Annotated in this window: 55 protein-coding genes (1 of these 55 only partly in view); 29 read left to right on the forward strand and 26 right to left on the reverse strand. The window is 65.2% G+C overall.

Going from position 1 to position 56,372, the window contains the following annotated elements:
* Positions 1-41 precede the first annotated feature (41 nt).
* Positions 42-2,366, reverse strand: coding sequence for a hypothetical protein (locus M9921_00520; GenBank protein ID MCO5295317.1), 2,325 nt, complete (start codon positions 2,364-2,366; stop codon positions 42-44).
* 10 nt (positions 2,367-2,376) lie between these two features.
* Positions 2,377-3,750 (reverse strand): glycosyltransferase family 39 protein, encoded by a 1,374-nt coding sequence (locus M9921_00525; GenBank protein ID MCO5295318.1) that lies wholly within the window; start codon positions 3,748-3,750, stop codon positions 2,377-2,379.
* Positions 3,751-3,836: 86 nt separating this feature from the next.
* Between M9921_00525 and M9921_00530 the strand changes: the two genes are divergently transcribed.
* The 4 genes from M9921_00530 to M9921_00545 all read left to right on the forward strand — a co-directional run bounded on the left by M9921_00530 (position 3,837) and on the right by M9921_00545 (position 7,123).
* Positions 3,837-4,571: a hypothetical protein gene (locus M9921_00530; GenBank protein MCO5295319.1), complete on the forward strand. Its 735-nt coding sequence runs from the start codon at positions 3,837-3,839 to the stop codon at positions 4,569-4,571.
* 15 nt (positions 4,572-4,586) lie between these two features.
* On the forward strand, positions 4,587-4,817 hold the full coding sequence (locus tag M9921_00535) for a thioredoxin family protein (protein ID MCO5295320.1): 231 nt from the start codon (positions 4,587-4,589) through the stop codon (positions 4,815-4,817).
* A gap of 195 nt (positions 4,818-5,012) precedes the next feature.
* Positions 5,013-6,116 (forward strand): thiamine pyrophosphate-dependent enzyme, encoded by a 1,104-nt coding sequence (locus M9921_00540; protein MCO5295321.1) that lies wholly within the window; start codon positions 5,013-5,015, stop codon positions 6,114-6,116.
* A complete protein-coding gene (locus M9921_00545; protein MCO5295322.1) occupies positions 6,113-7,123 on the forward strand; it encodes an alpha-ketoacid dehydrogenase subunit beta in 1,011 nt (336 codons plus the stop codon). The genes M9921_00540 and M9921_00545 overlap by 4 nt, the downstream gene beginning before the upstream one ends.
* A gap of 64 nt (positions 7,124-7,187) precedes the next feature.
* Here the strand turns inward: M9921_00545 and M9921_00550 are convergent, their stop codons facing one another.
* Genes M9921_00550 through M9921_00565 form a run of 4 tightly spaced genes read right to left on the reverse strand, consistent with a single transcriptional unit; the run spans position 7,188 to position 11,556 of the window.
* On the reverse strand, positions 7,188-7,952 hold the full coding sequence (locus M9921_00550; protein MCO5295323.1) for an ABC transporter ATP-binding protein: 765 nt from the start codon (positions 7,950-7,952) through the stop codon (positions 7,188-7,190).
* Complete coding sequence (locus M9921_00555) at positions 7,949-9,133, reverse strand: branched-chain amino acid ABC transporter permease (protein ID MCO5295324.1); 1,185 nt, start codon at positions 9,131-9,133, stop codon at positions 7,949-7,951. The genes M9921_00550 and M9921_00555 overlap by 4 nt, the downstream gene beginning before the upstream one ends.
* On the reverse strand, positions 9,130-10,302 hold the full coding sequence (locus M9921_00560) for a branched-chain amino acid ABC transporter permease (GenBank protein ID MCO5295325.1): 1,173 nt from the start codon (positions 10,300-10,302) through the stop codon (positions 9,130-9,132). Before M9921_00560 ends, M9921_00555 begins: the two co-directional genes overlap by 4 nt.
* A 3-nt stretch (positions 10,303-10,305) precedes the next feature.
* Positions 10,306-11,556 carry an ABC transporter substrate-binding protein gene (locus tag M9921_00565; GenBank protein MCO5295326.1) on the reverse strand — a complete coding sequence of 417 codons (1,251 nt, stop codon included), beginning with the start codon at positions 11,554-11,556 and terminating at the stop codon, positions 10,306-10,308.
* 158 nt (positions 11,557-11,714) lie between these two features.
* Here M9921_00565 and M9921_00570 point away from each other — a divergent pair, with 158 nt between their 5' ends.
* Both M9921_00570 and M9921_00575 read left to right on the forward strand, forming a co-directional pair.
* A complete protein-coding gene (locus M9921_00570) occupies positions 11,715-12,566 on the forward strand; it encodes a tetratricopeptide repeat protein (GenBank protein MCO5295327.1) in 852 nt (283 codons plus the stop codon).
* 40 nt (positions 12,567-12,606) lie between these two features.
* Positions 12,607-13,767, forward strand: a complete 1,161-nt coding sequence (locus tag M9921_00575; GenBank protein ID MCO5295328.1) for a PDZ domain-containing protein — start codon at positions 12,607-12,609, stop codon at positions 13,765-13,767.
* On the opposite strand, the gene M9921_00580 is transcribed toward M9921_00575, so the two are convergent.
* Genes M9921_00580 through M9921_00605 form a run of 6 tightly spaced genes read right to left on the reverse strand, consistent with a single transcriptional unit; the run spans position 13,764 to position 19,016 of the window.
* Positions 13,764-14,456 (reverse strand): uracil-DNA glycosylase, encoded by a 693-nt coding sequence (locus M9921_00580; GenBank protein MCO5295329.1) that lies wholly within the window; start codon positions 14,454-14,456, stop codon positions 13,764-13,766. The two genes, M9921_00575 and M9921_00580, sit on opposite strands and share 4 nt — an antisense overlap.
* Positions 14,396-15,136 carry a hypothetical protein gene (locus tag M9921_00585; GenBank protein ID MCO5295330.1) on the reverse strand — a complete coding sequence of 247 codons (741 nt, stop codon included), beginning with the start codon at positions 15,134-15,136 and terminating at the stop codon, positions 14,396-14,398. The genes M9921_00580 and M9921_00585 overlap by 61 nt, the downstream gene beginning before the upstream one ends.
* 8 nt (positions 15,137-15,144) lie before the next feature.
* Complete coding sequence (locus tag M9921_00590; protein MCO5295331.1) at positions 15,145-15,846, reverse strand: hypothetical protein; 702 nt, start codon at positions 15,844-15,846, stop codon at positions 15,145-15,147.
* Positions 15,847-15,855: 9 nt separating this feature from the next.
* Complete coding sequence (gene ald, locus M9921_00595; GenBank protein ID MCO5295332.1) at positions 15,856-16,986, reverse strand: alanine dehydrogenase; 1,131 nt, start codon at positions 16,984-16,986, stop codon at positions 15,856-15,858.
* 47 nt (positions 16,987-17,033) lie between these two features.
* The gene (locus M9921_00600; protein ID MCO5295333.1) at positions 17,034-17,858 is read right to left on the reverse strand and encodes an FKBP-type peptidyl-prolyl cis-trans isomerase; all 825 of its coding nucleotides are present in this window, start codon (positions 17,856-17,858) and stop codon (positions 17,034-17,036) included.
* A gap of 30 nt (positions 17,859-17,888) precedes the next feature.
* Positions 17,889-19,016, reverse strand: a complete 1,128-nt coding sequence (locus M9921_00605; protein ID MCO5295334.1) for a hypothetical protein — start codon at positions 19,014-19,016, stop codon at positions 17,889-17,891.
* 170 nt (positions 19,017-19,186) lie between these two features.
* On the opposite strand from M9921_00605, the gene M9921_00610 reads away from it, so the two are divergent.
* Complete coding sequence (locus M9921_00610) at positions 19,187-21,340, forward strand: CHASE domain-containing protein (GenBank protein MCO5295335.1); 2,154 nt, start codon at positions 19,187-19,189, stop codon at positions 21,338-21,340.
* 54 nt (positions 21,341-21,394) lie between these two features.
* On the opposite strand, the gene M9921_00615 is transcribed toward M9921_00610, so the two are convergent.
* Complete coding sequence (locus M9921_00615) at positions 21,395-22,699, reverse strand: hypothetical protein (protein MCO5295336.1); 1,305 nt, start codon at positions 22,697-22,699, stop codon at positions 21,395-21,397.
* Between the two features lie 358 nt (positions 22,700-23,057).
* Here M9921_00615 and M9921_00620 point away from each other — a divergent pair, with 358 nt between their 5' ends.
* The 5 genes from M9921_00620 to M9921_00640 are packed head-to-tail and all read left to right on the forward strand — an operon-like array spanning position 23,058 to position 28,068.
* A complete protein-coding gene (locus M9921_00620; protein MCO5295337.1) occupies positions 23,058-24,236 on the forward strand; it encodes a hypothetical protein in 1,179 nt (392 codons plus the stop codon).
* A 57-nt stretch (positions 24,237-24,293) separates the two neighbouring features.
* Positions 24,294-26,006, forward strand: a complete 1,713-nt coding sequence (locus tag M9921_00625; GenBank protein MCO5295338.1) for an amidase — start codon at positions 24,294-24,296, stop codon at positions 26,004-26,006.
* Between the two features lie 11 nt (positions 26,007-26,017).
* On the forward strand, positions 26,018-26,893 hold the full coding sequence (locus tag M9921_00630; protein MCO5295339.1) for a hypothetical protein: 876 nt from the start codon (positions 26,018-26,020) through the stop codon (positions 26,891-26,893).
* A gap of 41 nt (positions 26,894-26,934) precedes the next feature.
* Complete coding sequence (locus tag M9921_00635) at positions 26,935-27,153, forward strand: hypothetical protein (GenBank protein MCO5295340.1); 219 nt, start codon at positions 26,935-26,937, stop codon at positions 27,151-27,153.
* Between the two features lie 45 nt (positions 27,154-27,198).
* On the forward strand, positions 27,199-28,068 hold the full coding sequence (locus M9921_00640; GenBank protein MCO5295341.1) for a hypothetical protein: 870 nt from the start codon (positions 27,199-27,201) through the stop codon (positions 28,066-28,068).
* Here the strand turns inward: M9921_00640 and M9921_00645 are convergent.
* Positions 28,065-29,849 (reverse strand): hypothetical protein, encoded by a 1,785-nt coding sequence (locus tag M9921_00645; protein MCO5295342.1) that lies wholly within the window; start codon positions 29,847-29,849, stop codon positions 28,065-28,067. The two genes, M9921_00640 and M9921_00645, sit on opposite strands and share 4 nt — an antisense overlap.
* Before the next feature lie 219 nt (positions 29,850-30,068).
* Between M9921_00645 and M9921_00650 the strand changes: the two genes are divergently transcribed.
* Entirely contained in the window at positions 30,069-30,482 is a 414-nt protein-coding gene (locus M9921_00650; protein MCO5295343.1) for a hypothetical protein, read from the forward strand.
* Here the strand turns inward: M9921_00650 and M9921_00655 are convergent.
* Together M9921_00655 and M9921_00660 are read right to left on the reverse strand one after the other, a co-directional pair.
* Complete coding sequence (locus M9921_00655; protein ID MCO5295344.1) at positions 30,479-30,859, reverse strand: DUF423 domain-containing protein; 381 nt, start codon at positions 30,857-30,859, stop codon at positions 30,479-30,481. The genes M9921_00650 and M9921_00655 overlap by 4 nt on opposite strands.
* Before the next feature lie 29 nt (positions 30,860-30,888).
* Complete coding sequence (locus M9921_00660) at positions 30,889-31,467, reverse strand: DUF1287 domain-containing protein (GenBank protein ID MCO5295345.1); 579 nt, start codon at positions 31,465-31,467, stop codon at positions 30,889-30,891.
* Positions 31,468-31,536: 69 nt separating this feature from the next.
* On the opposite strand from M9921_00660, the gene M9921_00665 reads away from it, so the two are divergent.
* Positions 31,537-32,589, forward strand: coding sequence for a M42 family metallopeptidase (locus tag M9921_00665; GenBank protein MCO5295346.1), 1,053 nt, complete (start codon positions 31,537-31,539; stop codon positions 32,587-32,589).
* Positions 32,590-32,632: 43 nt separating this feature from the next.
* Here M9921_00665 and M9921_00670 read toward each other — a convergent pair whose 3' ends face one another.
* The gene (locus M9921_00670; protein ID MCO5295347.1) at positions 32,633-33,391 is read right to left on the reverse strand and encodes a PD-(D/E)XK nuclease family protein; all 759 of its coding nucleotides are present in this window, start codon (positions 33,389-33,391) and stop codon (positions 32,633-32,635) included.
* Positions 33,392-33,449: 58 nt separating this feature from the next.
* Here M9921_00670 and M9921_00675 point away from each other — a divergent pair, with 58 nt between their 5' ends.
* Positions 33,450-34,286, forward strand: a complete 837-nt coding sequence (locus M9921_00675; protein MCO5295348.1) for a hypothetical protein — start codon at positions 33,450-33,452, stop codon at positions 34,284-34,286.
* Positions 34,287-34,289: 3 nt separating this feature from the next.
* Here the strand turns inward: M9921_00675 and M9921_00680 are convergent, their stop codons facing one another.
* From M9921_00680 to M9921_00690, 3 genes are all read right to left on the reverse strand, one after another.
* On the reverse strand, positions 34,290-35,885 hold the full coding sequence (locus M9921_00680) for a GAF domain-containing protein (protein MCO5295349.1): 1,596 nt from the start codon (positions 35,883-35,885) through the stop codon (positions 34,290-34,292).
* Between the two features lie 76 nt (positions 35,886-35,961).
* Complete coding sequence (locus tag M9921_00685; protein MCO5295350.1) at positions 35,962-37,191, reverse strand: insulinase family protein; 1,230 nt, start codon at positions 37,189-37,191, stop codon at positions 35,962-35,964.
* A gap of 11 nt (positions 37,192-37,202) precedes the next feature.
* Positions 37,203-37,970, reverse strand: coding sequence for a fumarylacetoacetate hydrolase family protein (locus M9921_00690; protein ID MCO5295351.1), 768 nt, complete (start codon positions 37,968-37,970; stop codon positions 37,203-37,205).
* A 130-nt stretch (positions 37,971-38,100) separates the two neighbouring features.
* Between M9921_00690 and M9921_00695 the strand changes: the two genes are divergently transcribed.
* From M9921_00695 to M9921_00730, 8 genes are all read left to right on the forward strand, one after another.
* Positions 38,101-38,508 (forward strand): response regulator, encoded by a 408-nt coding sequence (locus tag M9921_00695; GenBank protein ID MCO5295352.1) that lies wholly within the window; start codon positions 38,101-38,103, stop codon positions 38,506-38,508.
* A 136-nt stretch (positions 38,509-38,644) separates the two neighbouring features.
* Positions 38,645-39,664, forward strand: coding sequence for a LacI family transcriptional regulator (locus tag M9921_00700; GenBank protein MCO5295353.1), 1,020 nt, complete (start codon positions 38,645-38,647; stop codon positions 39,662-39,664).
* The gene (locus M9921_00705; GenBank protein MCO5295354.1) at positions 39,610-41,763 is read left to right on the forward strand and encodes an alpha amylase N-terminal ig-like domain-containing protein; all 2,154 of its coding nucleotides are present in this window, start codon (positions 39,610-39,612) and stop codon (positions 41,761-41,763) included. The genes M9921_00700 and M9921_00705 overlap by 55 nt, the downstream gene beginning before the upstream one ends.
* Positions 41,760-42,605, forward strand: coding sequence for a prepilin-type N-terminal cleavage/methylation domain-containing protein (locus tag M9921_00710; GenBank protein MCO5295355.1), 846 nt, complete (start codon positions 41,760-41,762; stop codon positions 42,603-42,605). The genes M9921_00705 and M9921_00710 overlap by 4 nt, the downstream gene beginning before the upstream one ends.
* A 5-nt stretch (positions 42,606-42,610) precedes the next feature.
* Positions 42,611-42,862, forward strand: coding sequence for a hypothetical protein (locus M9921_00715; GenBank protein ID MCO5295356.1), 252 nt, complete (start codon positions 42,611-42,613; stop codon positions 42,860-42,862).
* Between the two features lie 92 nt (positions 42,863-42,954).
* Positions 42,955-43,308, forward strand: a complete 354-nt coding sequence (locus M9921_00720) for a hypothetical protein (protein ID MCO5295357.1) — start codon at positions 42,955-42,957, stop codon at positions 43,306-43,308.
* Positions 43,309-43,346: 38 nt separating this feature from the next.
* Entirely contained in the window at positions 43,347-44,273 is a 927-nt protein-coding gene (locus M9921_00725; protein MCO5295358.1) for a phenylalanine 4-monooxygenase, read from the forward strand.
* Between the two features lie 5 nt (positions 44,274-44,278).
* The gene (locus M9921_00730; GenBank protein MCO5295359.1) at positions 44,279-45,280 is read left to right on the forward strand and encodes a hypothetical protein; all 1,002 of its coding nucleotides are present in this window, start codon (positions 44,279-44,281) and stop codon (positions 45,278-45,280) included.
* On the opposite strand, the gene M9921_00735 is transcribed toward M9921_00730, so the two are convergent.
* Positions 45,277-46,200 (reverse strand): hypothetical protein, encoded by a 924-nt coding sequence (locus tag M9921_00735; GenBank protein MCO5295360.1) that lies wholly within the window; start codon positions 46,198-46,200, stop codon positions 45,277-45,279. The genes M9921_00730 and M9921_00735 overlap by 4 nt on opposite strands.
* 41 nt (positions 46,201-46,241) lie before the next feature.
* On the opposite strand from M9921_00735, the gene M9921_00740 reads away from it, so the two are divergent.
* A complete protein-coding gene (locus M9921_00740; protein ID MCO5295361.1) occupies positions 46,242-48,350 on the forward strand; it encodes a DUF255 domain-containing protein in 2,109 nt (702 codons plus the stop codon).
* Here M9921_00740 and M9921_00745 read toward each other — a convergent pair.
* Both M9921_00745 and M9921_00750 read right to left on the reverse strand, forming a co-directional pair.
* Positions 48,347-50,566, reverse strand: coding sequence for a penicillin acylase family protein (locus M9921_00745; protein ID MCO5295362.1), 2,220 nt, complete (start codon positions 50,564-50,566; stop codon positions 48,347-48,349). The two genes, M9921_00740 and M9921_00745, sit on opposite strands and share 4 nt — an antisense overlap.
* A 38-nt stretch (positions 50,567-50,604) precedes the next feature.
* Positions 50,605-50,808, reverse strand: a complete 204-nt coding sequence (locus M9921_00750) for a hypothetical protein (GenBank protein ID MCO5295363.1) — start codon at positions 50,806-50,808, stop codon at positions 50,605-50,607.
* A gap of 144 nt (positions 50,809-50,952) precedes the next feature.
* Here M9921_00750 and M9921_00755 point away from each other — a divergent pair, with 144 nt between their 5' ends.
* On the forward strand, positions 50,953-51,813 hold the full coding sequence (locus M9921_00755) for an NAD+ synthase (protein ID MCO5295364.1): 861 nt from the start codon (positions 50,953-50,955) through the stop codon (positions 51,811-51,813).
* Here M9921_00755 and M9921_00760 read toward each other — a convergent pair.
* Positions 51,807-53,060 carry an NAD(P)/FAD-dependent oxidoreductase gene (locus tag M9921_00760; GenBank protein MCO5295365.1) on the reverse strand — a complete coding sequence of 418 codons (1,254 nt, stop codon included), beginning with the start codon at positions 53,058-53,060 and terminating at the stop codon, positions 51,807-51,809. The genes M9921_00755 and M9921_00760 overlap by 7 nt on opposite strands.
* Positions 53,061-53,122: 62 nt before the next feature.
* Between M9921_00760 and M9921_00765 the strand changes: the two genes are divergently transcribed.
* On the forward strand, positions 53,123-53,455 hold the full coding sequence (locus M9921_00765) for a hypothetical protein (protein ID MCO5295366.1): 333 nt from the start codon (positions 53,123-53,125) through the stop codon (positions 53,453-53,455).
* A gap of 29 nt (positions 53,456-53,484) precedes the next feature.
* Entirely contained in the window at positions 53,485-54,720 is a 1,236-nt protein-coding gene (locus M9921_00770; protein ID MCO5295367.1) for a 2-oxo acid dehydrogenase subunit E2, read from the forward strand.
* 13 nt (positions 54,721-54,733) lie between these two features.
* Here M9921_00770 and M9921_00775 read toward each other — a convergent pair whose 3' ends face one another.
* Together M9921_00775 and M9921_00780 are read right to left on the reverse strand one after the other, a co-directional pair.
* Positions 54,734-55,204, reverse strand: coding sequence for a GNAT family N-acetyltransferase (locus tag M9921_00775; GenBank protein MCO5295368.1), 471 nt, complete (start codon positions 55,202-55,204; stop codon positions 54,734-54,736).
* The gene (locus M9921_00780; GenBank protein ID MCO5295369.1) at positions 55,201-55,989 is read right to left on the reverse strand and encodes a PhzF family phenazine biosynthesis protein; all 789 of its coding nucleotides are present in this window, start codon (positions 55,987-55,989) and stop codon (positions 55,201-55,203) included. The genes M9921_00775 and M9921_00780 overlap by 4 nt, the downstream gene beginning before the upstream one ends.
* Before the next feature lie 108 nt (positions 55,990-56,097).
* Here M9921_00780 and M9921_00785 point away from each other — a divergent pair, with 108 nt between their 5' ends.
* Both M9921_00785 and M9921_00790 read left to right on the forward strand, forming a co-directional pair.
* On the forward strand, positions 56,098-56,337 hold the full coding sequence (locus tag M9921_00785; GenBank protein ID MCO5295370.1) for an NIL domain-containing protein: 240 nt from the start codon (positions 56,098-56,100) through the stop codon (positions 56,335-56,337).
* Positions 56,334-56,372 carry the 5' portion of an acetylxylan esterase gene (locus tag M9921_00790; protein MCO5295371.1) on the forward strand. It continues 864 nt past the right edge of the window, so 39 of the gene's 903 nt are visible here — the first part of the coding sequence; it begins with the start codon at positions 56,334-56,336; the stop codon falls past the right edge of the window. The genes M9921_00785 and M9921_00790 overlap by 4 nt, the downstream gene beginning before the upstream one ends.

Raw genomic sequence — 56,372 nt, forward strand, 5'->3', positions numbered from 1 at the left:
TCACGATCGTATCCGCCTTCGGTCTTTCCGGGACCATCGGCCTACCTCGGTGGAGGCGGCCCCCCGCGTCGTCGCCCAGGCCCAGGGCCGCTCTGCATCCTCTGCATGGCTCGTTCCAACTGGGCTCGAGCCCGCTGTACCTCCGCGCGGAACGCTGGGGGCAAGCCGTCGAGGCCCGTTGCGCCTCCTGGCATCAGCATCGCGTCGCGAAGTTCCCGGGCCAGGCGCGCGTTGGGACTGAGCGCGAACTGGAACCCGTACTGGGAGAGGGTGGCGGGACGGAAGAGCGTGTAAGGTCCTGCCTCGCCCGCCGACGGGGAGGCGCCTCCGGGCATCGAGTCTCCGGCAAGCTCTCCAGCCAGCTCGTCGGCGGACATGAAGCGCGCGTCCGTGCCGTCCGCCCGGGTTCCACGGACCCCGGAGTTGCTGCGGATGGTGACCGCGAGTTGCCCGGAGGTGGGGACGCCGAGGGGCAGGGCCTCGGTCCGCTCTTCCAGGAGCGTGGTCTCGGGCCGCAATCCCCCGAGGAAGGGTCGTCCGCCACGCTGCCCGCCGGCCACCGCGGCGACCATGACGATCGACTGTTCCTCTTGCGCGGGGGGCGCCGGCTGCGGTTCGGATGGCGGCAGTTGGATGTCCGGACCTGAAAGCGAGTCGTACACCATGCTTCGGACCCATTCGGCTTGGGCCGCACTCAGGCTCCCCAGCGGAAGGGTCCCGCCTCGGGCGAGGGCGGCGCGCTGGGTGGGAGAGAGCGTTCCGAAGAGTTTGAGCATCAGCCGCCGATCGGCGGCGTTCGCCTGAAAATCACGGCCGGTCTCGGGGCTGAGCAGAAGGAGCGTGCGCTCGTCGAAACTCGAGCCGGGGAGGTCGTCGGACTGTTTGAGGGCGTAGGCCGCCATGTCGTCGAGGCGGGCGTACCCGTTCTTGAGCGTCAGTCGGAGAAGGGCGCCGAGCGCGCCGCGATCGATGTGGGAGGCACGCGCCTCGGTCGCGTAACGCGGCGAAACCAGCAGCCACTCGTCGGGGCGGTCGACCTTCAGATCCAACCTGCTCTGGGCAAACCCCAGGAACTGAGCGGGGGTGAGCTTGGCGTTTCCCAACCGACTGCAAGTGGGGATCAATCCGCTGTCCGGAAGGCAGGCCACGAGGTTGCGCGACTCGGCGGCCGCGGCGGCGCGGAAGGCCTCGCCGGAAACGAATTCGAGCGGCTCGTACCGGTCAGGGTTGGCGAGGCGCTCCTTCCAGCTCTCGGGCACCGGCGGCACGGACTCGGGATTGCCCGACCAGGAGAGCGCGGAGCCGCCGACGGCCAGGCGGATCGTGACGGTTTGGAGCATGCCGCTCTGGGCGGCCTTTCCGCCCATCAGCTCCGCATACTCCTGGGCGGTCTGGCTCAGCTCGATCGGCTTGCCGGCCGCGACCGGGCCCTGAACCGCGGATTCCTGGGGCACGAGGACGACGTTGGCGCGCGACACGATCTGCCCCTTGGAGTCAGCGGCCTTGAATTCGACGGTGAGCTCGGGACCGTCCCCCGTTCGGTGCACCACGAGGAGTGCCTTGCCGAGCCGGTCGATCGTCTTCGACGACAAATCGGGCCCACCGAGGAAGATCATCCGCGTGTTGTCCGGAGGCACCTCGCGGGGCGTGTCCGCCAGCGCGCGAGCCCACGTGTTCTGCTCTTGGACGAACAGGTTGAGGATGCCCCCCGATTTCGGTCCCATTGCACGCTGCATCCGGTTCGCGGAAGACGCGAAGACGATGCGCGAACCCGGTTGGATGGCAGCCAATGTCGACGCGGGGATGTCGTCCATCAGGCGGAGAAGGGCGCGTTGCGCCGGGCTCTGAGAGGCCGAGGCGCCCTGGATCCGGAAGCCGTTGGACCCGAAATTGCCGTTGCCGAAGTCCAGGACGGCTCCGTTCTGGTTCTTGCGCGCCTCCTCGGCGAGCGTCCTCGCGCTCGCCTCGTCGAATGTGGGTGCCTTTTCGAGCGGGGCCACCATGCGGCGCACCGCAGCCTCCACTCCCTTGGCCCGTTCGGCGATCTCCGCCCGAAGCTGGTCCCTCGCTACGATCTCCGGCCGGACAAGCCGGTAGCCCCCAGTCTCCTCCTTCCATTCGGCGCCCGTCGCTTCGGCGATTCGCTTCAACAAGTCGGCGAGAGGGACGTCGGTCGCGTGGACGACGAGGACCTCGCCCGCCGTTTGCGGGCTTGTTCCCAGCAACAAGCCGGTCTGCTTCCCGAGCTGTTCAAGCAGCACCTTCGTGGGGGCAGCGGGCCCCGTGTAGGTGACCTTCTGGTTCAAGTCCTGCGCCTGAGCGAAGACACAGGCCGCAAACAGAGCGATGCCAAGACCGGTTTTCATACACATTCCCTCATGGTGGAGACGGTTCAACCCGCCGTACTGCTACGATTCTTTCGTGCGAAACGCTCCCGCGCCGCGCCAAGGCGTGGTCGACTCGCCGCTCGAACTCGGACGGCAGCACTGACAAGGAGTAGATCGACGTGGCCAGCAGCCCGAACGCCAACAGGCCCGGGAGAAGGGCGCGGCCGCGACCAAGGAACCCGAGGCCCGAAGCCATCGCCGTGGCAAAAGCGGCCACCGCGGGCATCAGGTAGCGGCCTTGGCCTTGGAAATACTGCGCGTTGAACCTCAGGAAGAACGCGAGAACGAACAGCGAAAACACGAGGTTGACCACGCGCACGGTCTTGGCGGCCGGGTCCTCCGTCTCCCGAAAGAACCGTGCAAACCACCCCGCCAGCCCGATCGCGAACACGGCCAGGATGACGGAGTAGAGGGCCGCGGGCAGAAAGATGTCCATGTAGCCGAAGGCGCCGACAAAGCTCCTTGCGGTCCACCAACCGACCCAATCGATCCAGTATCCGGCGACCCCGAACGCTTCGATGAACGTCTTCGCCTGCGCCGTGCCGGCAAAAGCGTCTCCGAACGCCTGGATCGCCAACGGGTCTCCGTAGAGGTTCGTGTTGCGCACCCACCAGCCGAGCGGAACCAACAGACTGGCCAGAGCCCCCGCCGCCACGACGCCCCACGAGGGGCGCGGCCTCGCGGCCAACACCGCCACGGCGAAGGGAACGAGCAGCGCGACGGCGGTCGTTTTGGTCAGGAGGGCGATTCCGACGAGGATCCCCGCTCCCAGCGCCCGCCGGAGATCCCACCCCCGCTTCACCCCTTGCGCGAAGAGGGCCAGCGACCACGTGCAGAGCGCGATGAGGAGCGAGTCGTTCGTTACCGAACCGTCCAGAGCGGCGAGCATCGGCAGCCACGCCGCGATCGCCGTTGCGCCCAGCGCCAGGGCGTCGCTGTCCGTGGCCGTCCTCGCGAGCACGAAAACACCGAAGACTCCCACCGCTCCGATCAGGCAGGAGAGCAGGCGCAGGCGCATTCCCGCGGCCGGCTCCGAAACGTCCGTGACTCCGACGAGCCGGGCCCAGCCGCTGGCGAGGAGATAGTACGCCGGCGGCTGGTGGCTCTGGTACGTCTCGTACAGGTCCGGCGCGTGGGGGTCGAAGACGGGGAAGCCCCGCCCGTCCAAAAGGCGCTGGACGTAGTTGGCGTGCTGCCGCTCGTCGGGCGCGCCGATGTCTTGCGCGGGCGCCCGGCCCTGGTTCAGCAGGCGCCCGGCTTCTCGGTAGGGCGTCTCGGACGCGAACAGCGCGCTGAGAACCAGGTGGCTCAGGGCGAGGGCGATGGCTCCGAGAAGGGCGGACTGCTTGAGACTCACACGCACACGATCTCCGGGGTGGCACGGAGCGCGGCCGGTCCGTGTATGATAAAGGTAAGGATAGCCTCGTTCATCTTTACAGGAGTAGCCAAATGCGCAGAATACTAGCAGTCTCCCTGATCGGAGCGGCGGTTGTGGCGTTAGCCCAACGCGGAGCCGGTCTGATCACCCAGTATGTCCAAGCGCTTCAGGGCGGACAGACCCTGAGCGCGACCTACACCCTGCAGCGCGTCGGCGGCGCGGCCCGGACGTTCACCATCGATTTCGCAAAGCCCAACAAGCTTCGAATCGAGACTCCGAGCGAACTGACCATCGCCGACGGGAAGCAGGTCACCACTTACGACAAGGCCAACAAGACGTACCTCGTCCAGCCGCAGACGACCGAGCAGTTCGCGGGTCTGATCGGCGGCGACGAGCTGCGCGTCTGGGCGCCGTTCTTCGATGGCAAGGCGTTCACGAACGCCGCGGCGTCGAAGGACTTGGGCACCAAGAACCGGGGCGGCACGACCCTCAAGGTCGCCGAGGCCACCCTCGACGCCCAAGGGCGGCAGGTCGTCACGCTCTATCTGGGAAGCGACAACATCGCCCGCCAGGCCGAGCTGATCACCAACAACCCCGATGGAAAGGACGTCGTGATTCTCAACACGAAGAGCGTCGCCTTGGGCGGCCCGGCGGGTGACTTCACGTTCACGCCTCCGGCGGGCGCCCGCCAGCTCACGATCGAAGAGCTGAACGCGGACAAGTGGTACGAGAACCTCGACGAGGCCCTCGTCGTGGCGAAGAACACCAAGCGGTTGGTGTTGATCGACTTCTATGCCGATTGGTGAACCTACTGCAAGAAGCTGGACCAGGAGGTCTTCAGCACAGAAGAGTTCAAGAAGCAGAGCAAGTATTTCGTCTTCGTCAAGATCAATGCGGAAAAGCAGACCGCGGTCGCCAAGCGGTACGGCGTGTCCGGCTACCCGACCACCGAGTTCACCGATGCCGAAGGCAACGAGATCCACAAGGCGGTCGGCTACATGCCGGTGGGCGCGTATGTGGGCGAGATGAACAAGGCACGAGGCGCCGGGTAGGTCGAAGAGAACGAGGGATCCAGGAGCGGCGGAGCGCGTGGCGCCCCGCCGCTCTCTTTTTGCGCCCGCGCCCACTCCGGCGTCCCAGGCGTCTGACCGGGAGGTGCCTTTCCTAAGGTAGAATAGCCCTTCGCCCGATTCTTGTTTTGAAGCTTGGAGATTAAAAGTTTGACCCCCGAAGGACCGGCCTCCGCCGTGAAGGCGAAGAGCGCAAAGGACGCGCATCACGGATTGCCCAGCGGCAAATTGACCCCTGAAGAAAGGCTTGAGGCCCTTCGTCAACTGTATCTCGCCCGCTATTTCGACGTGCGCCTGATCAAGGAGAAGAAGCGCGGGCGCCTCCGCGGGACCCTCTACTCCTCCCACAACCAGGAAGCGGTGCTCGTGGGCTCGCTCTTCGGGCTTCGGCCCTACGACTGGATCAGCCCCATCCACCGCGACATGCCGGCGTTCTTTCTCAAGGACTTGCGGTCGGGGTGGACCGATCCCAACCGCATGGGCATGTCGATCGAAGAGGTTTGCGCCCAGGTGTGGGGCAAGGTGGGCTCTCCGGGTCGCGCGCGCGATAACTGGTCGCACATCGGCAGCAAGCGCGCCCACATCATCCACTCCACGTCCATGCTCGCAGGCACGATCCCGGTCGCCGCGGGCGCGGTGCTGGCGGACCGGTTGAACGGCGGCGACGCGGTCGTGCTCACCTACAACGGAGAGGGTTCGACCGCCCAGGGCATCTTCCACGAGGCCATCAACTTCGCCGCCATCCACAAGCTCCCGGTGATCACGCTGGTGGAGAACAACCAGTGGGCCTACGGCACGCCCTACGAACTCGGGTGTCCCACCAAAGACGTCGCCGATCGCGCCAAGGGGTACGGCATTCCTGGCGTTGTCGCGGACGGGCAAGACGTCTTCGACGTGTATGACAAGGTGATGGTCGCCGTCGATTACGCGCGGGCTGGGAAGGGTCCAAGCATCGTCGAGTGCAAGACGTATCGGGCATACGGCCACGGCGATCACGACGACGACCGCGCAGCGAAGTATCGAGACCCCAAAGAGGTGGCCAGAGGGAGGAAACGGGACCCGATCGCCGTTGCCAAGGCCCGCCTCATCTCCCTGGGCGACCTCACCAAGGACGAAGCCGACAAGTACCGACCGGAAGGGAAGAACGCGTCCGAAGTGACCGACGAGGACTTCCCGCCGGAGGTGGTCGACTACATGAAGAAGGGCATCGAATTCGCCCTCGAATCGCCTTTGCCGGACCCTGTGGAGGGCGGCATGTGGGTCTTCCGGGAGGACGTATGAGCGCCATTCCCGAGCAGATCGAGCTCCCGAAGAACTACCTGTCGGCCATCAAGGAGGCCCTCGACGAGGAGATGGCCCGCAACGAGGACATGATCTGCCTCGGAGAGGACATCGGCATCTTGGGAGGCGCCTTCGGCGTCACCGAGGGCTTGCTCGCCAAGTACGGCAAGCACCGCGTGTACGACATGCCGATCGCCGAGGCGGCCATCGTCGGGGTGGCGACGGGAGCGGCCCTGAACGGCAAGACCGTCATGGCGGAGATGCAGTTCATCGACTTCATCTCATGCGGTTTCGACCAGATCGTAAACATGCTGGCCACGTACCACTACCGCACGGCCGGAGACGTCGCGCCTGGCGTCGTGATTCGCGGGCCCGCGGGCGCCTATGGCGGGGGAGCGCTCTACCACAGCCAGATGAACGAGGCGTGGTTCTGCAACTCGCCCGGCTTGAAGGTCGTGTGCCCGTCGACGCCGTACGATGCAAAGGGCCTGATGAAAGCGTGCCTGCGCGATCAGAACCCGGTGGTGTTCTTCGAAATCAAGGAGCTGTATCGCAAGCGCGAAATCGAACAGTTCTTGCCCGAGGAGGATTACATCGTGCCGCTCGGGAAGGCGGCGGTTCGACGGGAAGGGACGGACTTGACCCTGGTCAGCTACGGGCAGAACGTCTGGCACTGTCTGACGGTCGCCGAGACGCTCGCGGAAGAGGGCGTCAGCGCCGAGGTGATCGATCTGAGAACGCTCGTCCCGCTGGACGAGGACGCCGTTTTCGCTTCGCTTGAGAAGACGAACCGCGTGGTCGTGGTCAACGAGGCGCCGATGACGTGCGGTTTCGCCGGCGAGGTCGTCGCCCGCATCTGCGACAAGGCGTTCCCCTTTCTGGACGCCCCTCCCGTGCGGGTCACGCGGATGGACACGCCCGTCCCCTGGGTCAAGCCGCTCGAAACGTACGTCTTGCCCTCGGTGGAGAAGATCTTGGACGCGTCGCGTCGCGTGCTTCGCTACTGACGACGACGGCGCGCCTTCACGGGCTCGGGCGCGGCCTAGGGAAACAAGCTCCGGCGAGGTGCGCCTAGACCGCTTCGCCCAGATAGGCCTCGATGACTTTGGGGTTGTTGCGCACCTCGGCAGGCCCGCCCTGGGCGATCTCCTCGCCGTGATCGAGCACCACGATCTTTTCGCACAGGTTCATGACGAACCGCATGTCGTGTTCGATCAGCAGCACGGTCTTTCCGTGCTCGTCGCGCAGCTTGCGCACCGTCTGCAGCAGGTCTTCGGACTCTTGCGGGTTCATGCCGGCCGCGGGCTCGTCCAGCAGCAGCAGATCGGGCTGGGTGGCCATGGCCCGCGCGATCTCAAGACGCCGCTGCTTGCCGTAGGGCAGGTCCTTGCTCCTGGCCTCGGCGACGTCCTCGAGGTTCATCACCTTGAGGAGTTCCAACGCCTGCTCTCGCAGTTCGGCGGTCTCTTTGATCGCGTTGGGCAGGAGCGCCAAGGCGGAAGCCAGTCCCGTTCGGTGTCGGAGAAAGGCGCCCACCATCACGTTCTCGATGACCGACAGGGTCGGGAACAGACGGATGTTCTGGAACGTTCGGGCGATTCCCATCGCGCATACCTTGTTCGAAGGCACGCCGTTGATCCTCGTTCCCTTGAAGTAGATGTCGCCGCTCGTGGGCGTGTAGACGCCCGTGATGAGATTGAAGCACGTCGTCTTGCCGGCGCCGTTGGGGCCGATCAAACCGAAGAGATCCCCGGGTTCGATCGCGAACGACACGTTGTTCACGGCGATGAGCCCGCCGAACTGGATCGTCGCCTGCTTGAGTTCGAGAGTCTTCATGCCGTGGCCACCTTCCGCTTCATGCCCAGCATCCGTTTGACGCCGTCCCAACTGAACTCGTAGTGGGCCAACACTCCCTGGGGCCGAAGCAGCATGAGGATGATCAAGGTGCCCGCGAAGATCACCATCCGCAGCTTGGACGCCTCGTAGCTCTGGTCGGCAAGTGCTGAAACGTTGCCCAACATGCGCGCAAGAACGCCTTGAACGACGATCGCGCCGATGATTCCCCCCACCATGATCGCCGCGCGCTTCACCTTCGGGCCGTGGTAGCGCATCTCCACGTTCTTCAGGAACGCCACGCACAGGCCCACGGCCAGGACCCCCGCGATCAACGACGCCGCGGAGACCGGCGGAAGGTCTCTGAGCTTCTCAGGCAGGTAGTAGAGGCTGATCGCGGCGAGGACCGAACCGGTGATCGAACCGGTGCCGCCCAGGACGACCATCGTGAGGATGATGAAGGAGACGTTCATGTCGAACATCTGCGGCGAGATGAAACCTTCGAAATGCGCCAGCAGAGCCCCGGCCGCGCCTGCGAAGGCCGAGCCCAGCAGGAATGCGACCAGCTTGGTCTTGGTGACGTTGACTCCCATCGCGGAGCTTGCGACCTCGTCTTCGCGCACCGCGAGGAAGGGAAGGCCGTGCGCGGCTTGCAGCAGGTTTCTCGAGACGGCGATGGTGACGAAGGCGAGCAGCCACACGAGCCAGATGTACTGGAATTTCGGAGTGACGTTCATCCCGTACGCCCCGCCCAGCGTCTCGATGTTCTGCACGACGATCCGCAGGATCTCGCCAAAGCCGAGGGTGACGATCGCGAGGTAATCGCCTCGCAGGCGCAGGGAGGGGAGCCCGACCACGAAGCCCGCCACACTCGCAAAGAGAGCCCCGACGAACATCATGCAGATCAGCCACGCCTCGCCTTTGATCGGCGAAGCGTCGTAGAACCGCATCGCCATGTAGCCGGTCGTATACGCCCCGACCTGGTAGAAGGCCGCGTGCCCGATGGAGAACTGGCCCGTGATCCCGTTGATGAGGTTGAGGCTCACCGCAAGCGTGACGTAAAGCCCGGCCAGCACGACCAGCCGCTGGCCGAACGCGTCGAAGCCGCCAGCCAGCCGCTCGATGATGAAGGCGAAGAGGACGGCCGCTGCAATCGAGCCCAATCGGACGATCCAGTACCTCAAACCTTTTCCACCTTCGATGATCCCAACAAGCCCCCCGGTCGGAAGAGCAGAACGACGATGAGGATGACGAAGGCGACCGCGTCGCGATGCGAGCTGTATCCCATCCAGACCACCGTGGTTTCGGCGATCCCCATCAGCAACCCGCCCAGCACCGCGCCCGGGATGTTGCCGATGCCGCCAAGCACCGCGGCGACGAACGCCTTCACGCCGGGCTGGAAGCCGTAAAAAGTGGTCAGCGGGGTCCCGATGAAGGTTGCGTTCATCATCGCGCCCGCGCCCGCCAGCATCGAGCCGATCAGGAACGTGAAGGTGATCGTCTGGCCCACGTTGATGCCCATCAGCGAGGCGGAGTCGAAATCGTGCGCGACCGCACGCATAGCGCGGCCCGCAGGGGTGCCCATGACCAGGAGCGTCAGCAGGACCATGAGGGCGACCGTCGTTCCCAGCATGAGGAACTGCCCCTTCGGTATCCGGATGCGCACGCCGCTGTTGTCGAGCAGGCGCTGAGCGTTTTGGGCTTCGCGGTCGGTCGTGTTGCGCTGGTCGCGAAGCGGCTTGAGCTCGGGGGGTTCGGGATCGCCGGGCTTGAGGGTCTGATGCACCGCCTCGTACGCGTCGTTCGCGACCTTGGCCGCCGCCGTCTTCTGCTCCCAGTCGGCCTTGAGCTTGGCGTCGGGAGGCGTGAGGTTGATCTCGGCAGCGCCCCGCAGCGACTCGGGCATCACCTTCTCGTTGATGCTCGGAGGAGGGCTGTTGGGAAGGAAGAGCGCCCCGCCGTACTGGAGAAAGAGCGACACGCCGATCGCGGTGATGAGGACCGAGATGCGTGGCTGGTTGCGCATCGGCCGATACGCCAGACGCTCGATGATTACGCCGATGGTGCCGCAGACGAACATCGAGATCAGCAGCATCGCGCCGAGTTTGAGAAGGCTGGCCTCCGGCATCTCCGCCCCGCCCTTGAATCCGAAGATCCAGGACGTGAAGAGGGCCGTGTAGGCGCCGAGCATGAACACTTCGCCGTGGGCGAAGTTGATCAGGCGCAGCACGCCGTACACCATGGTGTAGCCCAGCGCGATCAGCGCGTAAATGGCGCCCAAAAGGACGCCATTCACAAGTTGCTGCGGCAGGGTTGAGAAATCCAACCCTGCCATGAGGTGGCCGAAGTCCATACGCTACTTCAGCTCGTCGGGCTCGTACGCCTTCTCGAAGACTTGGCCCTCTTTCGTGAGCTTGACGACGAGCGCGCGCTTGGGCGGGTCACCGTGGTTCCCCTTGAGCGTGATCTTGCCGGACACACCGGCGAAGTCCACCGTGTTGTCCAGGGCTTCGGCCAATCCAGCGGACGTCGCTTCGGGGGCCCGCTTCAGGGCGTCGCACACGAGCTTGGCCGCGTCGTAGGCCAGTGCGCCCATGGTCGTGCCGGGAACGCCTCCGAACGCCGCCTTCCACTTGGCGAGGAAGTCCTTGACTTCCGGCCGATCTTCCTGGCTGTTGTAGTGGTTGCAGAAGTAGCCGCCGAGGATGGCGTCGCCGCCCGAGGTCAGGATCTCGCTGCTGTCCCATCCGTCTCCGCCGAGGAACTTCACGTTGAGACCCGCGTCGGCCGCCTGCCGAACGATCGGTCCCACCTCGTTGAAGTAGCCGCTGAGGAAGAGGCCGTCGGGATTTTGGGACTTGACCTGCGTGAGCTGGCCGCCGAACTGCGTTTGGCCGGTTTCGTAGAACTGCTCCGTGACGATCTCGCCTCCCAACTTCTCGTAGTAGGCGCGGAAACTGTCCGAAAGACCCGTGGAGTAGGGTTGCTTCTTGTCCGTCATCAAGGCGACACGGCGCAGACCGAGATCGTCGTAGGCGAACTTGGCCATCACGGGGCCTTGCAGCGCGTCCGTGTAGCACACGCGGTAAACGTGGGCGGCCAGGGAGGTGATGTCGTTGCGGGTGGCCCCCACGGCGACGACGGGAATGTCCTTATCCTTCGCAGCGAGGGCGATTTGGGCGGTGATGCCGCTTGCGACCTCGCCGACGAGGCCGATCACGCCGTCCGACATCAGCTTCTCAGCGGCCGTCTTGCCTTGCTCGGGCTTGGACGCGCTGTCGCCGATGAGCAACTGGACCTTCTTGCCGTTTAGGCCGCCGGCGTCGTTGAACTCCTTCACCGCAAGGAGGGCGCCGTTGACGCTGTCCACGCCCCACGGGCGCAGCTCACCGTTCTGGCTCGCGACCAGCCCGATTTGGATCATCTCGGAGTTGGGCGAAGTCGTGCTGAAGCCGGGGTCGAAGTTCGTGTTGCTGGCGGTGCCGCCGGGCTCATTGCCGCCGGAGTCGCTCTTGCCACAACCGGCCAGGCCGATCGCGACGCCACTCACCACGGCGAGGGCCAAATAGGGGACTGCGGAGATTCTTGAGAGTTTCACTGTTTTCACCTGCCAAAGACAAGACATCACGCACCGGATGCGTCGTTCGGGACGAGTATACAGAACGCGTTGGGCGAATGCTACCTGCGGAAACGACGCACAAGGGGATCGCACTCCATCTGGCACGGGTATATTTCGGCCCCGGGGAGGGAGGAGGGACTCAGTCGATGTCTCAAGAGCAAGCCAAGGCTTTCATCGAGCAAGCCACACAATCGATTCAGAGCGGTCAGTTCGCCCAGGCGCTGGAGTTGGCGGATCAGGCGATCGCGTTGACGCCGGACGACAGCGAGGCGCAGATTCTGAGAGGGATCGCTCTCTCGCAAACGCAGCGGCCCGACGAAGCGACCGAGGCGTTTCGGAAAGCGATCTCGCTGTCGCCTTACAACGCCAAAGCCTATTTCAACCTCGCGGTGCACCTGTACGGCACCGGTCAAAAGGTCGAGGCGCTCGAAATGGCCCGTGAAGCCGCGAGCATCGACGTGAAGCACGCCGGAGCCCGTGAACTCGCCGCTCGGATCGAGGCCGAGACGATGGCACCGTCCACCGAGCAGACGATGGCGCACTCCGACCCGCCTCCGGGGTCGATCGGTGCGGCCGGACCGGGGCCCGAAGCCCCTCGGCCCGCAGCCTATCCCCGGCCCGAGTACCAACCCGTGCACAGCGTGGCGCTGGTTGAGAAGATGGGTTCGAATTGGGGCACCGTCGGGTGGATCCTGATCTTGATCTCTCTGGTGATCTTCGTGGGACTGACCGCCTACATGGTGCCGCTGTTCATGCAGGCTGGGAATCCGCAGAATTTCCAAGAGGCGATGAAACAGGCTCAAGCGAACCAGCCTGCCTGGGTGCAGCTTGTGGGGCTTTTCGGATGGCTCAACCGGGCACTCCTTTTGGGCTGGATGATCATGGACATCATGGATCGCAGGGCCAACTGGCTCTGGCTGGTGCCCATGGTCCCTTGCTGCTGCTGCGGACTCGAGTGGCTGGCGCCGACGATCTATCGACTGGCGGGCCGCAAGTAATGACGCAACCGATGGGCGCGGGTCGATCGTCAAGAAAGGGATGATCCTCCCCGCGCTCGTCGCCCTCGCTCTGTCGCCCCAGGCCCCCGTCGAAGTCCCCTTCCGGATCGGGGACAACGCGATCATCGTGGACGCCCTTGTCAACGGGCGCACCGTGGCTCTGATGTTCGACACCGGATTCTCCGGCGACGTCGTGGTCAACGACGCGCTGAACATCGGACCGCCGTCCGGCGAGCTGGAGCTGCGGGACTTCGTCGGAACGTTCACCGCGCGGACGGTGGCGATCCGCTCCCTGCGGCTCGGCCCCATGAACCTCGACGCTCCCGATCTCGAAGCCGTTCAGCAGCCGATGATGCACATGTCCCTCGCCTACGGCACGCATACGGACGGCATCCTGGGCTACGGCCCGGTTGCGCACCAGGTGTTCGAGATCAACTTCCAAACGAACAAGTTCATCTTCCACCCGCAGAGCTACGACATCACCAAGAAGGTGCCCGACGGCAAGCGCACGTTCCTTGCGCGCATGCTGCCGATCGGGCGCAACTCCATCGAGCTGGAAGTGAAGACCGCCGAAGGGAGGCGCATGGTGCTCGCCCTGGATACCGGCAACGGGTTCTACGCGACGACCCACCGCGACGTGCTCGAGCGCGTCGGGCTCTGGGACAAGTCGAGAACGCCCGCTTTCGTCAAAGCGTCGATGGTCGCCTCGGGTCCCGTCGACAGTTGGTACAAGCGCGTGCAGGACGTCACGATCTACGGCGTGCCGGTGAAAGAGAGCTACTGGGACATCATCGACATGCCGTCCAGCTCCGCCGAGGGCGACGGCACGGTGGGATTCGGCTTCCTGAAGAACTTCAACATCGTGATCGACTACGAGCGGCGCCGGGTCTGGCTCGACAACTTCACAGGGGTTGTGGCCAATGAACCAGCCGGCGGAGTCGGCATGTCCATCGCGATGGACGAGGCGGGCAAGCGCGCCCGCGTGATGCGCATCGCTCCGGGAGGTCCCGCCGAGAAAGCCGGGATCCAGCGCGGCGATGCGATCCTCTCGATCAACGGAACGGACCTCACGGGCTTCAGCCACGACCAGTTGGATGCGCTGATGGAGGGGAAGGTCGGCTCCACGATCGAGCTTGCGGTCTCCTCCTCCGGCATCGTGACCCGCCACACGCTGACGCGCGTTGCCTTGGTGAACGACTAGGCGGAGAGGAACGCCAAAACCGCCTCGTCCAGCATCGCCTCGGTCAACCGGCCGGTGAAGGTGTTCTGCTGGCTGGGATGGTAGCTCGCCACGAGGACCAGGCCGTCCCGCGCGGTTGCGGTGGCCAGGTGGGCGAAGGGCGTCTTCACGGGGATGCCGAGGGCCCGGTGCGTCTCCTTCCACGCGATGCCTCCCAGGCAGAGCAGCGCGCGCCACGGCCGATCGTCGAGGAGCCTTGCAAGATAGGGTCGGCATGCGTCGAACTCGCCGGGCAGGGGCTTGTTCGCAGGGGGAGCGCAGTGCACGGCGGCGGTGATGAGCACGCCCTCGAGGCGGAGCCCGTCGTCGGACGCGCAAGACTCGGCCTGGTTCGCGACGCCCGCTCGGTGGAGGGCCCGATAGAGCCAATCCCCGCTCCGATCTCCGGTGAACATGCGTCCCGTTCGGTTGGCCCCGTGGGCGGCGGGGGCCAAGCCGACGATCAGGCGGTCGGCGCTGGGGTCGCCGAAGTGGGGAACGGGTCGGCCCCAGTAGTCCCAGTCGGCAAAGGCCTTCTTGCGGGCCCGGGCGACGCTCTCCCTCCACTCGACCAGGCGTGGGCAGCGCCGACACGCGACGATCGGAGCGTTCAGCGCGTCGAGGGAGTCGACGACGGCACCTCCGTGCCGAGCGACTCTTCGAAGCCGCACATCACGTTCATCGCATGCACCAACTGTGAGGCCCCGCACTTGCCCTCGAGCGAGGCCATCACGAGGATCGTAAGGAGCGAACGAGGCTCGTCCGGCGTCAAGCGCAGCCGAAAGAGGGCGTTTGGGGATCCGGCGGCCAGTTTCACATCCCAGGGAGCGTCTTCGTCCCGCCGCACGAACAGGGATCGGCCGTAGGCCTCGTCGTAGAGCTCGTCGATCTGCTCCGAGGACGCCCCCTCCACCACCGCAAGCCCTGTGGCGGCCACGACGCCCTCGACGGGGGGCTGGTCCGCGAAGTCGACGGTGGCACCCAGGGTCCAGTGCTCGGACGCCAGAGCTTCGACCACGGACTCCTGGGTGCCGGGCGCGTTGGTCAGCATCGTGGGGGCCTCCGCGAGGATTCCCGCCCGGATCAACGGTCCGAAGGCGATCAGCGCAAGCGTTCCCGCGGGATCGGGAACCCCGACGGAGTCTGCGCAGACCCACGGGTTGTTGTCGGCGAGTTCGACCAAACCGAAGGGTTTGCGGCCGTCGGCTCCCACCGTGACGGAACGCTTCCAACCCTCTGCCTCGAAGCAGAGAGGTGCGCCATCGGCCCCTTCCAAATGCAACCGCACCTCGGGATGGCCTTCCAGTCGGGCGAGCAGGGAAGGATCCGAGGCGCGGGTGACGGTGATCATCGTCCGGCTCAGGCGCGCTTCATCGAGATCTTCATGTCGATCGTCATCGGCTTCTGGTTGCCCTGTGCCCCGCTGATCGTGAGCTTCTGACCGAGATTGGTGCTCTGCAGGGATCCATCCGCGGTGCGAAGGAAGACCGATCCGGAACCCGTGATCTGCATCTGACCACCCCCTCCCGACATGGAAACATCAATCTGCGCGACGGATTGCCCGCCCACCGACTTGATGCCGACGAACTTGTACTTCGCGTTGATGGTCATGCTGCCGCCGGGCCCGGGCACAGTCTGCGAACCTGTCCAGGTGCCCCCGGGCTTCACGGGCCCCTCGGGGAAGGTGATGTTGCCGCCCATCTGCTGGGCCTGCGTCGCGCCGCTGACGATCTTGCCGCGAGGGTCGACCTTGGCGACCACCTTCTGGGCGGCGCCCATGGGCTTTCCGTTCGCGCTGGCCGGACCGACGTTGTACTCCACTTCGCCGACGCCTCCGGCCACCGAAAGAACCTTGAGGCTCATCGGCATGTTGACGGCCATGGCGCTCGGTCCGCCGCTCGTCGTGGTGGTCATCGTGTATTTCGCGGTTTGACCTTTCGTCCACTTGATGCGGAACAGGTAGCCGGCCCCTTTCTTCGATATCTGGGCGGGTGCGACGGTCCAGAGCGCCGCAAAGACAAGGGCAACGGTGATTTTGGTGAGCGAGGCGATTCGAGTCATGTTCTTCTCCTACGCCAGTCCGACCTGTTCCCGTGCCAGGTAGCTTTCCGGCGAAACAAACGCGTACCCAAACTGTTCGGCGATCGCCTGCAACGTGACCTCTCCCGTCGCGACGTTCAATCCCTTGCGCAGCGCGGCATCGACCCGCAGCGCGTCGAGGCCGTGGTTGGCCAGCTTCACCACATATGGCAATGTGGCGTTCGTCAGCGCGTAGGTGCTCGTGTGGGCGACCGCGCCGGGCATGTTCGCCACCGCGTAGTGCACCACGCCGTCCACCTCGTAGATCGGGTTGCGGTGGGTCGTCGGACGGGTGGTCTCGAAGCATCCGCCTTGGTCCACACACACGTCGACGGCGACCGAACCGGGCTTCATGAGCCCCAACATCTCGCGCGTGACCAGAACCGGGGTGCGGGCACCGGTGACGTAGACGGCGCCGACCAGGAGATCGCACTCGCGCAGCACGTCGGCGAGGGTTCCGGGATTGCTGTGGAGGGTGATCACGTTCTTCGGGAAGATGTCGTCGAGGTACCGGAGTCGGTCGAGGTTGATGTCCAGGACGTAGACCGTCGCGCCGAACCCTGCGGCCACCTTGACCGCGTTGATGCCCACGACCCCGGCGCCGATCACGGCAACCGTGGCGGGCCGGACGCCCGGAACGCCGCAGAGCAACACACCCCTGCCTCCCATCGGGCGCTCGAGGTACTTTGCGCCCTCCTGGATGCTCAGCCGGCCCGCAACCTCGCTCATCGGGGTGAGCAGGGGCAGGGAACCGTTCGGCATCTCGACGGTCTCGTAGGCGATGCAGACGCCCTTGCTCTCGACCATCGCGCTCATGAGCTTGGCGTCGGCGGCGAAGTGGAAATAGGTGAACACCAGTTGCCCCGGCTTGATGCGGGGATACTCGTCGGGCTGGGGCTCCTTGACCTTCACGATGAGGTCCGCGCGCGACCAGACCTCGTCGACCGGAGCGAGTTCCGCGCCGGCGGCCAGGTACTCCGAGTCGGGAATGTGCGTGCCAGCCCCCGCGCTCTCTTCGACGACCACCTGGTGCCCGATGCTGGTCAAGCTCATCACGCCGGCGGGAGTCATCGCGACGCGGTACTCGTCCTGCTTCACCTCTTTGGGAACGCCTACAACCATGGGATCACCCTCCTCAAACCGCCCCGATTTTACCGTGAGGAAGGGACTTAGCCGCCGGGCTGGATCTTCAGCATTTCGATGGTGAAGAGCAACGTGGCGTCCGGAGGGATCGAAGGGGGGTTGCCGCGTCCCCCGTAGGCGACCTCGGGAGGCAGCCGCAGTTTGCGAACCCCGCCGACCCGCATGCCCGTGATTCCCGCGTCAAAGCCGGGAACAACGTCGTTGGCCCCGAGGGTGAACGTGAACGGCGTGCCTCGTCCTCGGCTCGAGTCGAAGACGTCGCCATTGGCGAGTGTGCCCTCGTACTCCACCGTGACCTTGTCGCCAGCCTTGGCCTGCGGGCCCGTGCCGAGCTTCACGTCCGTCTTGTCGTAGATCTGCTCTTCGCCCTTCTTCACCACGTCGAGCAGCTTGACATCGAAGTAGAGGTCGGCTTTCGGCGGAACCTTGGGGGGCGAGCCTTGGTCTCCGTACGCCAGGGAAGCCGGGATCGAAATCTTGCGCGTTCCGCCGACCTTCATGCCGACGACCCCCTCATCCCATCCCTTGATCACGAAGCCCGTACCGAGCCTGAAGGCGAGAGGGGCCCCGCCCTCCATGTTGCTGTCGAACAGCGCTCCATCCGCCAGCGTTCCCTTGTACAGGACTGCGACGAGGTCGCCGGTCTCCGCGGTGGGGCCCTTTCCCACCTCCTGATCCTCGATCTTCAGCTCCTTGAGGGTGCCGAGCGGAACGGCCGGCTTCTTCGTGGTCTGTTCCGAGCCCGTTCCCCCCGTGGTGTTCGTCGAGGCATCGGTCGATTGGGCTTTGTCGCCACACCCCGCCGCCAAGAGGCCGAGGCAGACGATGGGCACGAGGAAACGGGCTTTCATGGACGGGAATGTACCCCTTCGGGGGCGGCCCTAGCCGCCCCGAAGTTGAAGTCGCTTGTCGCCGAACACGAAGGTGAGGTTCCACTCGCCGTCGGGGACGGCGGAGCCAAGCAGCGCGCGCTGTTTCGCATCGAGGTCCGAGAGTCGCAAATAGCCTCGTTGCGCGTGGAGGGCCCGCTGCTGGGGCGTCAGGCTCGCTTGGAGTTCCTTGAGGGCTCCAATTGAGATCGAAGCCTGGCCGACTTTCATTGGGGCGAGCTTCGACAACTCGTCCAAATGGAGCTTGAGTTGCGGGAGCCCCTGCATCCCCTCGAGTTCTCGGAGTTTTGACAACTCGCCCAGGTGGAGCTTGAGTTGCGAAAGCTCCTGCAGGTCCTTGCCTTGGAGAACGCCGGCTTCCGCTAGCGCGCGTTCGATCTGTCCCTTCAGTTCTGCCTGGTTCGGCATGGCTGCGCGCGCTCGATCCATCGCTTTGCGCTCGGCTTCCATGGCCTTGCGAAGGTCGGCGATCTGCGGGGGGGAGAGCTCGTGGAGGCCCTTGCCTTGGAGCACTCCCGCCTTCTCCATCTCCTTTTGGGCTTCCGCAAGCGCGCGTTCGATCTGTTCCTTCAGTTCCGCTTGGTTCGGCATGACCACGCGCGCTCGTTCCATCGCCATGCGCTCGCCTTCCAGGGCCTTGCGAAGGTCGAGGGCCTGCGGCGTTCCCAGTTCGCGAATCCGCAACGGGGCGATCGCCGCCGGGGTTCCGGCGTGCTCGCGGTTGGACAACACGTGGACTTGGCCAACTTGGACCCACACGCCGCCGTAAGCCCGCGCGATCGCATCCAACACCTCGGACAGCGCCACATCGTGCACCGAAAGGCTGAGCTGGCGATCCGCAAACTCGGCGTCCGGCGCCGCCGCGAAGTTGAGGCCTTGGGAAGCAAGCCACTGGAACACCTTGTTCATTGGCGCATTGTCGAAGGTGATCGACACCTTCTTTTGCAGGGCGGGCGATTTCTCCTGGGCGATGACCCACAGCTGCGTCTCGGCCGGGGGCGCCGGGGCGACGTGTTCGGGCGGCTTGGGAGGTTCCGGCGGGTCCGACTTCTGGGCCAGGGGTGGTCCGCCGACGCCAAGCGCAAGGCTTGCGAGAAGGGTCTTCAGAAACATGCTCATCGTTATCAACTCCTCATGCGGTGCTTTCATGGCATCTACGAGATGGACCGAATTCTGCGTTCCAGGGTCCTAGGACTCGAGTTGCGGCGAAAGACCACCGACTCAATGAGTGTCCTTGGATCGCACACGACCAACGTCCTCGGCTCGGAGTGGGTAAACAGGGAAAACCAATGGCGAAGCAACAAGTGGGGGCGGACGTCGAACTGCAGAAGAGCCTGGCGGCTGTTCGTGCTCGACTGCCAATCCTCGTCTTTGCTGGGTGCATGCTCCTCGCCGCGGTCGTCTCGCGCCAGCTCACCATCGCGCGCGAGTCCGCCGAGACCGCTCAGGTGGAATCCGCTTCGCACGCGATGCTCGAGGAGATGCAGCTCCGACTCAACGCCTACGAAGTCATGCTGCGGAGCACTGCCTCGTTCATCTCGAACCGACCGGAGTTCGATCGGGACGCCTTCGAGGGCTTCATCACCTCGCAGAGCATTCGCGACTCGTTCCCAGGCGTGCTGGCGATCGGGTATGCGGTGTGGGGTGGTCCGGCCACAACACCCACGGCGAAGATCCGGTACGTCGAACCTGCCCAACCCGAGAATGCGCGGGTCATGGGCTTCGATCTCATGAGCGAGCCAGCGCGGCGCGAAGCGATCGAAGCGTGCATCCGGACCGGGGATCCCGTCGCGACGTCCCCCGTCACTCTCTCGCAGGACCAAGGCTCTCCGAGAACCGGCCCCGGCGTCGTGTTGTTGGCCCCTGTTCGTTCCGAGCCCCTCGACCACAACTCTCCGGTCCGCGGGATCGCCTTTCTCTCGTTCCGGACGAGGGACTTCTTTCAGGCCATTCTCGCCACCACGCCTCCTATCACCTTTTCGGTCACGGACGGTGCGACCTTGCTCGGGGGCGCGGCACCTCGTTCCGACAAGTCGGAGAACGTTCGGACCACCGAGCGGCCGGTGCTTTGTGCTGGAAGAACTTGGACCTTTCGCGGTTGGAGCAACGTGGGGTCGTGGCCGGGATTCCCCACGGGGTATGCCATTTATGGGATCGGGTTGCTCGTGGCCACTTTCCTCTCGGTGACGGTCAGCCGCGAGATTCGAGGCAGAGAGGCAGCCGAGCGGATGGCGGAGCGGGTGAGGGAGTCCGAACGTGCGGCCGCCGGCGCGGAGGAGCGCTATCGCCTGTTCGTCGCACAAAGCTCCGAGGCCATTTGGCGCTTCGAGTGCTCCAAACCTCTCGACGTCAAGATGCCGCCGTCCGAACAGGCGGCAGCGCTGCTTTCCGACGCGAAGATCGAGGAGTGCAACTCGGCATTCGCTCTCATGTGCGGGGCCGAGTTGCCGGACGAATTGGTGGGCCGATCCATCGCCGAGGTGTTCGGAGACGGATCTTGGCTCCCTAAGTTCCTCGCAGGGTTCGTCGAAAGGGGATATCGCGTCGTGGGCTTCGAATCCGAGGACCACGTGGACGGTGCTCCGCGCTTCCATCTTCACAGCCTGGTGGGAGTCCTCGAGAACGGCTTCCTGAGACGGGGGTGGGGTGTTGTCCGCTCGGTGACCACCGAACGCCTCGCCCAGCGCGAGATTCTCCAACTCAACCTCGAACTGGAAGATCGTGTGAACGCCCGGACCTCGGAACTTCACGAGGCTAACCAGGAGATGGAGGCGTTCACCTACACCGTGTCGCACGACCTGCGCTCGCCGCTGCGAACCATGGCCGGATTCGGGAGGATCCTGCGCGAGGATTACGGCGATCGCTTGGACGAGGAAGGGCGGACCCTTCTTGGACGCATCGAATCCGCCGCTGTACGCTTGTCCCAATTGATCGATGCGCTGTTGGGTTACTCCCGACTTTCCCGGGTCGCCATGGAGGTGCGCGAACTTGATTTCTCGGAAACTGCGAGTCGAATCGCAGAAGAGATACGGGAGGCGAAGGCCGAGTCCGTCGACGTCTGGGTCGAACCGGGTCTATCGATCCGTGCCGACCCCGAGCTCCTCGAGATTCTCCTCGCGAATCTTCTGTCCAACGCGTTCAAATTCACCTCCCGCACGGCCAACCCAAGGATAGAAGTGGGCAAGGTCGGGGACGAGTTCTTCGTTCGCGACAACGGCGCCGGCTTCGATCCGGCCTTCTCCCAGCGCCTGTTTCGCGCGTTCGAGCGCCTTCACAATGAACGGGAGTTCCCAGGCACCGGGATCGGGCTGGCGAGCGTCGAGAGGATCGTTGCGAGGCACCGGGGTTCGGTACGCGCCGAATCGGCGCCCGGCGAGGGAGCGACGTTCTACTTCCGTCTCGAAGGCGGCACGCAGGGAGAGGGCTCGGGCGCCGTGGCATAGGGAAGGCCCGAGACCTCTATCGAGGTTCGGGCCTTCGGATTGGCGGGCTCTGGGTTAGGGTCGACCCACGTGCCAGGTCGCACGGTCGATCGTGGCGAAGAGCGGCACCGTGGTCTCTGCGGCAACGGGCCTCCACTCGAACCTCGCGCGCATCCGACGTGTCGACGCGTTCACGAATCGAGCCGGGTTCGAGCCGATGGTCCACGAAAGCGGCACCAACGTCGTCGGCGCGGCGCGGCGAGCGATCTCCACCCAGTGGTTCGTCGAGTAGTCGAACAGACTCACCTTCAACTCGTTGCCCTGTTGGTTGACGAAGGCGTCGAGATTGAATTTGAGGCTTGTGATGTTCGCCACCGGCGAGAGCCCTTCGATGATCACCGAAATCGGATAGATCGTCTCGGAGGCGTTGCTTTGGCGAACCTTGAGAGAACTGCCGTCCACGATCCACAGGTCGATGAAGTCCCCATCCACGTACTGTCCAGCCAAGATCGTGTAGTTGAAGGGGAAGGCCTCGCTGATCGTGCCTCCCGTCTCGACCACGAGGAGGAGGTTCGCAAGTCCGGGGGGTCCGCCGAAATTCTCTGCCTCGGTCTCGTCGTAGATGCCATCGGGTTGAGGATCGTTGTCGTAGTAGAACAGGTCCTCGCTCGAACCAGACGTGACCCCACCGCCGCTGAACATGGTCCAGAACTGGGGCATGAACGCGCCTTCACCAGAGGCTACTGGCGCGCGAATCTGCGAGGCAAAGTAGAAGCTGCCGTCGGGGACGATCACTCCAGCGATGGAGATGTCGAACGTGATCTTCCAGTCTCCCGTGCTGGGGAAGGCGTAGAAGCCCCCGAAGTCGGCGAGGACGCCCGAAAACGCGGAAACGCCTGCTCCGCGTCCGGACACGAAACTGTCGTGGACGATCCAGCGCAAAATGACCTGCTGGGTCGACTCCACGTGGTAGCCCACCGTCATGTTGGTCCAGGGCTGGCCGTTGCTTGAGGAGACCATCACGGCGTCGTCCAAGGCGCTTGGCATCGGGAACTCGGGTCCGGTGTAGAAGTAGGTCCCGTCGATGTCGTTCTTGTAGCCGATCGCCGAAGCATAGGGGCCACCATGGGGGTTGACTTGGCCCGGCTTGGTGGAAGCCTTGACCCGCACCGCATGGAAGGGCACCTTCATGCCCTGCGCCGACTGGTACGTGCCATCGGCCCGGCGCACCATGCCGAAGGTCAGCTCCATGACGCCCGAAAACGACTGGATCTCTCCTTTGGTGCCGGATCTCGATCCCAGTCCGACGCTCTGTGCAGATGCCGTGCCGACCAAAGTGGCCGCCACCAGGCCCGCAACGAACAAATTGCCAAGTTTCACTCGATCCTCCTCGGATTCAACGATTATTATAAGAGAGGAGTTGCCGACCACCAAATGGGGCGGGCGAGACTCAACCGTCTCTTGGATGGAGGTTGCCCCGGAATTGTTCCGGGGCGACGGCGCGACTCCAGGGAGTTTGCGAGTGAACACGGTGATTCGTCTGTTCTTGGGGGCTTTGGCCGTGGCCGCCCTGACCTCGATGCCACAGGCCCAACAATTCCGGTCGGGGCCGCCGCTTTTCAGTCCCGAAAAGCGATCGCGACCGTACCCTGGGTCTCTGCGCAGCGTCCAGCCACTTCGCGTCGCGCGGGTGGATCGCCTGGGACGGATCGTTGGAAGGTGGAAACCGGTTGTCTCGGTGGACTGGCCGGAAGATCCCTGGTTCGTCGCGTTTGACTGCTTCGAGGCGGATCCGGACAGCGCCGACGGCACGCCGTACGACGGCGGCTACGGAGTCAACTACAACTCCCCCGGGAATGGATCCGACCGCTGGTTCTTCGGTCCGACGTACGCGAACATGTTCGCCGTGAACGACATGGTGGTCGCTCCGGCATTCGCCTTGGGAAGCGCCTCGCGCACGTCGTTCTCCTGGTATTGGGGAGGCGCCGCCAACGAGCGATGCATCATCGTCATCGCCACTTGGGAGCGTTTTGGCGACACGGAGGCCGGGGTCGCCCCGAACGAGGCGGCCGAGACCCTACTAGACGCGTGGGCCTTCGACTTCGGCACCACGCTCACCGAAGGGGGCTACTTCGCGGGGATCAACCTTGCGAGCCCGGATGTGTTCCGACTTCCGGCAGACGGCAGGGGCGCGTACTCGATGACGATTGCACGCGACGTGGGCGCCGGCGGGATCACGCTGGCATCGCTGGCGCAGCCCTTTCTCTGGTTCACCAAGCCGGAGAACCCGAGCTTCCAGGGTCCGCTGCAGTGGGACGACGACAATCCCGCAGATGGTGTTCACCGAACGAATCCGCCGGGCCCCGCCGAGGATGTAGAGTTGTACGACTACACCGGCGCGGTCAGCGCCCCCGTGCCCGCCGGGGTGATGACGGCCTTCTACTCGAAGGCGCAGGCGGTGCCTCCAACATCCCTCTTGGTCGTCAACGGGGTGAACTTGGGCGGCGGCATTCCCGCGATCGTCAAGAGCGACGACGTGAGGCAGGGGGTTCGCCTCAATCCTGCAGCGGAGCAAGTGGGCCATCAACTGCAGCTCGTGCTGACCGCGACGAGCCCTCTCGCGTCCCCGACGAGTTTGGAGCTCGTGATCGAGGACAACTCGAGCGTCACCGGGGTGAGGCGCACGGTCGATCTCTTCGATTTCGTTGCCAACCGCTGGGAGGCCGTGGACGCCCGCTTTGAAAGCCTCGCCGACCGGACGAGCGTCGCAGTGGCATCGGGCGACCTCTCGAGGTTCGTCAGAGCCGGAACGGGAGAGATGCGGGCGAAGGTGGGTTACGATCTCGTGGCCGCCGATCTCTTCTTCGTCTGGCAGGCCCAGATCGATCTGGCCATGTTTCGCGTCGGCCACCCGTAGCGGGATTAGCCCCGTTTTCGGAAGGAGACGGGGCCTTCGCCGTGGAAGGAACTCCCGATGCAGTTCGACACCGCTCTGTCAAGAAAGGAGTTCCTGCGCGGGCTCATGGCTGCGACCGCGGCCGGCGCGATGGCCCCGCGGGGAGCTGCGCAGGGTCAAAGTCCGCCCTCCGACCCCGCCGCGGTGACTGCAGACGACCTCAAGGTCCTGGAAAAGGTCTTCGCCATCGAGTTCACGGACGAGGAGCGGGCGGCTTTGGTCAACTCGGTGCGTGGCGCGCGTAGGGGCTTTGAGAACATCCGAACGCTTCCCATCGACTACACGGTCGAACCCCCGACGCCCTTTTCTCCCCTTCCAGGGCGCAGCCGGGTCGCCAGTGCGCCGCGAGGGGTCAGTGTGCGCCCATCGCCCCCGACGGTGAAGGAGGTCCCGAAAGGCGAGGAGCTCGCCTTCCAGTCGGTCCGCAACCTGGGCGAGCTCCTTCGCACGCGGAAGGTCACGTCGGTTCAACTCACCCAGCTCTATCTGGAGCGGCTGCGGCGATACGGCGACGCGTTGCTGTGCGTCGTCACCCTCACCCCGGATCTTGCGCTGAAGCAGGCCGAGCAAGCCGACGCGGAGATTCGAGCGGGGAAGTCCCGGGGGCCTCTGCACGGGATTCCCTGCGGCGTCAAAGACCTGCTCGCAACCAAGGGCATTCCAACCACCTGGGGCGCGGACCCCTACAAGGATCAGGTTTTCGACTACGATGCCGCAGTCGTCGAGCGCCTGCGCGATGCCGGAGCGGTCTTGGTCGCGAAGCTCAGCATGGGAGCCCTGGCGCAGGGCGACGTCTGGTTCAAGGGCAGGACCCGAAACCCGTGGAATCCCGCTACGGGGTCCTCCGGCTCGAGCGCGGGCTCGGCCGCCGCGACCGCGGCGGGACTCGTGGGCTTTGCGATTGGGACCGAGACGCTGGGTTCCATCGTTTCCCCGAGCCACGTGTGCCGGGTCACCGGCCTCCGTCCCACCTACGGCCGGGTCAGCCGCCGCGGTGCGATGGCCGTGAGTTGGACGATGGACAAGATTGGAATCCTTTGCCGCGAGGTGGAGGACTGCGCTCTGGTCTTCGCCGCGATTTGCGGCGCGGACCCCGGCGACCCGAGCAGCGTGGAGCGGCCGTTTCACTACGATCCGCGCGTGGACCTTTCGCGTCTGCGCATCGGGTATCTCTCCAGCGCGGGAACCGAAGGGGAGGCGGCGGCTCCCCAATCCGTGGGCTATCTCAAGCGGCTGCTCGATCTCGGGGCCAAGCTTGAGCCCGTGGTGGTCGATCCGATTCCAAGCGGGGCGAACCTGGTGCTCGGCGTCGAGGCGTCGGCGGCCTTCGACGCGTTCACGCGGGGAGACGCGATCGACGAGCTGAAGAACAGCGCGTGGCCGAGCACCTATCGTTCCAACCGCTACGTGCCCGCGGTCGAGTATCTGCAGGCCCAGCGTGCGCGGACCTTGCTCCAGAAACGTTTCGAAGAGCAGCTCGGCGACGTGGACGTGCTTGTGGCCGACGAGCGCGGCGGGCATACTTTGTTTGTCACGAACCTGACCGGCCACCCCCAGGTGCTGGTGCCGAACGGGACCGACGACCGGGGTGCGGCGAGGAGCGTGTCGTTCATCGGCCGGCTGTACGAGGACGATCTCCTCCTGGCGGTGGCCAGGCGGTTTCAGGAGACGGGCGATGCCCACCACCTGAGACCGGATTTGTCCAAGATCGGCACAGACCTGAACCGATAGGGACGGATTCGATGGAGCGAGCAGTGTTCACCGTGGCGCTCGGGCGCCCGCCCTTCGCGGAAATGGCGATGGGGCTTGGTCGGTCCTTGAGCCTGGCCGGCGACACCACACCCCGCATCGTGATGACGGACATCGAGGGATACGACTGGGGACGCTACTTCGACAGGGTCGTGCCGCCGCCGCACGAGCGGGACGGACTGGAAAAACTGGCCGCGCTCGAATACACGGAGGCGCGTCACGTCCTCGCCCTCGACTGCGACATGCTTGCCTTCAAGAGACTCGACCCCATCTTCGAGTTCTGCCGCGGTTCGGCGCTCGCGGTGCAGGGGTGGATGATCTCGAGCGGAACTTGGCATGGGATCGACATTGGACCGACCCTCAAGGATCATGGGAGGGATGCCCTGCCAAAGTTCAACGGGGGGATGATCTACATGGAGCGTGGCCCCGAATGCGAGGCGATCGTGGCGCGGTCCCGCGAGATTGCCAACGGCTACGACGCCACCGGTTTCGCGCGGTACCGAAAGGGGCTGGCTTCGGAGGAGATCTGTCTGATGCTCGCGATGCTGGATCGACCGGGATGGACGCTCGTTCCCGAAGACAGGGACTTCCAAAACACGGCTTCAGGCCTGATCGGATTCCCCTCGATCGATATCCGAAAGGGTCGGTGCCGGTACCTCGTGCGCAGCAACCGGGTGCGGCGGGTCGAACCCATCCTGTTCCACGCCCTCTCGCTGAGGCACTTTCCCGTCTACTGGCACCAGTTGGACGCCCTCAAACGGCTGGAGCGGTACGAGGATCGACACCCCCAAGGCTACACCCCACCCTGGCGCACGTGGGCGCGGACCGTTTACCGCTTCATCTACCGTCACATCAGCCATCGACTGTAGAAAGCGCGTGCGTATGGCCCGCAACCGGCATAGAATGAGCCATGAGTCTGTGGATCGCACTGATGGCCGCGACGGTTCTTGGACAGGGGCCCGGAGACCTTGAGGACCGAGTGGCGGAGGTCCTTCCCGCGGCTTCCGAGGAGCGGTGGCTCGCGATCCCGTGGCGGCTCGATCTGGACGAGGCCCGACGCGACGCGCAGACGACGGGCAAGCCGCTCTTCCTGTGGATCATGAACGGCCACCCGTTCGGCTGCACGTGAAACAACGGCCTGTGGGACCGGTCGGTCACCTTCAGCGATGCGCGCGTGATCCAGAAGCTCACGACGGAGTTCATCCCGTTTGCCGGAGACACGCACGAGTTGCAGAACGGGAGATCCGCGGCACGCAACTGGTTCGTCGCCATGGCGCGGACGGTCAACCCCCGGATTTCCGACGGGCAGACCGCGCAGGGCTTCTACACTGCGTCGCCGGACGGCAAGGGTCTCGGCTTCAACAACAACCGCTCCGTGGAGAGAGTGCTGGGGTTGTTGGACCTTGGTCTGGCGAAGTCATCGCCGGCGTCGGGTCCGATCGAGCCGGCGCCCGGCGACCGTGGCGGCGCCCGCGAAGACGTCTTCGTCGCCCGCACGTTTACCCGCATCCGTCCGTTGCCGCCTGGATCCGCCGAGTCGAACAAGAACGTCGCGCGCGATCATCTGTGGATCTACCCGGCCGACGTGGAGGCGATCCTGGCGGGGAAGGGCGACCGCTTTCCGGCTCCCGCTGCGTTCGCCAGGCGCCTGGCCCGATTTCACTTGGTGGACAACGTGAGGGGCGAACCGGACATGTGGTCCGCGAGCGAGGTCCGTAAAGCGGAGCTGTTCGTCGTCCGGGACCCGCGCGGCTTCAAGCTTGAGGGCGACTTTGAGATGGAGACCGCCAACGGGAGCCGCGGACTCGACGCCTCGTTCGAGGGCTGGATCGAACTCGACGGAGGGACGATCAAACGCTTCCTGGGCCTCGCGAAGGGCAAGGCTTGGGGGGCGGGGCGCTACACGCCCAATCCGCCCGAAGGGGTGTTTCCCATCGTCGTTGCGATGGTCGAGGCGAACGATGCGGCGTCCAGGCGAGTCCCACCCCAGGGGCTGCTGTGGGGTCCCGAGTATCGGGGCTCCGGGGCGTTCGCGGGTCGCTAGCCCTTGTGCGGGACGCCGTCGTAGTACAGGCCCTCGCGCAAGGCCCGCTTCTGGAGATCTCCCGGCGCCGCGTCGTCGATCTTCGTGCCCGTGCGCGTGCTGAGCTCGGGCAGAATCCGCACCTCGATCTCTTCGCCGTCGCGAAGGACGCGCAGGAGGAGAACCTCGTCCGTGGTGGCCTTCTCGAGGATGGGTTGCAGGGTGGCGTAGATCGCTCGCGTTGTCGGGAGCTTGAGACTCTTGCCGTTGGCCTCGATGATCCGGTCGCCGTCCCGGAGACGGTCTTTCGCCGGGCCGTGGACGTTGCGGACGCGGACGGCTTGCTCGGCGCGAACCGCAGCCCAGTCGAAACCAACGTCGACGAACCGATCCAGCCGCTCGGACATCCGAAGACCGATCTTGGCCAACTGCTCCTCGACGGGAAGTTCGCCGGGCTGCATGACGATCTTGTCGTAGAACGGGCCGAGGGCGGGTCCCCCAAAGCGTACGCACTGTTTTCGGATCTCATCCTCCGCAAAGCCCGGCTTCCCGTTTCGGCAAAGATCCCACAGGGCGCGCATCACGTCGTCGAGGGATCGCTTGCCGCCGGTCTGGCTGCGGATTTCGATGTCCAGACACAGGCCCAAAAGCCACCCCGTGTCGTAGTAGCTGACGCCGAACCCTTGGCTGTTTCCTCTGCCGCCGGCCGCCTCGCCAACGCGGAAGCTGGCGTCGTAGGGCGACACCTCGAGCCGCTGCGGTCGAGCCCGCACCGTGCGCACGTTGTCGAGGATGTCTTGGTGGAACCGGTCCGTATCCCACCAGCCGTATCGGTGCAGAAGGTGGTGGGCGTAGTAGTCGGTCACGCCCTCCAGCCACCAGAGCGCTCCGGTCTTGGGCAGTTGCGTGTAGTCGAAGGGGCCCAGGGGTGCGGACCGGATGCGCTTGACGTTCCAGAGGTGGAAGAATTCGTGCGCCAGGACGGACACGGCCCTCGGGCCCACTCCGCTTGCGAGCGAGATCTGGGTGCTGGAAAGGTGTTCGAGCCCTCCCGCTCCGTCCGGGCTGTCGTTGACGTTGAAGTGCCACACGTACTTGGAGTAGGGCAGGCCGCCGAAGAAGTCGCCTTCGGACTCGGTGACGAAGCGGCACGCCTTGACGAGACCCTCTCGGTCGACATCGTCGGCGGCCCCTCCCCGCAACGCGATGAAGTGAGGCTTGCCCTGCACCACGTAGCCCAAGAGGGCAAACTCTCCGAGCGTCGCGGGATTGTCCGCGAGCACGTCGTAGTTCGGCGCGTAGAAGGTGTTCTTGGCGCCCTTCGATTCGTCGAGCCCGATGGCGACGATCCACTTGTCCGGCATCGAGAAAGCCACCGTGCACGGTTCTCGAAGGCGATCGACCACGTAAAGGTAGGTGCTCGGGCCGCTGAAGTGCATGGCCCCGCCCACCATCGGGCTGGGGCACGTGTAACGAACGGTCACCGATTTGGCTCCGCTCGGAGCCAGCGACCAGGTCCAATCGTCGGGGTGCTGCACCTCGACGGCCTTTCCCGACTCATCTACCGCCGTCAGGTCTCGCACGTTTCGGAAGTTCGTCGTGAGCCGATAGCTGCCTGGAGCCCAACGGGGCATCTGCAGGCGGACGCCCTCGCTCGGGCTCGGAATCGTGATCGACAGCTTCAGGCTCTCATTCGCAGGATCTGGCTCGACTCGATATTGGAGGTCGGCGCCCGCCAGGGAACAGACGGCGAATGCGAGTGCGAGCAGCATGCCGCGGGTGGTGTTCTTCGTGCCACGCATGACCCCATTGTGACCGACCGGGTAGGGTAACTCGAAGTGGAGATGGCGAACGACGAAGCAAGGAGAATCCTCGAAGAGCTGAAAGAAGGGAATCGACGATTCCGAGAGGGACGTTCCCAGCACCGGACCTATTCCCAGCCAGAGTTGGCCCATTTGGCGGCTGGACAAGCGCCGCGCGCGGCAATCGTGGCCTGTTCCGACAGCAGGGTGGTCCCCGAAGTGCTGTTCGATCAACCCCTTGGGGCGCTCTTTGTGAGCCGCGTGCCCGGCAACGTCGCCTCCGACGGGACGCGTTGGATGATCGAAATCGCGATGTCCGCCTTCGAAATCCCTCTCGTCGTCGTACTCGGGCACACCGGCTGCCTAGCCGTGAAATCGATTGTGGAGGACACCTCCGGATCCGAGGGCGGGCTCCTTCGCCTCAAGACGATCCGTGCCGTCGCTCGCGCGCGCATGCGGCCGGGTGGCGACCTGCTTCGGACCGCCGTGGAGGAGAATGCCCGGAGTTCGGTGGAGGAGTTATCGCAAGAGAGCGCGATCCTGCGTGCCGCCATCGTCGGAGGACGCACGCACGCCGTCGCGATGGTCTACGAGATGGAGACTGGGACGGTCCACGACATTGTGGGGGCCTAGGTCCCCAGCAGATCGTCCGACTGCCGCGCGGCGACGAACAGGCACAGCCAACCGGCAAGGAAGCAGATGCCGCCAAGCGGAGTGACCGCTCCCCAGACGCGCACGCCGGACAATGCGAGTGCGTAAAGGCTTCCCGAGAAGAGGACCGTTCCCGCAATGAAGAGCCAAGCTGAACGCTCGCCCCAAGACCCCAAACGCGCACCCGAGGCCCCGAGGGCCACGAGGGCCAGGGCGTGGATCATCTGATACAGGGCTCCCGTCCGAAACACTTCGAGCATCTCCGCAGGAACGCGCTCGCGAAGCCAGTGCGCGCCAAACGCGCCTGCCGCGACGCCCAAGAAGGCCAGGAGCGCACCGACTTCGAGGAACTTTCGCATCGTCCTCTGCAGGTTAGCATAGGCACGGTTCACAGCCCGTAGCGGTAGTGTCCGATGATCCTCCACGCGAAAAGCCCGTCTTCGAGTTGCGCACCGGCACCGATGTTGTGCACGATCCATCGGGTGCCGGGACGGTCGGCCGGCTCGACGACGATGCCGATGTGAAGCAGGCCCTTGCCGTTCAGGTCCCACGCCACGAGATCGCCCGGCTCGTAGGCTGCGGGAAAACCCCGAATGGGAAGCTCCGCCCCGCGGCGCCTGAAGAAGCACTGCAGGTTCGCAACGCGCCGATGGTCGATGTTGGGATCGGGCTTGGTGAGACCCCACATCTGCGGGTAGGCGGAAAAGTGGAGCCGCATGTCCTCGTGGACCAGCCTCTGGAGGTCTTGGCCGACGGCCCGATAGGCGCGCACCAGAACATCGGTGCACACCCCGCGATCTACGGGAACATCGCCGCCGGGGTAGTCGATCTTCACGTACGAGGGATCGTAGACCTTGGTCACGCCAATCTGCGCCAGCGCTGCTTCGCACAGCGCCGCCGCGCGGGCCGACGGCGTGGCCGGGGGCGCCCCGAAGGCGAGAAGAATCGCGAGAAGCACGGCATGCACAAACGCGGTTTACCGCATGCGGCGGGACCAAGGGCGCACGCCGCGGGCCGCCTTCGGTAAAACGCGAACATGGATGTGCAACTGCTGAAGCGGCTCACCGAGGCCCATGGCGTACCAGGCCAGGAGGAGGCGATCCGCGAGATCGTTCGTGAAGAGCTGGGGGCGCTGTGCGAGATCACCTCGGACGCCATGGGCAACATGATCTGCCTCAAACGGGGAAGTGGTGGCGAGCCACGCAAGAAACTGATGATCGCCGCGCACATGGATGAGATCGGTTTCGTCGTCAAACACATCGACGACAAGGGTTTTCTCCGGCTGCAGACGTTGGGAGGTTGGGACCCGCGCCAGATGGCGAGCCAGCGCGTGTTCGTGCACACGGCAGACGGCCCGCTGAACGGCGTGATGATGGCTTCCACCAAACCGAAACACCTGCTTTCGGCCGAAGAGGCCGGCCGATCGCCCCAGATTCAACAGTTCTTTGTGGACGTGGGATTGTCCAAAGAAGATGCCCAATCGAAAATTCGGTTGGGTGACATGGTCACGATGAACCGCTCGTTGCAGGAGATGGGAGACCTTCTCACGTGCAAGGCCATGGACGACCGCGTCGCGGTGTTCGTGATGATCGAAGCCCTGCGAGCGGCCAAGAGCCACGAGGTGGATGTGTTCGCCGTGGCCACGGTGCAGGAGGAGATCGGGCTGCGTGGAGCGGCGGCGAGCGGCTGGAGCGTCCACCCCGACGTGGTCGTTGCGATCGACATCACCCTGGCGAACGACATTCCCGGGATTCCGGAAGAGGACCAGATCACGCGCCTCGGCAAGGGGACCGCGATCAAGATTCTCGACTCTTCGCTCATTTGCCACCCGAAGGTCGTCGCGCACTTCCGCGACCTCGCCGAGTCGAACGGGATCGCCCACCAGATGGAGATTCTCTCGGCGGGCGGCACGGACGCGGGCGGAGTGCAGCGGCTGCACGGTGGGATTCCCGCCTTCACGCTTTCCATCCCCACCCGCTACGTGCACACCGTGAACGAGACCGTCCATCGCGAAGACGTGCAGGCGAGCATCGATCTCATGGCGCGCTACATCGAGGACGCCCACACACGGGAGTACGGCTACAGTTAGGCGCACGCCCGTCGAGCGGGCGTGGAACCCTTGGGTCGCCACGCTAGGACTCGTCCGACCACGTTGCTTGCTTGGCGCATAGCGGCACGAATTCGCAGGTACCGCACAGCGGAATGCGACGCGGTGAGACCGTGTCGAACCGCCGCGAGAGAAGCGCCTCGCCCAGCCGCAACAGATCTTCCTGTAAAGCGTCGAGCTCCGCGTCGGAGAAGTGGGCGGTGGCGCGCACGCCCCCCTTCATGGCCACAAGGGTCGCGGCGATCGGCCTGCCGGGATACCTCGCGCGAAGCAGCACCGCGTAACAGCCCATCGCGAGGTCGGTTCGCACGTCGTCTTCCGTCACCTCGGTGCGAAGGGTCTTGTAGTCGAGGATCTCCAGGGCGCCGCCCTTCGCCTCATCGACCCGATCGAGCCTCCCGGCGAGTTCGAACGGCCCCAGGCCCATCCGGAGGGTTTGCTCGATCAAGATCGTCGCGGAAGTGGCGGGTGTGCGCCGAACGTCCTCGACGTAGCTCTCGAGGATCTCCTTTCCCTCGGCGTAGGCGTCCGCCATCTCTTCGGCGCTCGAGAAGCCCGCCTCGATCCAGTTCTCCTCGTAGCTTTGGAGCACCTGGGCGACGGTCTCGACGGCCCCCTGCTCGTGGAATCGCTCCAAAACCTTGTGCAAGGAGAGCCCGAAGCTGAACGTCGGCTTGGCCCTGAGGTACCAGCGCCCGCGGGCATCGACGTACGTCCATCGGTAGCGCGTCGGGCACGCCAAGTACGTGGTGATCTTGCTGGGCGTCAAGGTCGGTTTGGCCATGAACCGCCGTCAGCATAGCGCATCCGCGGCGGCGGCTCCGGGGGTACCCTCTGCGTCGATGAAGATCCGATTGGGACATAGCCCCGACAGCGACGACGCATTCATGTTTTGGGGGCTGGCTTCGGGCGCCGTTCAGACCGATTACGAGTTCGAACACATCCTGCGCGACATCCAAACGCTGAACGAGTGGGCCAAAGAGGGGCGCCTGGAGTCCAGCGCCGTGTCGGTCCACGCCTTCGCCCACGTCGCGGACAAGTACGCGCTGCTTCGCCACGGGGGCAGTTTCGGCGAGGATTACGGCCCCATGGTCGTCGCCAAGGACCCGCAGCCCATCGACGCCGAGACGACGATCGCGGTGCCGGGTCTTCTCACGAGCGCCTACCTCGAACTGTGCCTCTGGTTCCACGACGAGCGGGGCGCCGGGATTCGGCCCAAGGTCGAAGTCGTGCCGTTCGACGAGATCATTCCGGCGGTTCTTCGCGGTGACTACTCGATGGGTCTGATCATCCACGAGGGCCAACTGACGTACGGCAGGGAAGGGCTCGTCGTGCTTCTGGACTTGGGCAAGTGGTGGAAGTCGAAGACGGGATTGCCGCTGCCTCTGGGCGTGAACGTGGTCCGGAAGGACCTCGGCGAGGATGGTGTGCGCGAAATCAGCCGTTGCATGCGCGAGAGCATCTCCGCGGGTCTCAACAACCGGAAGCAGGCCCTCGATTACGCCCTGAAGTTCGCCCGGGGCATGGACGAGGGCACCAGCGACGAGTTTGTCGGCATGTACGTGAACGAACGCACGTTGGACATGGGGCAGGAGGGCGTAGAGGCGATCAAGCTCCTGCTTCGACGCGGCGTCGAGGCCGGCCTGGTTCCGGAGATCGACGTGGACGTGGTCGACTAGCGGCTACTCGCTCCCAAGCCTCGCGAAGAGCAGTTCGGCGACCGCCCAACCCAGGCGGTTTTCGAGCTTGAATCGGCCGCCGAGCGCGCGCGCGAGGTTGTCGACGATCTGGAGCCCGAGGTGGCTCTGGTGAGCCGCATCAAAGCCTTCCGGCAGGGGGTCTCCGCTGTTGGAGACCCAGAGCCCGACCTCGCCGTCGTTCTCCTCGATGTTGATGTGCACCTCTCCCTCCCTGGTGACGCGGAACCCGTGCTCCACCGCGTTGAGAATCAGCTCGTTGAGGATCAGGGCGACCTGCGTCGCTTGAGCGGTGCCGAGGTGGACGTCCGCGCCGCGAATCTCGAACCGAAGGGTGCGATCGGGGAGAATCAGCGAGCGCTGCTGGTGCTGGACCAGCGCCTCGCCGATGGATCGAAGCCCGACGTGGTCCAGATCCTCTCGACTCAGGAGCTCGTGGACCGCCGAAATGGCGAGAATCCGGGAGAGGGTGTCGTTCAACGCCTCCTCAAGGGATTTGTATCGGCTGTGGCGCAGTTGCAGGCGAAGGAGGCTGGCGACCTGCTGGAGGTTGTTCTTGACCCGGTGGTGCATCTCCTGCATCAGCGTGGTGCGCACCTGGAGCTTGGCGTGCTCGATGCTGAGCGCCGCCTGCTTTGCCAGGGTCTCCAGGGCCTTCACCTCGTCGGGCGGAAAATCGTGGTCGTGGGTCGTGTAGCACGTCAAGACGCCCACGGATTTGCCCTGCATCGTGAGCGGCACGCAGATCATCGACTTGAGGCCCTGCTCGACGGCGAGGTCGTGGCCGATGTAATCCTCCTCCAGGAGGACGTCGGGCACGATGATCGTCCTGCCGGCTTGGATGACTCGGCCCGCGATCGACTCGCCCAGTTTGATCGCCCGCTTGCGCTGGTAGGCCTTCGCCTGCGACTGCGTGGCCCGCAGAACGAGTTCGCCGCGGGCCTCGTCGAGCAGACGGACCGTGCACACCGCGTAGTTGAACTGCTGCGCAGTGAGGTTGACGAGCAGTTGGAGGATCTCCTCCAGATAGGGACTGGCCGAGAGGGTCTTCGAGACCTCGCTCAGAGCGCCCAAGCGGTTGCTTTGCGTCCCGGCCTCGTAGGCGTTTCGGTAGCCCAGGTAACACTGGGTCGCAACGGCGACCAGTTGCTGCACCCGGCGCTTCTCGGCTGCCGTGAACTTCCAGTGACTCGACCGACGAAGCAGGACGACGCCGCAAGGCTCCCTCTCGCGCTCCATGGGGACGACGGCGAGGCCCTCCGTGTGTGTGTCCTCGAGTCCAGGGTATTTGGCGTAACTCGGGTGTCGCTCGGCGTCCTTGGTGAGAAAGATCGGCGCCCCGGTCTGAAAGGCCAGCCCGGCAACCCCCACGCTTCGCCCGATCCTGAGTCGGACGTTGTACTCGGGGGCCAGTGTGCTGGCGCGCAACACCAGCGAGCCCGGTTCCCCGATCAGCACGTCGCACACTTCGGCTTCCGTGTGCGCGAGGAGGACGTTCGCCAGTTCGGCGAGCAGCTCGTCCTCGGATCGTGCCCGTTCCATCGCCGCCAACAACGCGTCGAATCCTGGTGCCGAGGGCATGATGCGAGTGTACACAGTCGCGTCGGCCAGCCGGTGCTGAACGAGGCGCATGCGCCCGCCTTTCTTCAGCACCCAGCTAGCCGGGTCCGATCGCCGTGGTGCTCACCAGCTCTTCGGTGAGCATCTGACGGGCTTGCTCCACGACCTCGGTGTTGGTCACGGCCTCGATCTTCGAGAGCGTCTCATCGATCGGGATCTGCCGCCCGTGGTTCAGCTCGTTGCGGCTGATTCGCATCATGCGGCTGCTCATGCCCTCCAAAGCGAGCACGAGGTTTCCGGACAAGTGCCGCTTGGTGCGCTCCAACTCGTCGTCCTCGAGGCCATCCCGCATCACCCGGTCGAACTCCTGACGGACCAGCTCCTGCACTTGATCCCAGGTGCTCGGGCTGGTGCCTCCGTACACTGTGTACGCTCCGCCCGACGAGTATGCGAGGGCGTAGCTTCCGATCGCGTACACCAGGCCGCGCTTCTCGCGGATCTCCTGAAAGAGCCTGCTGCTCATGCTGCCGCCCAACGCCGAATCGAGGACGGATTGCGTGTAAAGGTCCGGGCTGGTGACGCCCACGCCGTCGGTGCCGATGCAGAAGTGGACCTGTTCCACGTCCTTCGCAATCCAGTTCTCCGCTCGCGAACCGTGCGGCGCGTCCAGGGGCTCCTGATCGCCGCCCGCGGGTATGGATCCCAGCGTACGCTCCGCGGCTTGGGCGATCGCCTTCGGATCCACGTGCCCCACCACGCTCAAGATCACATTGCCTCCGCGGTACCTCCGTTCCAGGTAGGCGGTCAGGTTGTCGCGCGAGAACCCAGAAACCGACTCCCGGGTTCCGATGACCGGTAGGCCCAGAGGGTGGCCGGGCCACCGGCTCTCCAGGTGGAGGTCGTGCACGTGGTCGCTCGGTTCGTCCTCGCTGCGCTTGATCTCCTCCAGGACCACCCCCTGTTCGCGGGCAAGCTCCTCGGGATCGATCAGGGAGTTCCGCATCATGTCGGCGAGGACCTCGATGCCGTTCTCCACATCGTCGGCCAAGGTCCGACAGTAGTAGCAGGTCGCCTCCTTGTCCGTGAACGCGTTCAGGACGCCGCCCCGTCCCTCGATGGCCTCGGCGATCTCCTTGGCCGAGCGGGAAGGCGTGCCTTTGAACAGCATGTGTTCGATCAGGTGCGTGATGCCCGCTTCGGACGCAAGCTCGTGTCGGCTTCCCGTGTGGCACCACAGGCCGATCGCGGCCGACCGGACGGTGTCGATCGGCTCGACGAGGATGCGCAGACCGTTGGCAAGGGTGAATTGTTCGATGAGGATGGACATGGGTGACTCGATCAGACGATGCGGGTTGCGAGCGTTCCGAGACGGTCGACGAACAGGTGGACTTCGTCGAACGGTTCGAGGCTCAGGGGCGATTCGGGAGCCCAAAGCGGCCCGAGAAGCACCAGGTCGCCCTCGGCCAGAGGGCTCGACTGCGATGCCTGGCTGCAGAGAGTTGCCAGCGAGGCGGGCAGGTGGGAAAGGTCGATCTCTCCCACGATCTCGGAGTTGACGCGCACCGTGCCGCGCAGTTCCAAGATCGGCCCCTGGGCTCCCGGAGACGAGGATTCGGCCAACTCGTCGGGGGTCGTGAGGAACGGTCCGCACGCCACCGCGACGTCGTACGCGCTGGCATGGGGAAGGCGGTCCTGGGCCACAAAGCAGTTGGCCAGGGTGTAGCCGAGAATCATCTCTTCGGCCTCTTCAGGCTCGACGGCCAGACCCGTCGAAGCCACCACCGCCGCGAGACAGGGAAGGATTCCCAGGGCGTCCGTCGTCGTTGGCTTGGTGAGCTCCCGACTCGGTGCGATCAGGGACGAGGGGTTGAGGTAGCGAAAGGGCGTGAAGGGAACGTCCATGCCGGAGAATCCGACCTCGTCATCGCCCAGTTCGAAGAGGCGGACGCTGGGGGGCCTACCCACCGGGGTCAACGGGACCAGATCGGTCCAGTCGTGAACGGCCGTGGGCTGCGCACCGTCCGTCTCATACACCTTGTTGTCGTGCAGGAAACCGGAGTGCACGGAACCAGGTTCGGAGATCAGTTCGAAACGGCACAGCTTCACCCAGAGAGGTTACCCTTGCGCCCTGCAAGGGCCGGAGGAGGCCCTTCCGGCCAGCCTTTTCGGGTGATTGACAGGTTCATTCGGATCAGGTAGCATCGCATCACTTCCGGAGCAGAGGTAGGATAGGCGTATGTCGCTCAAGGTTTTGGTCTGTGACGACGAAAGGCACATCGTTCGGTTGATTCAGGTCAACCTCGAGCGACAGGGTTACCAAGTGGTTACCGCCTTCGATGGGAAAGAGGGATTGGAGAAGATCCGGTCTGAAAAGCCCAACCTCGTCGTACTCGATGTGATGATGCCGTACATGGACGGGTTCGAGGTGCTCAAGACGCTGCGCCGAGATCCGGAGACCGAGAGTCTGCCCGTCATCATGCTGACCGCGAAAGCGCAGGACAAGGACGTGTTCGAGGGCTACCACTACGGGGCCGACATGTACCTTACCAAGCCCTTCAACCCGATGGAGCTGGTGACGTTCGTCAAGCGCATTGCCCAGGGCTCCGGCGGCGACGACGGCGGTCCGAAGCGCTACGAGGTCTAAGCCTCTCCCACCCGCCCGCAAATCCCGTGAAGAACATTCACGGGATTTGCGTGTTTTTGGGGTGAAGCCACGCGAGCGGTTGGCAATTCGGCCGACATGGGCTACAATGCTGTGAATACGTATTCACGGAGTCGATGTGACCCAGGAACAGATCGCCAGAATCGCGAAGGTCTCGCAAAGCACGGTCTCCCGCGTCCTTGCCGGCGACGAGCGTGTCGAGCCCCGGATTCGTGATCGTGTCGCGGCGGTGATGCTGGAGCACAACTACCGCCCGGACGTCCGTGCGCGCTCGCTCCGGAACAAGACCACGGGGATGGTCGGCCTGGTCGTCAAGCGCCCGCACGGCGGATTGAGCGACGATCCGTTCTTTGCCAATCTCTTGGCCGCACTGGTCGGAGTGCTCTCGGAGAACGGGCGGCACCTTTGCGTGGATCTGGTCCAATCCGCCTCGGGGCAGGAAGCCGTCTACGACGAGATGCTGCGCAGCCGGCGTGTGGACGGGTTGATCCTCGTCGAGCCGGAGGCAAAGGACGAGCGGATCCACCGATTGCAGCGGGAGGGCTTTCCCTTCGTCTTGATCGGCAACCCGGACGATGCCGGCAAACTCTGGTCGGTGGACAACGACAACGTCGCCGCGGGCGCCCTGGCCGCCCAACACCTGCTCGACCGCGGCTACCGCCGGATTGCCATGCTCGCAGGTCCAGAAGGCGTTTCGGTCAGCAGCGACCGGATCGAAGGGTACCGATCGACGTTGAGACGTGCTGGACTGCACCCCCGCGTCTGGCACTCGGAGTTCGGATGCGAGGCCGCGGCATCGGTTGCCGCCGAGGCGTTGCGGGATCCGATGGCTGTCGACTCCCTGGTCGTTCTGGACGATTTCATGGCGATGGGGGCCATCCAGGCCGCGAGGAGCCTGGGCCGGTCGTTGCCGGGCCAACTGGGGCTGGTGAGCTTCAACGACAGCCGCCTTTGCGACCTGCTGGAGTGCGGACTGTCGTCCGTCAGCCTCAACCTTGAGAAGCTCGTCGGTGCAGCCTGTGCTCGGCTGCTCTCGATCATCGACGGAAGGGACCCGGAGGGGCCGAGGAGGCTGCTCGTCCCGTGCGAACTCCACGTTCGCGGGTCGTCGGCGGGGCCGTTGGAGGCAACCGGGTGATCGCCCTCCTTGCCGCGTGGGTGATGTCGGGCCAAGCCACGCTCTCCCACGTGTTCGAGTATCGGAGCGAAACCGCATTGCACTCCGTCTCGCTCGCCGGAACCTTCAACAACTGGGACAAGAGCGCGACGCCGATGGCCCCCGGGCCCGACCACCGCGTGTGGCGCACGACGCTCTCGCTCGCACCTGGGAAGCACCTGTACAAATTCGTGCTCGACGGTGAGCGGTGGGTGCTCGATCCGCGCGCAGAAAGGAACGAGGATGACGGGAACGGCAACACCAACTCCGTCCTGGTACTTCTGCCCGACGAGTATCGATCGCCGGCACGGTTGGGAGACGGGGTCATTGCCCGGACGCCCCTTCGGCACGACGCGTCCATCCCCTACCGCAACTTCGATCGTGGGCGATTGACCCTCGTCCTGCGCACGCGTCCGGGCGACATCGAATCGGTCGACCTCATGCTCGGAGACAGCGCCGTTCCCATGAGGGCCTGGGAGTCCGACGAGATGGCCGCACGCTACGCGGCCTCGATTCCCTGGGACGGCAAACGAACCGTGCGCTACTCGTTTCGGCTCAAGGACGGCGCCACCGTCCTGCACTTCGGGCCGCGGGGCGCAGACGCTCATGACGGCGGGGAGTTCGAGGTGTCCGAAGCAACCTTCCAACCATTCGTCGTTCCCCGGTGGGTCGAGCAGACCGTCCTCTATCAGATCTTTCCCGATCGCTTCGCCAACGGATCGTCCGCCAACGACCCGAAGGATCGTGTGGCGTGGGATGCCGAGCCCACTTGGTTCAACCGTTTCGGAGGCGATTTTGCGGGCGTTAGCGAGCACATCGGCTACCTGGAGTCGCTGGGAGTCGGTGCGATTTATTTCAACCCGATCTTCGCCTCTCCCTCGAACCACCGTTACGAAACAAGCGACTACCATCGCGTCGATCCCCAACTCGGAACCAACGAGGAGTTCGGCGCGCTGACTCGAGACCTGAAGAAGGCCGGGATTCGCACGATTCTCGACGGGGTGTTCAACCACACGGCGGTCGACTTCGCCCCCTTCCTCGATTTGCGAGAACACGGGGCAAGTTCGAAGTACCGCGACTGGTATTTTCCGAAATCGTTCCCGATTAGGGTCGAGGAGAATCCCAACTATGTCGCCTGGTTCGGATTTCCCTCGATGCCCAAGGTCAATCTCGGAAACGCCGAAGCGCGAGCCTACATGCTGGGGGTCCCCGCGTTTTGGCACGAGCGGGCCGAGGTGGCCGGTTGGCGTCTGGACGTCGCCAACGAGGTCCCCATGCCCTTCTGGCAGGCGTTCCGCAAGGTCGTGAAAGGGCTCGACCCCCAGATGTGGATCGTCGGCGAAGTATGGGGCGATGGATCTCCGTGGCTCGGCGGGGACCAGTGGGACTCCGTGATGGACTACCCCTTCCGCGAGGCGTGCCTGGGCTTCTTCGCCCGCAAGGCGACGACCTCCGAGCAGTTCCTCGGGCGCCTCATGGGCGTGGTCCAGAGTTACGCCCCGCAGGTGTCGAGGAATCTGATGAACCTGCTCAGCAGCCACGACACGCCCCGCTTCATCACCCTTTGCGGCGACGACCCTGCGATGGCGCGCCTCGCCGCCTTGGTCCAGTTCACCTGGGTCGGGGCCCCAAGCGTCTACTACGGCGAGGAGCTGGGAATGCTCGGAGGCGCCGATCCCCTGAACCGCCGCGGAATGCGGTGGGACCTCGCCACGGACGCCAATCCCATGCTTCGTTGGTACCGCGCGCTGGGCGCCCTGCGGGGGGCAGTGCCTGCCCTGCAGTCGGGGGACCCGGAACCGCTTCCGGGCTCCGGTCCGGACGTCGTGGCCTTCGCGCGGAGCTATCAGGGAGTCCGGGTCGTCGTCGCGGTGAATCGGGCGGGGTCGCCGAAACCCTTCGACGCGGATCTCAAGGGTCCCAAGGAGGGCTGGGTCGACGCCCTGTCGGGCGAGAGGCACTCCTCCTTGGGCATCACCTTGCCCGCCCAGGGAGCGGCGGTCCTCCTGCCGGCGACCCCCGCCCACCTCGAACTTTCCTCATCCCTCATACGGATCCTCGGATCCAAGGAGTCATCATGAAACAACGCAGAGACGGGGGGTTCACCCTCATCGAGCTCTTGGTCGTCATCGCGATCATCGCCATCCTCGCGGCGATTCTCTTCCCAGTGTTCGCCCAAGCGAAGCAGGCTGCGAAGAAGATCACCACGATCAGCAATCTCAAGCAGATTCTGTTGGCGTCGATCATGTACCAGGGGGACTACGACGACGTCTACGCGCCGAAGGTGCGCGTCGGCTTCGGGCCGAGCCAAGGCGGAGGCGATCCCACCAACGCGATGTCGTTCGACAAGCTCGTATTCGACTACATGAAGAACGCCGAGCTGTTCACCTCGCCGGTCGATCCCAACCAGAAGTTCCGCACGCCGAACGGGTTCTATCGCCGCAGCTTCGGGCTTGCCAGCAACCTCTTTCGAGGCGTGCAGGTCGCTCCGGGCTACTGGGGCAGCTTCGTCGGTAAGGCCGCGATCAGCGCATCGGCCGTTCCGGCTCCCGCGTCCACGATCGCCATGGGCGAGCGACGCATGTGCCCGGATCCAAACGTGGGCAATCCGTGGACCGACGATTCGTGGTTCTGGTGCATCGAGATCAACCACACCCGCGCCTTGGAGCAGCCCTACGGCGAAGTGAGCTACTCCTTCACCGAGGGGGCGAACTGGTCGTTCGCGGACGGCCATGCCAAGTGGGCGAAGAAGAACGGCGTGAGGCAGTCGGATGGAGCCCTGGTGGGAACCCGCTTCCCGGGTTACGCCGAAAAGGCCGCCTGGTGGGTGGGTTCCCCGGACCCGTACTGGGACACCGGCCTGTCGTGCTTTGATTCGGGATGGGCTGCGACCGACGGAGACTGCCCGCTCCCTCCGCAGTAAGAGCGATGAAGCAGGAACTCTCTCCCGTCAAAGCGGCCGGTCTGATCGGACTCGCGATCGTCGTGCTGGGCGGCGCCCTCTACTGGTTCATGGGCACGGAGGCCGGTCAGGGCCATCCGCCCGAAACCGAGAGGATCAAACCGGAAGAGGCACGCCAGCGATACGATCAGTACAACGGCGGGCCTGGAGGCGGCCCGGGAGGCACGGGCGCAGAAGCTGCGGCCCGTGCCCGGGGCGTGCCGCCGCCCGGCGGCTAGGCGAGCCGAAGTGTCGGGAGGGCGGCCCGCTCTCCCAACACTTTGAGCCCGAACTGGTCTCGTTGGCCTGAAATGTGCCACCTTAGACGTCGATGGACTCGTTCTCGAACTTAACACAGCTCAGCCTGCTCGACGTCTTGCTGTGGCCCGTCGCCGCGGCCATCCTCGGCGCCCTCATTTGGATTCTGGGGAACCGGTATGAGGAGGACGACGGCAGCCCGTTGGTCAAGTGGATCGCCGTGGCGCCCGTCGGTTTCGCCCTGGTCAAAGGGTTTTCCCTGGTCCTACGCGTGATGGGCAACTCCGTCGATGCCGTGATCTATCGTGACGCCATCGGTGGCCGCAAGATGTTGTTCGCCCACTACGCCGCGTTTGTGATCCCGCTGCTGGTCGCCATCGGCATTGCCGCATGGTTCACCGTCCGCCGCAACCAGGACCGCATCTGATCCCACAAGGGCTTCCCGCCGTCTGTTACACTAACGACGTGAGCGAACAGGCGGCACACCCCGATGCGATGGCCGGCGAAGGGCTGACCACGACCCAAGCGCCCTTTATCGAACAGGCGCGCGCGAACGGCGAACTTTACATACACCAACCGTACGAGCTGTACTCCGACGAGAACCACCAGGCGTGGCGGGAACTCTACGCGCGGATGGGCGATCGCTGGCAACGATATGCCAATCCGCACTTCCTGAAGGGGATCGAAAACCTCTGTCTGGACCCCAACGCCGTGCCCCGCCTCGAGGACGTCAACAAGTTCCTACGACCGCTTACGGGATTTCGGGCCAAGGCCGTCAGCGGCTATGTTCCCGCATTCCTCTTCTTCGATTGCCTGCGCAACCGGGACTTCCCGACGACCATCACGATCCGCAGGGCGGACAAGCTCGACTACCTGCCGGAACCGGACATCTTCCACGACATCGCGGGCCACGTGCCCATGCATACGGACCGGGCGTTCGCCGACACGCTGGTCCAGTTCGGCGAGTGCGCCCACACGGCGGCAGAGATTGCGAAGGGCATCTCCGACCCCGCCGAGCAGACGCGCGTCCTGACGAGCATCATCAAGGCGATGGCGCGGTTCTTCTGGTTCACGATCGAGTTTGGGCTGATGCGCTCCGACGAGGGCTTGAAGGTCTACGGCAGCGGCCTGCTCAGCTCCTACGGCGAGCTGAAGTACTCGATCGAATCGCCGGACGTGCAACGCTTCCCGCTCCAGCTCGAGTGGATCATCAACCAGTACTTCGAGATCGACCACTACCAGCCGTTGCTCTTCATCGCAGACTCGTTCGACCACGTCTTCGAACAGGTCCACCTCCTTGAGAAGTGGATGAAAGAGGGCAAGCTCTCCAATGTGTCGCCGGGCGAGCCCGCCGTCAACGAGGCCGACCTGCGCAGCTTCCTCGACGCCTAGGAGCCATGATCAGGCGCAGCGCGGCCACCGCCCTCCTCTTGATCCTCGCGCTCAGCCAGGCTGACGCCCAGTCGCTGCCCGTGCGTTTGGACGTCGGCTACTCCCACACCGAAGCCAGCGGCCGACTCTTCTACCGGCTGGAATATCGAAAGGCCGTCCTGAGCAAGCAGGGCGCGCCCTTTGCCGAAACCCCCGTGGGCGACGCGCCGCAGCCCCGCAACCTGTCGGGGCGCGGCGACGACTTCTCGCTGGTCTTGGAGCGGGACCAAACTCGGCTCGACGGCGCGCTCTTCGACGCCTTGGGGTTGCGGGATTTCCGCGTGCCGGCCCTCCGCAACGTCCGCCTGGTCGGCGGCTTGGCCGGGCGGTTCGGAGAGGCCCAGCGCCTTTCGCTCGGATTCGGTCTGGAATCTGTTCCCATCCACCCCCTCGGCATCGGGGCCGTCTCGAATTACGCCATGCTCGGACTGTTGGGCGAGTCCCTCTACCGGGATGCATCGGAGGGAGGCAACGAGGATGCGGTGAGCGCGACGTATCGCGTGTTCGCTGGCATCAGCGGCGGGCGCGTCCTGACGCGCGAGCGCGTTTTGAAACGCGACGACCTGGCCGCAAGGGTGGAGGCGGGCGAGTTTCCGTTCGAGCGTTGGCCGCAAGAGGCGCGGCGCAATCGCGATCCGGAGGTGCGCGCGATCCTCTCTCTGGCGATTGCGGATTTTGGAGGGCAACCGGACGAGGCCCGCCCGAACCTGCTTCGAGTGGTGCGGGCCTACTATGTGCCCGACCAGCCCTCGCTGGCGCTTTGGTTCGAAGGGGAGGGCGCCTACCGGCTCGACGCGGCGGAGGGTCCCCGCTACCGCGATACGATCGCGCTGAGCGCGAACTGGTGGCCCGCACCGGAAACGCCGGAGCGGTTGCGCGTCCAGATGAGATACGAAAACGGGTTCCGACGAGCCGATCCGACCCGCCGTTCGACTGGATGGCAAGTCACGTTGGGATTCGCTTTCTAATCGCCCAACACGCTGCGGAAGAAGCCTTCGAACTCCAACCTCGAGGCCAATGGCCACGAGTCTTGGGCAAAGGGCAAGATGCCGACGGCTCGGCCAGTGGGTTCCCTGGCGATCAGAGGCGCATCGGCGTCGTTGCAGGCAAGGATCGCGGGCGAGGCCCACTCCTCGCCTCGCAGCCACCGGCTCCTAGCCGCCCACGCCAGCATCGACGGGACGCCGGATGCAGGCAGCTCCATCCGAACCAGAGGCAGCGGCTCGTACGAGACGTCCCGACCTCCCGTCAGCACGGCGAGCGAACCCGGGACGATCGTGGGAAGCCCCGTGGCCGCCTCATCGTTCTCGGCCTGATCCGAGGCGGGGAATAGGAGCACCTTCTCAAGGCCTGCCGGAACCGAGACCCGCTCGTCTGGGGCGGCGGTCAGCAAACCTGTTTCACCCGGATCGTCCATGAGCATCGCCGCCGCCGAGGGGTCCCCAACCCCGCCAATGGACTCCAAGTGATCGCCAAGATGTCGTTGGGCCCAGAGGTGCTGCGGCGCGGTGGAAAGCGCCAACCGGAGGAGCGCCTCCAGCGCCGGAAGCTCCACCGTGACGGCGGCCTCCCCGTCCCAGAAGGCCGTCCATCGCCAACCGCGGGGCCCGTGCGACAACTCTCCGTACGGGGGCAGGCGCCGGAAGAGAGCCCAGCCCTCTGGAGTCAGCGCCGTCCGAGGTTCGGCATCGGCCAGGGATAGGATCGGGCAGGCCATGGGATCGAGGGCGCCCTCCGCTGCGGCCTGGTTCAAGGCCCCAGCGACGGCCGCTGCGGACGGACTGCAGAAGGCGGGGGGCAGGTAGCGGTAGAGAAGGCCCTCCTGTCCTTGGCGTTCGGAGCCGGGACAGAAGCCAAATCCCAGAACCGGGGGCAAGGGCACGCTCACCTCTTCAGTTTGGCATCTCACCCGGCTGATACACTGCGGGGATGGGCAACCGCTTGGCCGCCTCGACGTCCCTCTATCTGCGTCAGCACGCGTCCAACCCGATCGCATGGCACGCGTGGGGAGAGGAGGCTTTCGAAGAGGCCGCCCGGCGGGACTGCCCCGTCTTCCTCAGCGTCGGTTACGCCTCTTGCCACTGGTGCCACGTGATGGCGCACGAGTCCTTCGAGGACCCGGACGTCGCCCGCGTCCTGAACGAGCACTTCGTGTGCGTCAAGGTGGATCGCGAGGAGCGTCCGGACGTGGATGAGGCCTACATGCTGGCCGTCCAGTTGGCCACGGGACGGGGAGGGTGGCCCATGAGCGTGTTCCTCACACCCTCCCGCAAGCCGTTCCTGGCGGCCACCTACGTTCCCAAGGAGCCTCGCGGCGGCCACCCCGGCTTCCAAGCCCTCTGCCTCCGGGTCGAGGAAGCTTGGCGTACGGAACGGGATGCCCTCGAAGCGGCCGCGGAGGAGTTCAGCGAGGCGATCGCAAGGGTCCAGGCCCGGCAGGCTCCCGCCTCGGACGTCGGACTCTCCCAATTGCCCGACCAGGCGGTGGCCGCCCTCGCCCATGACTTCGACAACCGCTTTGGCGGCTTTGGGGACACGCCGAAGTTTCCACCCCACACCGCCATCGCGCTTCTGATGGCCTGCGCCCGGCGCGCGGGGGCAGAGGAGATGCGGAGCACGGCGGCCTCGATGGCGCACGCGACGCTCGTCCAGATGATCCGCGGGGGCATCCACGACCAGGTGGGAGGCGGCTTCCACCGGTATTCGACCGACGCGGCGTGGCTGCTTCCGCACTTCGAGAAGATGCTCGTCGACAATGCGCTGATGCTGGTCAACCTTGGCGAGGCTGCTGAGTCGGGGACGGGCGAGACCGAGGTGTACCGCCGCACCGCGGCCCGGCTCGTCGCATGGATGGAGCGCGAACTGCGCCTGCCCGGAGGGCTTTACGGGTCCGCGCTCGACGCGGACTCGGAAGGAGAGGAGGGGCGTTACTACGTGTGGACGGAGGACGAGGTCCGGTCCGCGCTGGGCGATCGGGCGGCCGCGTTCCTCTCCGCGTTCGGTTTCGAACAGGACGGGAACTTCGCGGACGAAGCGACGGGCGAGCGCACGGGCGCGAACATCCCCCACGGTGTGCTGAATGCCGCGCCCTTCGACGCGGACCTGGGACGCCTCCTCGAGGTGCGGGCCGAGAGGCCCCCTCCCGCGCTGGACGACAAGGCCGTCGTCGGTTGGAACGCCCTTGCGATGGGAGCGCTCGCACGCATGGGATTCCTGGATCCGGCTCTGCGGTTGGCCGAGGTGCTGGAGGGTGTCGTGGAGACCGACGGCGGAGTGCCCAGAGTCGTCTCCACGCAGCGACCCTCGACGCTGGGTTACCTCGACGATCACGCCTTTGCCGCCCAAGGATTCTTCCGCGTCGCAGAAGCGACGGGCGATCCGCGCTGGTCCGCACTCGCAAAGCGGATCGTCGCGAAAATGGTCTCGGAGTTTGAAGACCCGGAGGGCGGCTTCTTCGCCACCGGAGTGCACCACGAGCGGCTCCTGGGCCGCACCAAACCCGTGTTCGACCAGCCCGCTCCCAGCGGAAACGCCGTGGCCGTCGAGTGCCTGCTGCGTGCGGGACGCCAAGATGCCGCGGAGCGCGCCGTGCGGTCCCTCGCCGGTTGGATGGCCCACGCCCCCCAAGCCACCGAGGCGCTGCTCCGGGCCACCATGCCCCTGATTGCACAGCCCGGGTTCGCGGGCTTCCAGGAACCGGTTCAGATCCGCCTGGAACCAGAGGCATGGGCGGTTGAGGGCGACGTGGCCCGAGGTCGGATCCTAATCACCATCGCTCCCGGCCATCACATCAACTCCCGCCGGCCACCCGCCAAGTGGCTGATCCCGACGAGCGTGGAGTTCGAGGGGTTGGACGCCACGGTCGGATTCCCCGAGGACGCGGAGCTGGGTTGGGATGGCGAGTTGGAGCTTCCCGTAACGCTCCAGGTTTCCGGACAGGACTCGTTCGAGGTCGTCGTGCGCTACCAGGCGTGCACGGAAGACGTCTGTCTGGAACCATCGGTCCAGCGCGTGGCAGGCCGCCTGCGGCGCAGCTAGGGCGCCCACCGCATGCGTTTGTACATCCAGGCCCGCGCCAGCGGCTCTTGGTCGCTGGCATGCGCTCCGGACTCGGCGACCCCGGGAGTCAGGACGTTGCGGCCCGCGGGCGTCTTCCAAAGCTCGACCAGTTGGATGTACGTCCCTCGGTTCGAGTAGGGAATAGGCACGCCTTCGACCACGGGGATGGTCCCCGGCGTGTACGCCCACGTGCCAGGATTCTCGCCGCGCTCGGACACCATCCGCTCGACCGCTTTTCGAAAGGCGGCAACGATGAGTTGGTCGGCGGTGCGACCGGCGAGGTAGTCGATGTTTGTCTCGCCTTCGAGCGCGTTGAGGATCAAGGAGGGTTGGAGCGCCGTTCGAAAGAGGTCTGGCGAGAGGAAGCTCCCCATCGGCGCGCTGAACAACTCCGCGCGGACGGCGTCGAGGGTTCGCAGGTAGAGGCTGGCACCGTGCGATCCCGCGACTGCCTTCCCCTCGTAGGCGATCAGCATCTGTGCGGCCTGTCGTTCCGTCTCGCTGGACCACGCCGCGCCCTGCAGGGCGTGTCGAAACGCGGGCATGAGGTACTCCGCGGTCTCCTCGGTGCGCGCGATCCACCACGCGGCCATCTCCAGATCCACGGGAGCCAGCGACTCTGCCGTGAGTTGGTGGAGGAGGGCCGAGTTGCGGAAGATGCGACCCCATGCCGGTGTGTCGAAATTCGGCCACCATGCCGCAGGTTTGTTGTTCCAGTTGGCGATCAGCCCTTCTCGGGGATCGACGACGAGCGGCATCTGCCCCGGCGGCACGAAACCCCTCCACGCCGTATCCTGCGAAAGGGGCATGGGAAAACGCGGGTCCCAACCGGGCGCGCGCAACGGAACCCGGCCGCAGTAGTGGTAGCCGATGTGCCCGGAGGTGGTGGCATAGAAGAGGTTGAACGTGAGCGGGATCCGTGCGGCGACGGCCTTGACGTCGCTTGGCTCCTTGGCCGAGTAGAGGTCGTAAAGCGCCGCGAAGCCCTGCAGCTCGCGATCGGCAAAACCGGACCGCCGGACGAACACGGTCGATCGGGTGGCCAGCAGCACGGGTCCGTCCTCGGTGGATTTCGCCACCACGGACTCCGGTTTCTCGCCTTTGACCGCAAGCGCCCGGTTCTCACTCCGTATGGGTTTCAACTTCCCATCGACCCGATACGAACCGCCCTCGATCGGCGCGAAGAAGATGTCGTCGGTGTCGGCCACCCCGCTGGTCAGACCCCACGCGAGGTCCTTGGTGTGGCCGATGATCACCCCCGGCACGCCCGGCACGTCCATCCCGACGACGTGCACGCCCTCGGCGTCGAGCGACATCTCGTGGACGACCGAGGGCACGCGAAAGCCCATTTGGGGCGCGGACAGCAGGAGGGGAACGCCGAGTCGGGAACGCCCCTTCGACACGACCACCGCGTAGCTGCCCGTCTTGAAGGGCACGTTCCGCGTTTCCGCCACGATTCGGGAGTCCTCCAGCGATGCCGTGCGGATCGCCGGGAGCAGCTCGAGCAACGAAACTTTGGGCAGGGCGGCGAGATGGTGCTCCGTTTCCGCCCGGGTGGCCGTGGGAAACGCGGGGTGCGTCGACAGCGGATCGTCCGAAGGGGCGACGGTGGGGATCGAGCGTGGGTCGTTCTGCCACAGCAAATCGTCGAGGACGTCGGGCAGCCGGTCCTTGACCGGACGCCCTTTCAGATATTCGACGAGGGCCAAGTTGCGAAGCTCCCCTGCGCCGCCCGAACCAAACAGTTGGCCGAGCCGAATCGCGATGGCCGCAGAGTCCAGAGCGGTCCACGGTTGGGGCTCGAAGCCCGCCGCGGCGTAGCCGGGGGGCAACGTCTTGGATTGGCGCGCCTTCTCGATGTAGGCGTTCACTCCGAGCGCGTACGCCTCGAAGGCCGCCCGCGAGCGAGCATCCAACCCGGCAAGCTGCGCTTCGATTTGGGCAACGGTGTAGCCCGTCCGGAGGACCTCGCGGTCCGAGGCGGCCACTTCGGGCCCGAATACCTCCGCCAGAGTCCCGCGCGCCAGGCGGCGGCTGTTCTCCATCTGCCAGAGGCGATCCTCGGCGGTCGCGTAGCCCGCGCCCTCAAACGCCTGCTCCCACGTCGAGGCCCGCACGTGCGGGACGCCGTAGTCGTCCCTCGTCACGGTGTAGGACGGCTGGTGCAGAAACAGGGCGAGGGCGACGAACCACATGCCGCCAGTTTAGCGTTTCACGCGCCGCGGGGCGTGGGTTAGGGAAGGCTGCGGCCGCTTCCGCCACCGAGGCTTTTGCGCGTGATCAAGCCGTAGAGGATCAGGCCGATTCCACCGATGATCGCGATGGGAATCAAGATCTGCAAGAGCCCGGCGAGAAGTCCAAGAACGATCTTGACCGCGAAGAACGCCGCAAAGACGCCTGCGATGATGTACAGACCCAGTTTGATGCTTCCCGACATGGTTGCTCCAAGGTTTCCGCGGACAGTCTTCTGCGGCGACCTTAAGGCTAATCTACAGCAATTGTCGGCGCGATGTCGCGCCTGGCTCCAACTCGGGGACTTTGGGCCCGGCAAACCCGGTTGGCCCCCAAGTAAGATTCGACCATGCAGGTCCCGGTGTTCCGAGCCTCGGCGCCCGATCCCGAATCCGATGCGTTGCTGCAGCTCAACGAGTCGCTCACGCTCGACTGGCTCGTGCGCTTCCTGCGGCACGAGTGCATCGTCCGCCGCGGCGTCCCGCGCGCCGTCCTCGGGCTCTCGGGCGGGGTGGACTCCGCGCTCGCGGCCACCCTCTGCGCCCGCGCCTTCGGACCCGAGAACGTCTGGGCGTATCGGATGCCCTACAAACTCTCGTCGGGCGAGAGTCTCGAGCACGCCCGGCTCGTCGTGAAGGCCTTGGGAATCCACGAGCGAACGATCGACATCAGCCCGATGGTCGACGGTTACGCCGCCACGCAGCCCGACCTCACGCCGGCCAGGCTCGGCAACGTGTGCGCGCGGGCCCGGATGATCGTCCTGTTCGACCAGTCCGCCGAGATGGGTGCGCTTCCCATCGGAACCGGAAACAAGACCGAGCGCCTCTTTGGCTACTACACGTGGCATGCGGACGACGCGCCTCCCATCAACCCGCTGGGCGATCTCTTCAAGACGCAGGTGTGGGCGCTTGCACGCGCCGCCGGCGTCCCGGAAATCATCGTTGAGAAGCCGGCAACCGCCGACCTGATCCAGGGACAGACCGACGAGGGCGATTTCGGCATCTCCTACCCGCGCGCCGACCGCATTCTCGTGCAGCTCGTGCAGGGAAGGAAGCCGGCGGCGCTCGTGCGCCAGGGATTCGACCCGCGCGAAGTCGAACTGGTGCGGTCCAAAGTGGACGCGACCCACTGGAAACGCCGACTCCCGACCGTCGCGATGCTCAGTACCAGCTCGATCGGGGACTACTATCTGCGCCCTGTGGATTACTGACCGGGACGCGTGATGAGGCGGGCGCCCCGTTCGTAGGTCGCGTACGCCCAGGCCCACTCCACCAACACCACGATTCGGTTCCGGAAACCGATCAGATAGACGATGTGGATCGCCAGCCAGAGGAGCCATGCCAGCGCCCCGCCGAGCTTCCAGCGCCCCCACTCCAGAACGGCGGAGGAGCGTCCCACCGTCGCCAAGTTGCCCTTGTCGACGTAATGGAACGGGCCTGGGTCCCTCCCAAGGCCTGCGCGGCTGCGCAACAACTTCGCGACGTGCCTCGCCTGCTGCATGGCGACCGGCGCCACGCCGGGGAGCGGGACGCCGTCTTCGCCCTCGCACCTTGCCGTGTCGCCGATCACGAACAGGTCGGTGTCCGCCGCGGGCTCCAACGTCGGACCGACCGGCACGCGGCCGGCCCGATCGGGTTCGACGCAAAGCCATCGCGCTGCTGGCGACGCCTCGACTCCCGCAGCCCAGAGGACGGTGGCTGCGGCCACGGGCCCCTGGGTGGTCTCGACCCCTTCTGGCGTCACTTTCTCCACCCTTGTCGAGGTGCGGACCTCGACCCCGAGTCTTCTCAGATCCCGCACCGCTCGCTCGGCCAGGTCCTTCGAAAACGTCGCCAGAATGCGATCGCCGCCTTCCAGCAAGAGGATCTTCGCCCGGGTGGGGTCGATGCGCCGGAAATCTCGTGCGAGGACCCGCTTGGCGAGTTCTCCGATCGAACCGGCCAACTCGACTCCCGTTGGCCCCCCGCCGACGATCGCGAAGGTCAGCAGGGCCTCTCTTTGTGCAGGATCCTCGCACCGCTCGGCGCGTTCGAACGCCGTGAGGATCCGGCGCCGCATCTCCGTTGCGTCCTCGACGGTCTTCAAGCCCGGGGCGTCGCGCTCCCATTCGGGATGGCCGAAGTAGCTGTGGGACGCGCCTGTGGCAAGGACGAGGGAGTCGTAGGGAAGGTGCGAACCATCGGCGAGGAGTACGCGTCGGCCTGGGACGTCCACGTCGACCACCTCGGCCATGAGAACCCTCGTGTTCTTGCATCGCCTCAGGATCGAGCGAATGGGAGCCGCGATGCTCGCGGGCGAGAGGCCCGCGGTGGCGACCTGGTAGAGCAAGGGCTGGAAGAGATGGTGGTTCGTCCGGTCCACGACCGTGACCTCGAAAGCCTCGCCGCAAAGCGCCTTCGCCAACGTGAGGCCTCCGAAGCCTGCCCCCACGATCACGACCTTCCTCGAATCCCCCATGCCAGGCATTATGAAAGCCTGCTGGGTTGCCCAGAAGCGCTCCGCTCGGCCATGATCCACCTATGGAGCACTTTCGGCATGCTCTGTGGGCGGTCGCAAGGAGCGTGGTGGACGCCTCGGGAACGACCGGGACGGGTCAAGGAGCGAAGGCCCTTCGCGCGTTCCTGAGGGACGAACACGACGCCACCGTCCAGCTCAGCCTCTTTGGCGGATGGTCGCTCGCCCGGTTCTTCGCCCACTCGGACCAGGCGCTGCAACGCATGGAGGAGGAGATTCGGATCGGGATCCGGGTCCGCATGCCGCTCAGCGTCTTCACGAGACGCCTGAGGGCCGACGATACGCTCGCGATCCTGGCCCTCGACGTGGCCCAGGCGGCGGAGCGGGAGGCTTCTTGAGGCCCTCCCAGGTTCGGTAGAATCCCCCCATGCCTGTGGAGATCCTCATGCCCGAACTGGGCGAGTCCGTGCACGAAGGGACCGTGAGCCGGTGGCTCAAGAAGGAGGGGGAGGCGGTCAAGGAAGACGAGCCGGTCGTGGAGATCATGACCGACAAAGTCAACACGGAGCTGCCCGCGCCCGCCAGCGGAGTGCTTTCCAAGATCCTCATTCAAGAGGGTGAGCTGGTCAAGGTCTTCGCGGCGATGGGGATCATCGACGAGACAGGCTCGGCGGCGAAGACGGCCCCGGCGAAGGAAACGGCAGGCAAGACCAAGGAGAAGCCTGCGGAGGCGCCGAAGGCGGAACCCAGGGCCGAGCCGGCGGCGGCCGAGAGCGAACGCACCTGGTTCACGCCGGTGGTTCGCTCGATTGCGAAGGAGCATGGCCTCGACGACGCCACTCTCTCCACCATTTCCGGATCTGGTGCGGGAGGCCGCGTCACCCGTCGGGACGTCGAGGCCTACCTCGAGTCGCGAGAGGGCGCTCCTGCTCCCGCCGGCCCGCAGCCGGCGGCGGTCGGGCCGGACCAGGAGGTTGTGAAGCTCGCGGGAATGCGAAAGATGATCGCCGACGCGTTGACCCGCAGTTCCCAAGTGCCCACCGTGAGCACGACGATCGATGTCGACGTGAGCCGGATGGTCGAGTTTCGGGCTCACAACAAGGAGTCATTCCTCAACCAATACGGCCTGAAGCTCACGTACACCCCGTTCTTCATCAAGGCCGTCACCGAGGCTCTGCAAGAGTTCCCGCTGGTCAACGCGTCCCTCCAGGAAGACGACAAGATCGTGATGCACCGCGGCGTGACGATGGGAGTCGCCGTTTCGTTGGGCCAAAAGGGCGACCAGGGACTGATCGTGCCCGTGCTTCGAGACACGCACAAGAAGTCGCTGGTCGAAATCGCAAAGGAGTTGGACAGCATCGCCGACAAGGCGCGCAACAACGGGTTGAAACCCGACGACGTTCAAGGCGGGACGTTCACCCTCACCAACCCCGGCAGTTACGGCGCGCTGTTCGGGACGCCGATGATCAACGCGCCGCAGGCGGGGATCCTGGGCACCTATGCGATCCGCCAGGAAGTGGTCGTGCGGGACGGGATGATCGGCATCCGCCCCATGATGTACCTCGTCCTCACGTACGACCACCGCATCGTGGACGGGCTCCTTGCGGGCAGATTCCTGCAGTCGGTTCGAGACAAGCTGCAGAGCTTCGACTTCTTCAAGTAGCCGCCGCACGGGCTTAGAGGTCGCGCTCCATGAAGACCACGTTGGGAATGGGGTTGTCGTAGTAAGGCGTCCGCTCGACGAACTCGAGACTTCGGTACAGCGACCGTGCAGCGTCCATGGAGGCGAGCGTGTCCAGGCGCATCACGCGATAGCCCGCAGAGCGCGCATCCTCGATGACCCGGTTCGCCAGAACGCGTCCGATCCCGGAGCCGCGGGCCTCTGTCCGGACATAGAGGCGCTTCAATTCGCAGACTCCGGGCTCGAGGGGCCTCATCGCGACACAGCCCGCGAACGCATCGGTCGTCGCGGCTAGCCAGAGCGAGCCGTCCGGCGGGGCGTACTTGCCGGGCAGACCCGCCAACTCCTCGTCAAACCCCTGGAAGCAGAAGTTCAAGCCAATCGCGGCCGCGTACTCGTTGAAAAGGTCTCGAACGGCTCGCAGGTCGTCGGGGAACCTCGCTTCCCGATAGACGATCGTGCTCATGTCTGCAGCTTCCCGGTCGCAACGACCACGACTCCGCCGCGCAAGAAGACGCGCGGCCCTTCCAGACGCATCTTCACGAGCCCTCCCCGGCGCGAAGCTTGGTAGCCGTGGAGCTCGGTCCGACCGAGCCGCTCTCCCCAGAAGGGGGCGAGCGCGCAGTGAGCGGAGCCGGTCACCTGGTCTTCATCCACACCGCACGCAGGGGCGAAGTAGCGTGAGACGAAGTCGATCGTCGGGTCGGAGGATTTTGCGGTGACGATGAGCCCTCTGGCGTCGAGCTTCGCGATCTCTGGCAAATCGGGGTCCATCCGTCGCACGGCGTCTTCGCTCTCCAACTGAATGAGCACATCCAGCCGGTTCTTCCCAATCCAGGTCGGCTTGGCGTGGACCAACGTCTCTGCGTTCGGCAGCCGGTAAGAACGGGGCGGCTCGGCAGGGAAGTCCAGCGTGGCGCCCTTCTTCTCCGACCACGCTTTGTGCTTGCCGCTGAGCGTGTGGAACACGATCTCCTCGCCCCACGGCACGTGTCCGGCAACCGAAAGGACGTGGGCGGCTGCGAGGGTCGCATGGCCGCACAGATCCACCTCGACCGTGGGCGTGAACCAGCGAAGGTTCCACTGTTTGTCCCGACGCGGCCTCAGGAACGCGGTTTCCGCTTGGTTCAGCTCGTTGGCGACGTGCTGCATCCATGAAGCGTCCCGCCCTTTGCGCAAGACGCACACACCGGCGCAGTTGCCCTCGAAGGGGGCCTCCGCGAACGCGTCGACCAACCAGAACGGCTCCACAGAGTCCATGGTACCGGGACCGCAACCCGAGGTTGGAAGCCCTGTGGGGAGGAGCGTGTTCGGCGAAGGTAGAATCGAACCGACGAGGCAGGGAGAGGAAGCGCAAGCATGGCGATTGTCGATGTGAACATCACGGCTGGAAAAGAAACGGTTGGGGAACCCTGGATGTGGCGGCTCTCACGAGAGTTCGAGGTCCGAGTCACGATCAAGAAGGCCAACATCGACGCCGACTATGGCTGGGCGCAAATCGAGCTGGAGGGGCCGGTCGAGGAGATTCAACGCGCCACCTCCTGGCTGATGACGACGGGCTTGCACGTGGAGGCCCAGCAACGCGCCGTCGGGGCATGAGCCTCTTCGAACCGTACGTCCCCGAGGATTTCGAC

Source organism: Fimbriimonadaceae bacterium (assembly GCA_023957775.1).
GTDB lineage: Bacteria > Armatimonadota > Fimbriimonadia > Fimbriimonadales > Fimbriimonadaceae > JAMLGR01.

Excerpts from the sequence above, each read along its gene's own strand:
- M9921_00670 (MCO5295347.1), bottom strand. The coding sequence starts at position 33,391 with ATGGCCAAACCGACCTTGACGCCCAGCAAGATCACCACGTACTTGGCG.
- M9921_00745 (MCO5295362.1), bottom strand. The coding sequence starts at position 50,566 with ATGTGGTTCGTCGCCCTCGCCCTGTTTCTGCACCAGCCGTCCTACACC.
- M9921_00665 (MCO5295346.1), top strand. The coding sequence starts at position 31,537 with ATGGATGTGCAACTGCTGAAGCGGCTCACCGAGGCCCATGGCGTACCA.
- M9921_00730 (MCO5295359.1), top strand. The coding sequence starts at position 44,279 with ATGATCAGGCGCAGCGCGGCCACCGCCCTCCTCTTGATCCTCGCGCTC.
- M9921_00610 (MCO5295335.1), top strand. The coding sequence starts at position 19,187 with ATGGCGAAGCAACAAGTGGGGGCGGACGTCGAACTGCAGAAGAGCCTG.
- M9921_00775 (MCO5295368.1), bottom strand. The coding sequence starts at position 55,204 with ATGAGCACGATCGTCTATCGGGAAGCGAGGTTCCCCGACGACCTGCGA.
- M9921_00560 (MCO5295325.1), bottom strand. The coding sequence starts at position 10,302 with ATGGACTTCGGCCACCTCATGGCAGGGTTGGATTTCTCAACCCTGCCG.
- M9921_00715 (MCO5295356.1), top strand. The coding sequence starts at position 42,611 with ATGAAGCAGGAACTCTCTCCCGTCAAAGCGGCCGGTCTGATCGGACTC.
- M9921_00635 (MCO5295340.1), top strand. The coding sequence starts at position 26,935 with ATGAGTCTGTGGATCGCACTGATGGCCGCGACGGTTCTTGGACAGGGG.
- M9921_00760 (MCO5295365.1), bottom strand. The coding sequence starts at position 53,060 with ATGGGGGATTCGAGGAAGGTCGTGATCGTGGGGGCAGGCTTCGGAGGC.
- M9921_00605 (MCO5295334.1), bottom strand. The coding sequence starts at position 19,016 with ATGAGCATGTTTCTGAAGACCCTTCTCGCAAGCCTTGCGCTTGGCGTC.
- M9921_00770 (MCO5295367.1), top strand. The coding sequence starts at position 53,485 with ATGCCTGTGGAGATCCTCATGCCCGAACTGGGCGAGTCCGTGCACGAA.
- M9921_00680 (MCO5295349.1), bottom strand. The coding sequence starts at position 35,885 with ATGCCCTCGGCACCAGGATTCGACGCGTTGTTGGCGGCGATGGAACGG.
- M9921_00655 (MCO5295344.1), bottom strand. The coding sequence starts at position 30,859 with ATGCGAAAGTTCCTCGAAGTCGGTGCGCTCCTGGCCTTCTTGGGCGTC.
- M9921_00530 (MCO5295319.1), top strand. The coding sequence starts at position 3,837 with ATGCGCAGAATACTAGCAGTCTCCCTGATCGGAGCGGCGGTTGTGGCG.
- M9921_00550 (MCO5295323.1), bottom strand. The coding sequence starts at position 7,952 with ATGAAGACTCTCGAACTCAAGCAGGCGACGATCCAGTTCGGCGGGCTC.
- M9921_00740 (MCO5295361.1), top strand. The coding sequence starts at position 46,242 with ATGGGCAACCGCTTGGCCGCCTCGACGTCCCTCTATCTGCGTCAGCAC.
- M9921_00755 (MCO5295364.1), top strand. The coding sequence starts at position 50,953 with ATGCAGGTCCCGGTGTTCCGAGCCTCGGCGCCCGATCCCGAATCCGAT.
- M9921_00720 (MCO5295357.1), top strand. The coding sequence starts at position 42,955 with ATGGACTCGTTCTCGAACTTAACACAGCTCAGCCTGCTCGACGTCTTG.
- M9921_00600 (MCO5295333.1), bottom strand. The coding sequence starts at position 17,858 with ATGAAAGCCCGTTTCCTCGTGCCCATCGTCTGCCTCGGCCTCTTGGCG.
- M9921_00765 (MCO5295366.1), top strand. The coding sequence starts at position 53,123 with ATGGAGCACTTTCGGCATGCTCTGTGGGCGGTCGCAAGGAGCGTGGTG.
- M9921_00710 (MCO5295355.1), top strand. The coding sequence starts at position 41,760 with ATGAAACAACGCAGAGACGGGGGGTTCACCCTCATCGAGCTCTTGGTC.
- M9921_00575 (MCO5295328.1), top strand. The coding sequence starts at position 12,607 with ATGATCCTCCCCGCGCTCGTCGCCCTCGCTCTGTCGCCCCAGGCCCCC.
- ald (MCO5295332.1), bottom strand. The coding sequence starts at position 16,986 with ATGGTTGTAGGCGTTCCCAAAGAGGTGAAGCAGGACGAGTACCGCGTC.
- M9921_00785 (MCO5295370.1), top strand. The coding sequence starts at position 56,098 with ATGGCGATTGTCGATGTGAACATCACGGCTGGAAAAGAAACGGTTGGG.
- M9921_00545 (MCO5295322.1), top strand. The coding sequence starts at position 6,113 with ATGAGCGCCATTCCCGAGCAGATCGAGCTCCCGAAGAACTACCTGTCG.
- M9921_00630 (MCO5295339.1), top strand. The coding sequence starts at position 26,018 with ATGGAGCGAGCAGTGTTCACCGTGGCGCTCGGGCGCCCGCCCTTCGCG.
- M9921_00570 (MCO5295327.1), top strand. The coding sequence starts at position 11,715 with ATGTCTCAAGAGCAAGCCAAGGCTTTCATCGAGCAAGCCACACAATCG.
- M9921_00585 (MCO5295330.1), bottom strand. The coding sequence starts at position 15,136 with ATGATCACCGTCACCCGCGCCTCGGATCCTTCCCTGCTCGCCCGACTG.
- M9921_00645 (MCO5295342.1), bottom strand. The coding sequence starts at position 29,849 with ATGCGTGGCACGAAGAACACCACCCGCGGCATGCTGCTCGCACTCGCA.
- M9921_00750 (MCO5295363.1), bottom strand. The coding sequence starts at position 50,808 with ATGTCGGGAAGCATCAAACTGGGTCTGTACATCATCGCAGGCGTCTTT.
- M9921_00590 (MCO5295331.1), bottom strand. The coding sequence starts at position 15,846 with ATGACTCGAATCGCCTCGCTCACCAAAATCACCGTTGCCCTTGTCTTT.
- M9921_00695 (MCO5295352.1), top strand. The coding sequence starts at position 38,101 with ATGTCGCTCAAGGTTTTGGTCTGTGACGACGAAAGGCACATCGTTCGG.
- M9921_00625 (MCO5295338.1), top strand. The coding sequence starts at position 24,294 with ATGCAGTTCGACACCGCTCTGTCAAGAAAGGAGTTCCTGCGCGGGCTC.
- M9921_00685 (MCO5295350.1), bottom strand. The coding sequence starts at position 37,191 with ATGTCCATCCTCATCGAACAATTCACCCTTGCCAACGGTCTGCGCATC.
- M9921_00675 (MCO5295348.1), top strand. The coding sequence starts at position 33,450 with ATGAAGATCCGATTGGGACATAGCCCCGACAGCGACGACGCATTCATG.
- M9921_00520 (MCO5295317.1), bottom strand. The coding sequence starts at position 2,366 with ATGAAAACCGGTCTTGGCATCGCTCTGTTTGCGGCCTGTGTCTTCGCT.